The following is a 57671-nucleotide window of genomic DNA, read 5'->3' as shown; positions in this document are numbered from 1 at the left end:
AAAAGCTGGTCGGTGATCGTGCTGCCCGAAGGCGTATCCGCCAAATAGACGGCGGTGACGGGCTTTTCCGCTTGCTCCAGCCGGTGTTGGACGACTAGGCGACGGCTCCGGAAGCGAAGGGCAGGGCAATGAAGGGCGGACGGGGTTGAGCGTGCGGGTCATCCTGTCGGTAGAGGCGCTGGAACCGCGGCTTTCCGGCATAGGTCGATATAGCTGGGAACTGGCCCAGCGCTTGCCGTTGATCGAGGATGTCGAGAGCGTCCGCTTTTATCGCAACGGCCAGTGGATCACTGATCCCGGCCTGTTGCTGACGGATGGCCGGCAACCCTTGTGGGGGAACAAGCCGTTGCGATGGCTGCGCAAGCGCAACCAATGGGCCGTGCGCCTGAAACAGGCCGCGACCATGCGCAGTCATCTGTTCCACGGGCCCAATTATTTCCTGCCACCGGCCGGTGAGGGCGGGGTCATCACCGTGCATGACCTGTCGGTGTTCCGCTACGCCGAAACGCACCCGGCCGAGCGTCTGGCCCAGTTCGAACGTTACTTTCGCCTGTCGGTGGATCGTGCGGCGCATATCATCACCGATAGTGAGACGACGCGTCAAGAAGTGGCTGATTTCCTGGGGTTCGATCTGGCGCGGATCACGGCCGTCCCGCTGGCGGCGAGCCCGGTGTTTCAGCCGCGCGGTGCCGATGCGACCGCTGCTGCGCTGGCGCGCTACGATCTGACGCCGCAGGGTTATGCGCTGTGTGTTTCGACCGTCGAGCCGCGTAAGCGCATCACGCAATTGCTGCATGCCTGGCGAAACCTGCCAGCTGCCGTCCGTAGCCGCTGGCCACTGATGGTGACGGGCGGATCGGGCTGGCTGAGCGATGCCGTTCGCGACTTGATGGAAAAAGGGGCGCGCGAGGGGTGGGTGCGTTATCTGGGCTTCGTGCCGGAGGAAGATTTGCCGCTGCTCTATGCCGGCGCGTCGCTGTTCGTTTATCCATCCGTCTATGAAGGGTTCGGCCTTCCGCCAGTCGAGGCCATGGCCAGTGGCGTGCCAGTCGTCGTATCGAACGCGTCATGCCTGCCTGAAGTCACTGGCGGCGCGGCGATGCTGGTCGAGCCTGAGGATATTGCGGGATTTTCGCGGGCCTTGGAGCTGACGTTTGAGGATGAAAGCTGGCGACGGCACGCTATTGCCAAGGGGCTGGAGGTCGCCGGTCGCTATAGCTGGGACAGGTGCGCGCGGGAAACCGTAGAGGTTTACCGTCGTTTGCGCTGAGCGGCGTTAGTGTATCGCCTTCAACCCCGCGACGATCGTCTCCGCCGCCCGACGCGCCGTACTGGCCGCTGGCAGCTTGGGACGCGACAGGGTGCGATGGCCAAGGCCAAACATGCATGCCAGCAACAATTCTTCAGCTGCATCGAGCGCTTCTCCTGACAGGTCAGGATTTGCCACGCAGGCAAAGTCGCGCAGAACAACGCGAAATCCGATGCACAACTGTCCGATCATCTTGCCCACAGCCTCGTTACGAAACGCCTCGGCCATGATTTCAAACAAGAGCGCTTCTTCCTTTTCATCGGTACTATGGAGCAGCATGGCCTCGAACGCTTGTTCGGCAGAGAGTTCATGCGCATCCAGCCGGGATCGCAATATGGTCATCTGCGCAGTCCATGCATCGGAGTCGATCCGCACCAGCGCTTCGATCACTTCTTCCTTGCCCTTGAACAGGCGATAGATTTGCCCGACTGACACCTGAGCGGCGCTGGCCAATTGCGCCATGGACGTCTGATGAAACCCGTTGGCGGAAAAAAGCGTGCGCGCCGCAGCCAGAATACGTGCCCTGCCGTCCGCTTCATGCTGCACTGCAACCACTTCTACCCCCAAATGGCTTTTTGAGCCTTGAACTTTCTGTGGCAGGATCATACCTGCGCAGCAAGCGGAATGAACGTTCATTCCGTACTCAGGTATCAAGCAAAAACGGATTCGGGCTATGCAAAAGGGGATTTTCACCGGGTTGCTGGCGTGCGCGTCGGCTTTGGCGTTAAGCGGTTGTGGTGAAAGCCAACCGCCCGCGCCCCCGCCGCCCGCAGTCGGTGTGACGACGGTCAGCACGCAATCTGTCCCCTTGGTCAATGAACTGCCGGGCCGTGTGGCGGCGCTGGAAACGGCCGAAGTTCGCCCGCAGATCAATGGCGTCATCCGCCGCAGCCTGTTCTCGCAAGGCGGCTATGTGCGCGCCGGCCAGGTTTTGTTCGAGATCGAAGATTCGCCCTATCGCGCGGCGTTGGCACAGGCGCAGGGTGCTTTGGCGCGCGCGCAGGCGACTATCGGATCGACCAGTTTGCAAGCGCAACGCTATAAGGACCTAGTCGGCATCAATGCTGTCAGCCAGCAGGAATATGACAATGCGGTGGCCACCGCACAGCAGGCGCGGGCCGATGTTGCGGCGCAGCGCGGCGCGGTACAGGCGGCACAGGTCAACCTGGATTTTACGCGCATCCGCGCACCCATCTCTGGCCGCATCGGGCGCTCGCTCTTTACCGCGGGGGCGCTGGTGCAAACCGGTCAGTCCGACCCGCTCGCCACGATCCAGCGGCTGAACACGGTCTATGTGGATGTGACCCAGTCGGCGGCCGAGATCATCGACCTGAAGCAAGCCATGAAGAAAGGTGGCGTGAGCGAGGCTGATGGTGCGCGCATCCAACTGATCTTGCCCAACGGCAGCACATACCCGATAGAGGGCCGTCTCCAGTTTTCGGAAGTGACCGTGGACCCGGACACCGGGGCGGTCACGTTGCGTTCGACCTTTCCCAATCCCGATGGACTGCTGCTTCCTGGCATGTATGTCCGTGCCCGCCTCGTCGAAGGACGGCGCAATTCAGCGATCCTGGCGCCGCAGCAGGGCATCAGCCGCGATGCCCGCGGGCGCGCCACGGCGATGGTCGTGGGCAAGGGAAACAAGGTCGAAATGCGTCAGGTGGAGGTTGATCGTGCGGTCGGAGACAAATGGATCGTCACCAATGGGCTTAAGCCCGGCGACAAGCTGATCGTGGAAGGCCTGGTCAATCTCAAGCCTGGAACGGTGGTTCGCCCTGGTGCGCCGCAGCAAATAACGGCGCAGCAGCAGGGCGCGAAGCGCGGTCCCGGCCAGGCGGTCGACCAGCCGGTTCAGGGCGAGGCTAACTAAATCATGGCGCGCTATTTCATCGACAGGCCCATCTTTGCGTGGGTCATCGCCATCGTCGTCATGCTCGCGGGCCTGCTGGCGATCCGTTCCCTGCCGGTTGCGCAGTTCCCGGAAATCGCGCCACCTGCGGTCACGATCCAGACCAGCTACCCCGGCGCGAATGCCCAGACGCTGGAAAGCACGACCACGCAGATTATCGAGCAGCAGCTTAAGGGCATCGACAATCTGCGTTACTTTTCGTCCACCAGCGACGGGTCGGGCAATCTCAGCATTACGCTGACGTTCGAACAGGGAACCGACCCTGACATTGCGCAGGTGCAGGTCCAGAATAAATTGTCGCAGGCGACCCCGTTGCTGCCGCAAGAGGTCCAGCAGCAAGGGCTACGCGTCGGCAAGTCGACATCGAGCTTCCTTTTGATCGCCGCGGTCTACACGGACGATGGTATTCACGATCAGGAAGACGCGGCCGACTTCATCGCGGCCACCTTGCAGGATCCGCTCAGCCGCGTCACCGGCGTGGGCGATACGCAGCTGTTCGGGTCGCAATATGCGATGCGCATCTGGCTCGATCCCTACAAGATGGCCAATTTGCGCATCACCACGGGAGACGTGAAGTCCGCGATCCAGGCGCAAAATGCCCAGGTTTCGGCCGGCCAGATCGGCGGAGCGCCAGCGCCCGAGGGACAAGCGCTCAATGCGACTGTCACCGCCCAGTCGCGTTTGCGTACGGCGGAGGAGTTCGAGAAAATTCGGCTTCGCAGCAACAGCGATGGATCGGTCGTCCTGTTGTCCGATGTCGCTCGCGTCGAGCTTGGGGCTGAGAATTACGGCTTTGGCGTCAAGTTCAACGGCCATCCCGCTTCCGGTTTTGGCATCAAGCTGGCGCCTGGCGCGAATGCGCTCGATACAGTGGAAGCGGTGAAAGACCGCGTCAACGAATTGTCCAAGAATTTTCCGACCTGGGTCAAATATGATTTTCCGGTCGATAATTCCAAATTCGTGACATTGTCGGTTGAGCAGGTGATCCACACGCTGTTCGAAGCAATTCTGCTCGTCTTCGTCGTCATGTTCATCTTTTTGCAGAACTGGCGCGCGACGCTTATCCCAACGATTGCCGTGCCGGTTGTCCTGCTTGGCGCATTAGCGGTGCTCTACGCGGCGGGCTTCACCATCAATACGCTGACTCTGTTCGGTATGGTGCTGGCCATCGGCCTGCTGGTCGATGACGCGATCGTCGTGGTCGAAAATGTCGAGCGCCTGATCCAGGATGAAGGGCTGACGCCGAAGGAAGCCGCGCGGCGATCCATGGACGAAATCAGTGGCGCGCTGATCGGTATTGGTCTCGTCCTGTCCGCAGTGTTCCTGCCGATGGCCTTCTTCGGCGGCTCGACTGGCGTCATTTTCCGCCAGTTCTCCATTACCATCGTGTCGTCGATGATCCTGTCGGTCCTGGTGGCGCTGATTCTGACGCCAGCTTTGTGCGCCGCAATTTTGAAGCCCGCATCGCATGGCCATGATCAATGGTCGGGGCGTTTCGGGTCGATTTTCGGACGCTTTTTCGGTTGGTTCAATCGTACCTTTGACAAGGGCGTCGCGCGTTATGGCCAGGGCGTCGAGAAGGTCGAGCGCCGCTGGGTGCGCACGATGCTGCTTTACCTGCTGATCGTCATCGGCATGGCGTTCATCTTTCTGCGGTTGCCATCAGGCTTCCTGCCGGAGGAGGATCAGGGCATTATCATCGCGCAATTGTCCCTGCCGGCGGGATCCACGCTGGAAGAAACCGAACGGTCGCTGACGCGAATGCGGCGCCATTATCTGGTCGATGAGAAGAGTAATGTGGAGGCTGTCTTTACCATCGCGGGCTTCGGCTTTGTGGGGCAGGGGCAGAATGTGGGCATCGCCTTTGCCCGGATGAAGGATTGGGCGGATCGCAAGGGCGCGGAAAATGCCGTCCCTGCGATCGCGCGGCGCGCGAATATGGCGTTTAAGAAGATTTCCGCTGGCATGGCCATCGCCTTCGTGCCGCCGGCCGTCCAGGAACTGGGCAATGCGTCCGGTTTCGATTTCCAGCTGCTCGATCAGGGCAATCTGGGCCATGATAAGCTGCTGGCGGCTCGCAACCAGCTGCTTGGCATGGCAATGGGCGACGAGCGGCTGGCGCAGGTGCGTCCCAACGGCCTGGAGGATACGCCCCAGCTCAAGCTGAACGTCGATCAGGCGGCTGCCGGCGCCCTCGGGATCGCCCAGGCGGATGTCAATGACACGATCAGCACCAATCTTGGCGGCGCCTATGTCAACGATTTCATCGATCGTGATCGGGTGAAGCGCGTCTACGTCCAGGCTGACGCGCCCTATCGCACATCGGCCGATGCCATAGGCGCTTATCATGTCCGGGGTAGTTCCGGCCAAATGGCGCCCCTTTCCGCTTTCTCGACGACGGAATGGGTGCAGGGGCCGGCGCGACTGGAACGCTTCAACGGTGTGCCTTCGATGAACATCCAGGGTGGCGCCGCGCCCGGCGTGTCCAGCGGCACTGCCATGCAGGCGATGGAGGAACATGCCGCCAAGCTGCCCGCAGGGATCGGCTTCAGCTGGAACGGCATTTCTTATGAAGAACAGACATCGGGGGGGCAGGCGCCTTATGTCTATGCGCTGTCCATGCTGATCGTCTTCCTGTGCCTTGCTGCCCTGTATGAAAGCTGGTCGGTGCCGATCGCGGTCATGCTGGTGGTTCCGCTCGGCGTGCTGGGTGCGGTGATCGCGGCCACGCTCGCAGGCCTCAATAACGACATTTACCTACAGGTCGGCCTCATCACGACCATTGGCGTTTCGGCCAAGAACGCGATTTTGATCGTGGAGTTCGCGGAAGAAAAGATGCGTGAGGGCCTGTCGCCCGCGCGGGCAGCGCTGGAAGCGGGCAAGTTGCGCTTGCGGCCGATCCTGATGACCAGCTTCGCGTTCATCTTCGGCGTCTTGCCGCTGGCCTTGTCGACCGGCGCGGGCGCGGGTGGCCAAAATGCCATTGGCTGGGCTGTGGTAGGCGGCATGTTGTCGGCGACCGTGCTGGCCATCTTCTTCGTGCCGGTCTTCTTCACCGTGGTGAAACGTCTGTTCCGGGAACATCATGATAATCAAGCGGCGGACAATGCCGATGCGCCCACTTCGTCGCAGGAGGCCTGAGATCATGCGCAGCATCAAGGCGCTGAGCGCCGTCACCCTGTCGCTTGCCCTGGCGGCGTGCGACATGGCGCCGAAATATGTGCGGCCCGATCTGCCGGTGCCGGTCGAAAGCCCGCAGGGGCCTGCCTATGCTGAAACAGGCGAGGGCGTAGCGGCGATTCCGGCAGAGACGGCCTGGCGGGATTTCTTCACGGACCCCCGGATGGTCCGGGTGATCGAGACGGCTTTGACCAATAATCGCGACCTGCGCATTGCTGTCGCCAATGTAGCGCAGGCGCGCGCGCAATATCGCGTGCAAAGGGCCGACCTCTTTCCAAGCGTGAATGCGAGTGGCACGGCCACTTATTCCGAACAGCCGCTCGTCCAATTCGGCCAAACTCAGCGGCTGAACAATGATGTCTATCAGGCGCAGGTCGGCATTTCGGCGTGGGAAATCGACCTCTTCGGCCGCGTGCGCAACCTCAGCAAGGCGGCGCTCGAGCAATTTTTCGCAACAGACGAAAATCGCAAGGCGGCGCAGACCAGTCTCGTGGCGGAAACCGCCAATGCGTGGTTGGTGATGGCGGCCGATCAGGAACGATTGCGCATCGCCCGGGAACTGGAGGGGGCGTTCGGCAAGACGCTGGCCCTGACCAAGGCCCGGTTTGAGCGGGGGATCGCATCGGAGCTGGAAGTGCGCCAGGCGCAAACCAGCTATGATCAGGCGCGATCGGATATTGCCGAAGCGACGACGCTGGTCGCGCAGGATCAAAATGCGCTCAACCTGCTGGCCGGTACGACCGTGCCCGCCAGCGACCTTCCAGACAGCCTGACGCCGGAAGGGGCCACCCTTGAGAATTTGCCGGCGAACATCACATCCGATGTCTTGCTGCAACGGCCCGATATCGCGTCGGCCGAGCACCAGTTGCGCGCCGCGAACGCCAATATCGGCGCGGCGCGGGCGGCCTTCTTTCCTAATATCTCACTGACGGCGGCTTTCGGATCCATCAGCCAGGGCCTCTCCAACCTGTTCGGATCGGGATCGGATTTCTGGTCGGTGGCGCCTTCGGCCAACCTGCCGATTTTCGATTTCGGCCGTAATCAGGGCAATTTGCGTTATGCCCGGGCCACCTATGACGCGATGGTCGCAACATACGAAAAAAGCGTCCAGACCGGTTTTCGCGAAGTTGCCGATGCGTTGGCTCGCCGCGGGACGATGGAGCGCCAGCTGGAGGCCCAGACGTCGCTGCGGGATTCCGCGCGGGTCGCCTATACGCTTTCCGAAGCGCGCTTTCGGGCGGGCGTCGACAGCTTCCTGACGACGCTGGATTCGCAGCGTTCGCTCTATACCGCCGAACAGTCGCTGGTGGCGACGCGGTTGACGCGTGAGGCCAATATGGTCGAACTCTACCGGGCCATGGGTGGCGGTCTCAAATAGGCTTTGGCCGCAAAATGCGGGAAGCGGAACGATGGCGGCGTTGTCATGACGTCGCCACTTTTTCTGAAGGACCGTCGCGTGACTTTCAGCTGCATCCGTTTGGCCTCGCCCGTCGGCCTTCTGACCATCGTGGCGAGCGCCGGTCAATTGGTCGCCGTGCTCTGGCCGCAGGATCGACCCTCGCGCGTGCCCTTGCCTGCCCTTGGCGAGGCCAAGGATGATCCGTTGCTCAAGGAGGCATCGGCGCAACTGGCTGCCTATTTCGACGGCGAGCTGGGGTGCTTCGACCTGCCGTGCGCGCCGGCTGGAACGCCGTTCCAGCGGGATGTCTGGCGCGCTCTGGACGCCATTCCTTATGGTCAGACGCGCAGCTATGGCGCTATCGCGACCGATATCGGTCGGCCGACAGCGGTGCGGGCGGTCGGGGCCGCCAATGGGCGCAATCCGCTGTCGATTATCACGCCATGCCATCGTGTGGTGGGCAGGAAAGGCGATTTGACCGGCTTTGCAGGCGGCCTGCACGCCAAACAGTGGCTGCTGGCCCATGAGGCGCGTGTCCTCGCTCGCTGAGCATCTTCTTTCCCGCGCGGCTTGTCGTTAGGGTACCGCTCTGCGCATATCAGGGGCGACATGACGGAAGATCTGACGGATATAGTGGCGGACATCGTCGCCAGCATGCGGAGCGCGCCGGATCGGGGTCGCGTTGCCCATTATATTCCCGAGCTCGCCAAGGTTGAGGCCCGCCATTTCGGCATCGCTATCGCGACGGCCGACGGGCAGATGGTGACAGGCGGCGACGCCGACATGGGCTTTTCCATCCAGTCCATATCCAAGGTGTTCGCGCTGACCCTGGCGGTTGGCAAGGTTGGTGACCAGCTTTGGGACCGTGTGGGGCGTGAGCCATCTGGCACCGCCTTCAACTCGATCGTGCAGCTGGAGCATGAGCAGGGCATTCCGCGCAATCCCTTCATCAACGCCGGGGCGATCGTGGTAGCCGACGTCAATCTGGGCGGGCACCAGCCGCGCGTCGCCATTGGCGAGATGCTCCGCTTCCTGCGCTATCTTGCCGGGGATGACGATATCGCCATCAATGAAGCGGTTGCCGCATCCGAAACCGCCTCGGGCTTTCGCAACATGGCGCTCGCCAATTACATGCGAGCCTTCGACAATGTGCGCCATCCGGTCGAATTGGTGCTCGGCGCCTATTTCCACCAGTGCGCGATCGAGATGAGCTGCCGGCAATTGGCACTTGCGGGCCGCTATCTGATGCTTGACGGACGGCATCCCGATGGTGGCCGGGTCGTGTCGCCGCGCAGGGCGCGACGCATCAATGCCTTGATGCTGACCTGCGGCCATTATGATGCATCGGGCGACTTCGCCTTTCGCGTGGGGATGCCCGGCAAGTCTGGGGTAGGGGGCGGCATATTGGCCATCGTACCCGGCCGCGCGTCGATCGCGGTATGGTCGCCGGGATTGAACGCCAGCGGCAACAGCCAGCTGGGCACGCTGGCGCTGGAGGAACTATCCAGCCGCACCGGATGGTCGATTTTCAGCCCGCCCGTCGCCGGGTGACGTCAGTTTGTCTCGTCCGCGCGCAGCCGCCGCAATTTGGGCGTCTTTTGCATCTGAGCCGCATCCTTGATGCCCATGCGCAAATCCTCGCGCGTTTGATGGATGGAGGCGATGACCGGCCCCATGGCAACGCCAAGATCCACGAGCGCGGTTTCCGCCAGTTGCAGCGAGCTTTCCAGCGTTTCGGGCACCGCATCGCTGGCCCCGGCGCGATACAGTTGGGCGGCATGGTCCGCGTCCCGCGCGCGGGCGATGATGGGCAGGTCCGGCACCCAGCCGCGCACACGTTGCGTTACGCGAACCGACAACACCGGATCATCCATCGTGAGGATCAGCGCGCGCGCATGACCCAGGCGCAACCTGTCGAGCATTTCCACGCGGGCGACGTCGCCAAATAATATGGGATAGCCCGCCCGGCGGGCTTCCGCCACGACGTCGGGGTCGGATTCCACCACGATGAAGCGCTGACTATGCGTGCGCAACAGGTCGCAGACCATGCGGCCGACCCGGCCAAAGCCGATGACCACCGCGGCGGCCTGCGTCTGGACGTCGTCGGTTTCCACGCGTTCTTCGCCAAGCGCCATTTCCAGGCGACGGGCGATATCATGGCCGAAGCGGGCCAGCAGCGGCGTGATGGTGAGGCCGATCGCGGTGACGATCTGCCAGAAAGCAGCGGTCGAAGGCAGGATCAGTTGCGCCGCGGCCGCAGCGGACAGCACGATCAATGTCGTTTCCGACGGGCTGGACATCAGCACGCCGACCTCCAGCGCCGTCCCTTTGCGCGTGCCCGAAAAATAGAGCAGCGCCGCCGTGACCAGCGTCTTGCACAGCACCACACCGAATACGGCCAGCATCAGGCTGGGCCAGTTGGCCAGGATGACGCGCAGGTCCAGGCTCATGCCCACGGTAATCAGGAAGACGCCGAGCGCCAGACCCTTGAACGGGGCCGTGATGACCTCGACCTCGCCATGATAGTCGGTTTCCGCGATCAGCAGGCCCGCGACCAGCGCGCCGACGATCGGTGACAGGCCGGCGATCGACGTCGCCATGCTGGAGATGATGACGACGAGCAGGCTGGCGGCCAGAAAGACTTCGGGGCTTTTGGTGCGCGCCGCCTGACTGAAAATATGGGGCAGGGTGATGCGGCCAAGGATCAGCATGACACCGACAGTCACGCCACCCCTGACCAATGTGCTGGCCAACGCGCTCCAGGCGCCGTCGGGGCTGCTGGCGACAGAGGGGGCGAGCGCACCCAGCATGAAGATGATCGGCACCAGCGCGAGATCTTCGAACAGCAGCATCGAAAAGGCGGCGCGGCCGACCGCACTTTGGGTGCCGACCATGGGCAGCACGACGGCGGTCGAGGACAGGGCGAGCGCAAGACCGAGGCCGATCGCCCCGGCGGTCGGTTGCCCCAGAAGATACAGCCCCGCCGCGATCAGCAGGCCGCTTCCGAATAATTCGGCCGCACCGACGCCGAAAACCTGCGCGCGCATCGACCAGAGCCGTTTGAAGCTCAATTCCAGCCCGATGGAAAAAAGCAGCAGAATGATGCCGAGTTCGGCAAATGGCTCGATGGCCTCCCCATCCGAAATGGTGATATGGTAAAGCCAGGGATAGCGCTCGACCAAGGCCCCCAGGCCAGCCGGCCCCACCGCCAGCCCGACCAGGATGAAGCCGATGACCGGGCTGATCCGGAAGCGGGCAAAGCCGGGTATCACCAGCCCCGCTGCGCCAAGGATTACGAGAGAGTCACTGAAACTGTTGGGATCAATTGCGCCGGCCATGATCCATCATTGCCGCTGGGCATGCGAAAGACCAGCATGGAAGTAGAAAAAAGCTTCGAATGGCTTCGTTCAGGTTTGAAATCTCGGCGGCGAAGGCTGCGATAAGCCCGTTGCCGGAAGGGGCATGGCAGGGGCAGGCGCTCCGGGGATGCATCGGGATCGCTAGTGCTGGGGGGCCATGGCCGATCGACGCGTCTGTTGCCGCCTGATGGCGAATGCCAAGGGCAGCATTGCACGCTGGTGCGGACGGCGGGACTTGAACCCGCATTCCCAGGGGGAGGCGGATTTTAAGTCCGCTGCGTCTACCGATTTCGCCACGTCCGCGTAAGCCATGGCCATAGCCGGCGCGGCGATCAGGTCAAGTCGCAGAAATCAGGCTTCGCTGCCGCTGTTCAAGCGTTCGCGCATTTCCTTGCCCGGCTTGAAATAGGGAACGCGCTTGGCGCAGACCGGCACTTGTTCGCCGGTGCGGGGATTGCGCCCTGTTCGGGCATCGCGAGCGCGGGTCGTGAATGCGCCGAAACCGCGCAGTTCAACCCGGCCGCCCGAGGCAAGCCGATCCACAATCTCACGAAAAAAGAGATCGACGATCCGTTCGACCTCCGGCACCGTCAGTCCCGGATTTTCTTCGGCCAGTTTCTGAATCAATTCCGAACGGATCATTGGTGTCCAGCTCCCCTCTGCTGTTCCCCCTGTCGTTTCATACTGCTTTTGTAAGGCGTTGACAATCGTCCGCCGCATTATCGTTGCGCTTGTGTCATAACGGGAAAGGCCCGCCGAACACGGGGTTCGACGGGCCTTTCGCCTTGCCATGTCGGAAGGGATCAGCCTTCGTTCTTGGCCTTGAGCGCTTCGCCCAGAATGTCGCCCAGCGAGGCGCCGCTGTCGGACGAGCCATACTGCGCAACCGCCTGCTTCTCTTCGGCGATCTGCATGGCCTTGACCGAGAAGGTCGGCTTCTTGGCGCGGTCGAAACCGGTCACCATCGCGTCGAACTTCTGGCCGACCTGGAAGCGTTCCGGACGCTGTTCGTCACGGTCGCGGCCAAGGTCGCTGCGCTTGATGAAGCCGGCGGCGCCGTCTTCACCGGCCTGGACTTCCAGGCCACCATCACGCACTTCCAGAACCGTCACGGTGACGATCGCGTTCTTGTTGAGGCCTGCAGCCGCAGCCGCGGTGCCGCCAGCGGCCGGGCCGCCACGCTCAAGCTGCTTCATGCCGAGGCTGATGCGCTCCTTCTCGACGTCGATGTCGAGAACGACGGCCTGAACCGTCTCGCCCTTGCGGTGCAGGGCCAGCGCATCTTCGCCCGAAATGCCCCAGGCGATGTCGGACATGTGGACCATGCCGTCGACGTCGCCGTCCAGGCCGATGAACAGGCCGAACTCGGTCGCATTCTTGACTTCGCCCTCGACCGTCGAACCAACGGGATGACGCTCGGCAAAGCTGTCCCAGGGGTTGGACTGCGCCTGCTTGAGGCCCAGGCTGATGCGGCGCTTTTCGGGATCGACTTCCAGAACCAGGACTTCGACTTCCTGGCTGGTGGACACGATCTTGCCGGGATGGACGTTCTTCTTCGTCCAAGACATTTCCGAAACGTGGACCAGGCCTTCGATGCCCGGCTCGAGCTCGACGAAGGCGCCATATTCGGTGATGTTCGTGACGCGGCCCGTCAGCTTCGCGCCGACCGGATATTTGGCGCTCGCGCCTTCCCACGGATCGCTTTCCAGCTGCTTCATGCCCAGCGAGATGCGCTGGGTGTCGCGGTTGATGCGAATGATCTGCACCTTAACCGTGTCGCCGATGTTGATCATCTCATTGGGATGATTGATGCGCTTGTAGCTCAGGTCGGTAACGTGCAGCAGGCCGTCGATGCCGCCCAGGTCGACGAACGCACCATAATCGGTGATGTTCTTGACGACGCCTTCGATGATCTGACCTTCGGCCAGTGTCTGGATGAGGCCGCTGCGCTGTTCGGCGCGGGTTTCTTCCAGAATGGCGCGGCGCGACACGACGATGTTGCCGCGGCGGCGATCCATCTTGAGGATCTGGAAGGGCTGCGGAATGTCCATCAGCGGCGTGACGTCGCGCACGGGGCGGATATCGACCTGGCTGCCGGGAAGGAACGCGACGGCGCCGTCGAGGTCGACGGTAAAGCCACCCTTGACGCGGCCGAAGATGACGCCTTCGACGCGGGCGCTTTCGGTGAATTCGGCTTCCAGCTTGTCCCAGGCGGCTTCGCGGCGGGCGCGGTCGCGCGACAGCATCGCTTCGCCATGGGCGTTTTCGACGCGGTCGACATAGACTTCGACTTCGTCGCCGACCTTGAGGTCAGCCTTCTGGCCGGGCATCGCGAATTCGCGCAGCGGCACGCGGCCTTCGGACTTCAGGCCAACGTCGATGACGGCCAGGTCGTTTTCGATGCCGGTAACGGTGCCCTTGACGACGCGGCCTTCGAAACCGCCATCTTCGCCACCGAGAGAATCATTGAGCAGCGCGGCGAAATCGTCGCGCGAGGGAAATGCCGTAGAGGCCATTAAGTCGTTCCTTCACTCGTCATTGCTGGCCAACCGGTTGTATCCGGTGGTCTTTGGCCAAACTACGCGCCAGGCCGAATACCCGTCGCGTATCCAATGGGTTGAGAGCCAAGGGACGCGCCGTCGAGAAAAGCGAAAAGGGCGCCCGGAAAATCCGCGCGCCTTATCGGGTCACTCGTGCGGAGCGACCTTCCAGCTGGGCGTCCACAAGCGCGATCGCCCGCTGGACGGCCGCGTCTATAGTCAATTCCGACGTGTCGAGCAAGTCCGCGCCATCGGCGACCCGCAGCGGAGCGTGGTCCCGGCTCATGTCGCGGGTGTCGCGCGCCTGAATGTCCGCGACCAGCGAATCCATGTCCGGGTGCCCGCCATGCGCCAGCGCATCCTTGTATCGGCGTTCCGCGCGCACATGCACGCTGGCGGTAACGAAAATCTTGGCGTCGGCATCGGGCGCGATCACCGTCCCGATGTCGCGTCCGTCCAGGATCGCGCCGCCGGGCTGGGTCGCGAAATCGCGTTGCCGCTGAACCAGCGCATCCCGCACGACCTGATGCACGGATACGCGACTGGCGAGGCTGCCGACCGCTTCGCTGCGCAGCGCCGGGTCAGCGAGCAATGCGTCACCGAAATTGCAGGCGGCGAGGGCGTCCTCCTGATGATCGGGATCGCCGCCGGCCTTGAGCACCGACAGGCCCACCGCACGGTAAAGCAGGCCCGTGTCCAGCACCGGCAACCGATAATGGCGGCCCAATGCCTTGGCGATCGTACCCTTGCCGGATGCTGCGGGGCCATCGACGGCTATAATCATTGTCTTTTCCTGCGGAGCGCGTTGCCAAGCCCGAGCAGCGCGATTGCGGCCCAGACGATTTCCAGCGCCATCGACGCCATGTTGAAATGGACCGTCAGCGACCAGATGAGAAGCAGCGACCCGACGAGGTTGAGAAGGTTGAAAATGAGGAAGTTCAGCTGTCGGGCCATGTTGCTGTAGGCATAGGCGACGACCATGAGTGCGCTGCCCGCAAGGCCAACCAGATTGGCAAGGTCAAGGTTCATGCGACCGCCCCTAATACGCGCAACAGCGGGATAAAGGTCGGGAAGCTGGTGGCGACCGGGCGCATGTCGTCGATCGTGACCCCTTCACGCGACGCCAGGCCCGCGATGGCAAAGCTCATCGCGATGCGATGATCCAGCTTCGTCGCGATCGGGCCGCCGCCGGGCAGCAACTGGCCGCCCGTGCCTTCGATGATGAGGCCGTCCTCCATTTCCTCCACTCGCGCGCCGATCGCACGCAACCCCTCTACCATGGTCGCGATCCGGTCGGACTCCTTGACCCTCAGTTCCTCCAGTCCGCGAAAGACGCTGCGCCCCTGCGCAAGGGCCGCTGCGACGAAGGCAACCGGATATTCGTCGATCATGCTGGGGGCACGGGCAGGATCGGGCTCAACGCCGGTCAGCACCGATGCTGTGACGACCAGGTCGCCAACCGGCTCCCCGCCGACATCGCGCGCGTTCACCACCTCGATGGACCCGCCCATTTCACGCAGCAGGTCGATCAGCCCGGCCCGCGTCGCGTTCAGGCCGACATTGGCGATCGTCACCTTTGATCCCGGCACGACCAGCGCTGCGACCATCGGGAAGGCGGCCGAGGACGGATCGCCCGGCACCATGATTTGCTGCGGCTTGAGTTCGGCCTCGCCGATCAGCGTGATGACACGGGCGCCATCGGCCTGCTGCTCCACGCGCAGATCCGCGCCGAATCCCTGGAGCATGCGTTCGCTATGGTCGCGCGTCGGGATCGGCTCGACGACACGCGTGATCCCGGGCGTGTTGAGACCGGCCAGGAGAATGGCGGACTTCACCTGCGCCGATGCGACGGGCAGCACATAGTCCAGCGGCACCGCCGGGCACGCGCCCCTCATCGTCAGCGGCAGGCGGTCGCCAGGACTGGTCGTGAAGCTGGCGCCCATCTGGGCAAGCGGCTCCGTCACGCGTGCCATCGGCCGCTTGCTCAAGGATGCGTCGCCAATGAAGGTCGCGGTAAGATCATGGCTGGCCAGCAAGCCCATGAGCAGCCGCGTGGACGTGCCGCTATTGCCCATGTCGAGCGCGGTGCCAGGCTGCAACAGACCGCCGACGCCCACCCCGTGGATATGCCATACGCCATCGTCATCGCGCTCTATCCGGGCGCCCATGGCGCGCATCGCCGCAGCGGTGGCAAGCACATCCTCGCCTTCCAGCAGACCTTCAACGCGGCTTTCCCCGACCGCCAGCGCCGACAGCATCAGCGACCGATGCGATATGCTCTTGTCGCCCGGCACAGTGACGCTGCCCGAAAGGGGCGGCGCTGTGCGGAAGGTCATAGGCATAGGCTGGTCTTCGGTCTGGGTCACAAATGCCCCTTGTCATGGAACGGAAAAAATCTCCGCGGCTTTTGACAGCGGGGTTTGCCTATGGCAAGGCGCGCCTCGTTTCGCGGGCGACCAGACTGTCGCGCCGCGTGATTTCTGTTTGAGCATCGAAGAAGGAACAGGCCGGACATGGTGAAGGCTGAATGGGGCACGAAGCGGACCTGCCCGAAATGCGCGACTCGCTTCTACGATCTGGGCAAGGACGATCCGGTGGTGTGCATCAACTGCAACACCGCTTGGGAACCCGAGCCCGTGCTGAAATCGAAGCAGCCCTTGCCCTATGAGGAAGCGCCCAAGAAGGTGGTGGAAACCGCCGATGGCGAGCGGGAAACGGCTGACGACGATCTGGACCTGGATATCGACGTCGATGATGACGACGATTCCCCGGACAATGACGTCGATCTGGGCGGTGACGACGACCTGGGCGTCGAAGCTGGCAATGACGACGACAATGACGACAATTAACTGAAAATTCCGCTTGCCAATGGGGTCTGACGATCCTAGAGGCAGCGACCTCCGAAGCGCCGGCCCAAGCGGCGCTTCGGGTTGGTGACGGGGCCTTAGCTCAGCTGGGAGAGCGCCTGCATGGCATGCAGGAGGTCAGCGGTTCGATCCCGCTAGGCTCCACCAGTTTTGCCGATCAGGGAAATGTCCAGGGGCATTTGCCGGCAAAACTCCCGAAGCGTCAGCGCCGGGCGGACCTCAGTCCGGGGCTGCACCATTATTTGGCCGACGGTTTTCCGGACATGGCCCGACCTGATTGCTGCGGCGCTCCCGCGCAGGATGGGGCCTTAGCTCAGCTGGGAGAGCGCCTGCATGGCATGCAGGAGGTCAGCGGTTCGATCCCGCTAGGCTCCACCAAAAATCAAATGGAGTCTGGATATCGTAATGCGCGTTGGATCTGTCGCGTCCTGACGTCGCGGCGCATGGTCGTTGCGGGCGCGCATTTGTCGCCATGGTGATCATGCTTGCGGAGCCGAACCACATGTTCGAGGGTTAAGCAGCCGCAACAAAAGAATGGCTTTCGCAATGAAATTCTCTCTTTCCCTGGCGGCCGCCGGCGCGTTGGTGGCAACCGGCTGTGCTTCGGACGCGCGTCCCAATGATCTGTGCGAGGTGCCGCCGCCTCGCCAGGCTGGTGGAGCGCTGCCGATCGGCCAGGCTTGGAGCGGCACGATCGTGCCCTTCGGATCAGCGGTGAACAGCGACGGCCGATTGGTGGCAGCCTATTACGATGCGGAGCGATATCTGACGCTCGCCACCTATGACCCGGAGGCGGAGCGTCTTTGCCATAAGCGACTGGCGTCCCGTTTCGCAGGATGGGACGCGCATAACGCGTTGACAGTGGCGATCGACGACGCCGGCATAGTGCATATTGCCGGCAACATGCATGCCAGTCCGCTTGTGTATGCGCGAGGGCCGCTGGATGACCTGGACGCAGTCCGGTTGCAGCCGATGCTCGGACGCAATGAAGCCTCGGCCACCTATCCGCAGTTCATGCATGACGACCATGGCAACCTGCTGTTTCTTTATCGCGATGGCATGTCGGGAAACGGTAGCTGGCTGCTCAACGCATGGAATGGCGGTAAGTGGCAACGCATCGGCGAGCTATTCGCCGATCGCGACACCAAAGGCCCCGTCAACGCATATCCTACCGCTTCGTAAAGGACGGACCGGAACGGTTCCATGTTGCTGTGGTGTGGCGCCGGACGCCCGACGTCGCAACCAATTTCTCGCTGACCTATGCATCGACGCGCGACTTTCGCCAATGGGATGTCGGGGGCCGTCGTGTCAACGGTCCGCTGTCGCCGGAAACCATGGAAATGGTCGATGCGCCCGGCGTGCAGCATGGGCTGGTCAACAATGCCTTGTTGCAGATCAGCCGGTCGGGGGAGCCGGTTTTGCTCTACACCAAGTTCGTCGATGGCCAAAAAAGCGGCGTTGTCGCGGCGACAAGAATGAACGGTGCCTGGCGCGAACAGACGATTGTCGTCGGCAAGACGGCGGTGCAGGTCTCCGGGGGCGGAAGCATGCCGGGCTTGCCGGTATTCCGTTTTGGTGAAACCCGTTCCAATGGCGATATGCATGTCAGCGCGGTCATCGCTCGCGACCAGACCGAATTACTGCTCGATCCTGATACACTGACGGCAAAGCCATGGCGGCCCGATGTCGGCCCGAATGCCAGTAGGGCGCGCGCAAAACTGATGCCCGACGTCACGTTGAAAATCCCCAAGGGCATGGACAAGGCAACCGTCCGCAAGGTTCAGGTCCGCCAGAACGGCCTGGATGGTCCGATCGAAGGCGAATTGCGGTGGTTCGCGCAGGGCGTCAATCAGGACAGGCCGCACGCCTGTACGGAGCAAGCGCCTGTCGCCTGCAAGCCGCCGGCGTCACCACTGCTGTGGGTGCCTGCCCCCGATTGAGTGGCGCGCAATGATCACGCGATGGAAATGAAGCTGTCCATCACGCGCTTGCGGCCGGCGGTTTCGAAGTCGATCTCCAGCTTGTTGCCCTCAATCTCCGCGACGGTGCCATAGCCGAATTTCTGGTGAAAGACGCGCAGGCCGATGCTCATGTCGCTGCGGCCCTTATTGCCCAGCGAGACAGCGGAGGACCGCGCTTCCACGATGCGCACCGGCTCTGCGCTAAACTGGCCCGATGATTGGGCGCGCTGCCAGCCCGGTCCCCGGCCAGTGCCGCGCGCGACATTGGCGAAGGGGTCTTCCCGTTCCGACCAATTGGCGCGCCATAGCGACGCGCCGCCGCTCATGCTGCTTTCCTCCTCGACATGTTCAGGCGGAAGCTCCCCGACAAAGCGCGACGGGATCGAACTGGTCCACTGGCCATAGATGCGGCGGTTGGCGGCATGCAGGATGGTGCAGCGCCGCCGCGCGCGCGTGATCGCAACATAGGCGAGCCGGCGCTCTTCCTCCAGGCTGTTAAGGCCCCCCTCATCGAGCGCGCGCTGCGAGGGAAACAGGCCTTCCTCCCACCCCGCAAGGAACACATGCTCGAACTCCAGGCCCTTGGCGGCGTGGATGGTCATGATCGTGACCTTGCGCTCTTCCGCCTGCGCCTCATTGTCCATCACCAGGCTGACATGCTCCAGGAAGGCGCCCAGCGTGTCATATTCCTCCATCGCGCGGGTCAATTCGGTGAGATTTTCAAGCCGCCCGGCGCTTTCGGTCGTGCGATCGGCCTGTAGCATCGCGGTATAGCCGCTCTCGTCCAATATCTGGCGCGCCAGTTCGGCATGAGGCAATTGCCCCGCGCGATCACGCCACCGCGCCAGATCGCCGATGAAGGCGCCCAGCGACCGGCGTGCCTGTGGCGTCAATTCGTCCGTGTCCAGGATCCGCGCGGCGGCGAGGGTAAGCGGAATCCCCTGCGCGCGGGCAAGGCGATGCAGTTTTTCGACAGCCTTGTCCCCTAGGCCACGTTTGGGCACATTGACGATCCGTTCGAAGGCCAGATCGTCGGCCGGCTGGTTGACGAGGCGCAGATAGGCGAGCGCATCGCGGATTTCGGCGCGCTCATAGAAGCGAAAGCCGCCGATGATGCGATAGGGCAGGCCGATCTGGATGAAGCGATCCTCAAACTCGCGCGTCTGATGCTGCGCGCGCACTAGGATCGCCACATCGTCCAGCGACCCGCCGCTCCGCTCGATCGCTTCGATATCCTCGCTGATGCGCCGCGCTTCTTCGGGGCCGTCCCAGACGCCGATGACCTTGACCTTTTCGCCCACATCAATGTCGGTCCACAGCGTCTTGCCCAGACGATTGCCATTTTCGGCGATCACGCCGGACGCCGCGCCCAATATATGCGGGGTCGACCGGTAATTCTGTTCCAGCCGGATGATCGTTGCGCCGGGAAAATCCTTTTCGAACCGCAGGATATTGGCAACCTCTGCGCCGCGCCAGGAATAGATGGACTGATCGTCATCGCCCACGCAGCAGATGTTCTTCCGCTCCTGCGCCAACAGCCGCAGCCACAGATACTGGCTCGAATTGGTGTCCTGATATTCGTCCACCATGATATAGCGGAATTTTTGCTGATACTGCTCCAGCACGTCGCGATGCATCTTCAGGATCGTCAGAACATGCAGCAACAAGTCCCCGAAATCACAGGCATTCACGTCACGCAGCCGCGCCTGATAGGCGGCATAGAGTTTCTGCCCCTTGCCATGGGCATAGCCCTCCGCCTCACCCGCGCTGACTTCGTCCGGCGTCAGCCCCTTATTCTTCCACTGGTCGATCAAGCCGCCCAGTTGGCGGGCGGGCCACCGCTTTTCGTCAATGCCCTCCGCCTGGATCAATTGCTTCATCAGCCGCAGCTGGTCATCGGTGTCCAGGATGGTGAAATTGGATTGCAAGCCGACCAGTTCGGCATGACGCCGGAGCATCCGCGCGGCGATGGCGTGGAAAGTGCCGAGCCAGGGCATTCCTTCGACCGCGTCGCCGATCATCGCACCGACGCGCGCGCGCATTTCCCGCGCGGCCTTGTTGGTGAAGGTGACCGCCAGAATTTCCGACGGCCAGGCGCGACGCGTCGCGACCAGATGGGCCAGCCGCGCCGTCAGCGCCGCCGTCTTGCCGGTTCCCGCGCCGGCCAGCACCAGCACCGGCCCCTCGGTCGTCAGCACGGCCTCTCGCTGTGGCGTGTTGAGGCCCTTCAAATAAGAGGGATCGTTGGGTGAAGGTGCGGGAAGCGTCATGCAAAATCAACTAGGGTCGGGCAGGGATGGGGGCAAGGGCAGGGCCTTGCCAGTTCGCCCTTTCTATGAGAACAAAAAGCGAATCATGCAAGGGGATGACTGTCATGCTCACCGGCCAATGCCAATGCGGTGCCATTCGCTATACGGTGCAGGGCGATCCGGCGTATAGCGCGCTATGCCATTGCGGCGATTGCCGGGCGAGCGCCGGAGCGCCGATGGTCGGATGGGCGCTGTTTCCCGAGGACAAGCTTATCATCAGTGGCGAGCCGGTCAGCTATCGCTCGTCCGAAAACGCGATCCGTCAATTTTGCGGGACCTGCGGCACCGGGCTTTTCTACCGCAATCCCGTTGTCTTTCCGGGCGGGATCGACCTTCAGACCGCGACGCTGGACGATCAGGACGCGATCCCTCCCCAAGCGCATATCCAATGGGCCGAAGCGGCGCCATGGGTAAAGGCGATACAGGATTTGCCCAGGTTCGATCGCTATCCCGAAGCCCCTTGAGCTTTAAGAAGGGCATGGCACCCGGATATTTTCGTCGCTATTCGGGAACGGCTTTTCCTTGCGCGGTGTTCTGTCTTTCGCACGAGCGGGCACCGGGGCACGATAAAAGGAAAGGATGTTCCCGATGAAAACGTTCCTGTTGGCAGGCGCCGCCCTGCTTGGCGTTTCGGCCATTTCCGGCACGGTCCTCGCGCAAGACGCCATGACACCGGGCAGCATGACACCGGGCAGTCAGCCGCCCGCCGACACCATGACCCCGCAGACCGACCCGGCCATGCCCACGCCGCCCGCAAATCCCTCGACGAATATGCCGACGCAACCCGACGGCTCGTCCATGCCCATGCCCGCTGACCCGAATGCAGGCCAGCCTACCGGCGCCGTGCCGGCTGATCCCGGTATGATGCCCGCCCCTGCCAATGCGCCCCGCGATCCCGCAGCGCCGATGGGCTCGGCGGAAAATCCCGTGACCATGGGCGGCAATATGACGCCGCCCCCGACCGAGGCGAAGGACTATCCCGTCTGTTCGCGCACGGTTCAGGACAGCTGCATCAATCGCGGCCAAGCCCGTGCTATGCGCAAGCCCGGCTGAGTCGGCCGGCTTAGCCAATGGCTCGGCCATATGAGGGCCGGTCCGGCATTTCGGACCGGCCTTGTCTGCGCGACGTGCCTTATTCCGGCCGCAAAAGCGTCAACCGCGCCTTGCCGACGTCGCGGCTGGCGTCGATAGCATAGCCTTTCACGGCGACGTCTTCCCGATGGCCGGTTTCGATCGAAATCCAGCTGGCCGGTCCGGTCCATCCCAATCGTCCGAGCTTATCCAGTGCGACTTGGCCCGCGCCCGTGTCATAGGGCGGGTCCATGAAGATGATGTCCAGCGGCGCAGGGGCTGGACCAAGCGTCAATACGCTCGACGGACGAATGTCGGGACGAACGCCAAAGCGATCACCATTGGCGCGGATCGCGTCCAGCGCCGCCTTGTCCTGCTCGACGAACAGGCATGTGGCCGCGCCGCGTGAGAGCGCTTCGAACCCCAAGGCGCCCGACCCTGCGAAAAAGTCCCCTACCGCCAGACCTTCGAAAGACCCGATCCGGCTTGTCAGCATGGAAAACAGCGTTTCGCGCGTGCGATCCGCCGTGGGGCGCGTCGCGTCGGCCTTGGGCGCGGTCAGCGGGCGACCGCGCCATTCGCCGGCGATGATCCTCATGCCGCGCCGCCCTTCAGGGTCTTGCGAAAAAGAATGAGGTCGTGCTGGCGCACTTCCTCCACCGTTCCGACCGCCAGTTCCCCCAGGGAAAAGGGGCCATAGGCCGTACGGATCAATCGGTTCACCTTCAGCCCCAGATGTTCCAGCACGCGCCGGACCTCGCGATTCTTGCCTTCGGTCAGCGTCATTTCAATCCATTGGTTGCGCCCGGTCCGGCGCTCCAGATTAGCCTCAATCTGGCCGTAGCGAATGCCGTCGATTTCCAGCCCGTCGAACAGGTCCTCCAATTGTTGCTGGCTGACCTCTCCGAACGCCCGCGCACGGTAGGTGCGTGGCACGCCGGTCGCAGGCAATTCCATCTGCCGCTTGAAACCGCCATCGGTCGTCAGCAGCAGCAGCCCTTCGGTGTTCATGTCCAGGCGCCCTATCGGCATGACACGGGGCAGTCCGTCGGGCAGGCGATCATAAATGGTCGGGCGACCGGCCGGATCCCGTTCTGTCGTCAAGCACCCGGTGGGCTTGTGGAACAGGAACAGCCGCGTGGGCGCAGGGGCGGCAATGGCGACGCCGTCGACCGTAACGCCATGCAGCGACGTCAGCAGCGTCGCGGGCGTATCAACCGGCGCGCCATCCAGGGCGATGCGCCCGTCTGCGATCATCCTTTCGATTTCCCTGCGTGACGCGACTCCGGCCCGCGCCAGCAGCTTGGCGATACGCTGAGGTTCGTTCTTGCCGGAGGCTGCTGCGGCCGCGCGGGCGGGATGCGGATTGGCTTCCTGCGCGGCCCGGGGCGATCGGCGGACGGTGGACTTCCCCGTCGCGGGGCGCTGACGCGGGCCGTCAGGACGCTTAGGGCCACCGCCGCCTGCCCCCCTACGAGGCGATCCGGATTTTTTCGGCGGTTCCACGGTCAATTCCTTTTCCTTGTCACTGGCCGTTCCCATATCCGAACAAAGCCAGCATTGAGCTGAAATGTGCCGCTCCGGAGACTATGCGAAGGAGTTTGCGTCCCGTGGGGCAACCCGGTGCGGGCGCGCGGCGTTTCTCTTATCGCATGGCGGAATCAGGGCGGGCTTGGCAAATGTTTTTCGGTTTGTTGAAAGAGGAAGAAAAGCGGCCCTCACGGCGCAAGGCAATCAAATCCATCCTGGTGGTGGAAGATGAGCCGCTGGTAGCCTTTGACAATGAACATGCGCTGGAACAGGCGGGCTACCGGATCGCTGCCACCGTCGACGACCATGATCATGCCGTGCGCGTCATTGATGAAGGCGGCGTGGATCTGGTGGTGGCCGACGTCGCCCTCCAAGGCGAAAAAAGCGGAATCGACGTCGCGCGTCATGCCGCGGAACGCGAGCTGCCGGTGCTGTTCGTCACTGGGCGCTGTCCGGGGGACGCCCGCGCGCTGGCCATCGGCTGTCTGTCCAAACCCTATGCCCAGCGAGACCTGATCGCGGCGATCCAGGTGGTCGACGCGGTCCTGCGCGGCGCGCGCCGGCCCAAGTTGCCGCCGGGCCTCACCCTGTTCGAGCCGCGCGGCTGATCGCTGCAATCGCTGCTTGCCTGATGCGCCTCACGCCATATGGTGGCGCAAACGGACGCCAAGGGGATCGCGCGCATTTATGACCGAAGTTATGCAGGGCAGGCGCTCATGGGTGGATGCTGTGAAACCCTATGCGGAAAAAGCCCCGCTCGCCGCCTTTTTCCTGGGCGTTTCCTCCGGCTTTCCCTTCGCCATGATCGGCGCAACGCTCACGACGCGCCTGGCGCAGGACGGGATAGACAAGAAGGCGGTGACGGCCTTCACCCTGGCGTTTCTCGTCTATAATCTGAAATGGATCTGGGCGTGGATTGTCGATGGCGTCCGCGTGCCGATCATCGGCCGTTTGGGTCAGCGCGTGTCCTGGCTGCTTATTGCTGGTGCGTTGTCGATCCTCGCGGTCGTCAACCTAGCCCTGGTGGATCCGACCACCAGCCTGCTCCAGACCGCTTATGCCGCAATCCTGGTCGGTGTCGCCGGTGCGACCTATGACATCGTCATCGATGCCTATCGCATCGAAATATTGGAGCCGCGCCAACTGGGCATCGGGTCGGGCATGTCGCAATATGGCTGGCGCATCGGATCGGTCGCGGCCGGATCACTGGCGCTCGTGCTGGCGGCGCGGATCGGCTGGCATGGCGCCTATCTTGCCTGCGCGGTCTTCGCTCTTCCGGCCATGCTGACAGGCTTGATCGTCGGCGAGCCCACGCGGCATCGCGAGGCCGTCAGTCGTCGCGGACTGGGGGAGGTCTGGCAATCCATCGCCGGCCCCCTTGCCGAATTTTTCCGCCGGCGCGGCGCGTTCCTGGTGCTGCTCTTCATCCTGTTGCACAAGATCGGCGATACGCTGGCCAACCTGACCTTCCGCCTGCTGTTTGACGACATGGGCTACAGCAATGACGAAATTGCCATTTATGACGTCGGCATGGGCTTCTGGGCCTATCTTGTCGGGATTTTCATTGGCGGCATTCTGTATGCGCGGCTCGGCATGAAGCGGTCGGTGCTGATCAGTCTCGTGCTGATGTGCGTGTCCAATTTCAGCTTTGCCGCGCTCGCGGCGCTCGGCAAAAGCAATTGGGGCATGGCCGGCGCGATCGGCTTTGAAAATTTCGCGAGTGGCATCGGTGGCGTGACGGTCGTCGCCTATTTCTCTGCCCTGTGCGACTTGCGCTTCACCGCCTCGCAATATGCGCTGATTTCCGCCGCGGCCAGCATCGTTGGCCGTTTCCTGACCGGCACGACGGCCGGCGCGTTGATCGAACGCTTTGGCTATGTCGATTTCTACCTTCTGACCACGGGTCTAGCCGTACCGGGGATCCTGCTATTCTGGCTGATGATGCGCGCCGGCCTGATCGACGCGAGCGTGGGAACGGCAGCGACGGCGGGGAAGGATCAGCCCGCCGCGTAAAGATCGAGCGGTCGGCCCAGGTCGCTGTGGGCCTGTGCCACCGCCTGCAGGCAGGTCAGCGCGCCCAGGGCATGGTCATTGCCCAAAAGCGCGCTCACCTGGTCATAGGCCTGATTCGGATCGCGCAGGGCCAGCCCCGTCGCTTCCATCATCCTTGCCTCATCAGGGGTCATCCGCGCGCAGCAGCAGGGTGCGACCATGATCCTGCGGCTCGATGCGCGGGCCAGTTCCAGCATCATCGCGCGCATCAGCACCAGCGGCCGACGGTAGCTGCGTCCGAAAGCCCCCAGCATGGCGTTGGCCGCATGCGCGTCATTCACCCCGGCGCTGGCCATCCGGCGCATCACGAACAGGAATAGCCGGTTGCCATAGCCGCCCGGAATAGGACGGGGCAAATCGACGGGGGAAGTCTCTCCATAAGCCATAGAATCGCGCCTTCTTGATTGGTCGAAGCCGCAGGATAGGCTATTGCGAAGCAGTCGCAAGTATATTCAGTCGGGTAATTGCCCGTTCAGTCGCAAAATCTGCCCGGCCAAATAGAGCGATCCGCCCATCAGCAGCTTGGCCGGCGGCTCGGCAAGGGACGCCACGGCCAGAATCGCGGCGTCCGGCCCTTCATGGGCGGTGCAGCCAATGCCCCAATGATTGGCAATGGCGGCGAAGCGATCGGCCGGGTGATGATCATGGCCGGGTACGGGCAATGCGTGGATATGTCCGACGATGCCGGCAAAGGGCGCGAGGAAGGCGTCAATATCCTTGTTGGACAGCATGCCGACCACGAGATGAAGCTTTCGCCCCTCCAGCCGTTCCGGCGTAAAATAGGCGGCGATGGCTTCGCCCGCTGCGGCATTATGGCCGCCGTCCAGCCATGTGTCGGTACTGGGCGGCAAGGGCGCCAGCAACGGTCCGCGCTCCAATCGCTGCAAGCGGGCGGGCCATTGCGCCCAGAGCGGCGCAGCCTTGAGCGCGGCGTCGGACAATGGCACGACGTGCTGATGACGCAGCATGGCGATGGCAAGCGCCGCATTGTGAACCTGATGCGCGCCCGCCAGCCGGGGCAAGGGCGTATCGATCCGTCCATGCGCGTCGCGATAGTGGAGCCGGTCGCGATAGACGGCGGCATCCCACCCGTCGCCCTGACCGATCCACTGCGTCCCTGCTTGCGTCACCGCCGCCGTCATGATCGGCTCGAGCAGGTCTGGATAGCGCTGCGTTACCAGTGGCGCGCCCGCCTTTGCGATGCCGGCCTTTTCCGCGGCGATCAGCGCCAGCGTGCCGCCCAGAAAGGCCTGATGATCGATGCCAAGCTGCGCGATGCCGCAGACGACGGGATCAACGATGACATTGGTCGCATCGAGCCGTCCGCCAAGCCCCACTTCGATGATGCAGGCGTCGGCGCGATGTTCGGCAAAGGCCAGGAAGGCGGCGGCCGTCGTCACCTCGAAAAAACTGGCGTTCACGCCCTCCGCAATGTCCAGCACGCGTTCCAGATAGCGCGCCAGCTTCGCGTCGTCGATCAATTGGCCGGCGATGCGGATGCGTTCATTGAAGCGCACCAGATGCGGCGAGGTAAAGACATGGACGCTCTTTCCATCCGCCTCCATCGCCGCACGCAGGAAGGCGCAGGTCGACCCCTTGCCATTGGTTCCGGCGACGTGAAACACAGGGGGCAGCGCGCGGTGTGGATCACCCAGCCGTTCCAGCAGGCGCGTGATCCGCTCCAGCCCCAATATGTCCGCGCCAGGCGATAGCGACCAGAGCCGATCCAGTTGCGCCTGTACGTCCGGATCATCCGAAACGGCATGGTCGGCCACGGCGCTATTCCCCCTTGGCGCGTAGCGGTCAGGCGGCGGCGCGGGGTCGCAGATAGCCGATCACCCGCGCCAGCGTATCGCGCAATTCGCTGCGATGGACGACCATGTCCAGCATGCCATGGTCGAGCAGATATTCGGCGCGCTGGAACCCTTCGGGCAGTTTTTCGCGGATCGTGCTCTCGATGACGCGCTGTCCGGCAAAGCCGATCAGCGCATTGGGTTCGGCGATCTGAATGTCGCCCAGCATGGCATAGCTCGCGGTGACGCCGCCGGTCGTAGGATCGGTCAGCACGACGATATAGGGCAATCCCTTGGCATGCAGCTTCTGGATGGCGACGGTCGCGCGGGGCATCTGCATCAGCGACAATATGCCTTCCTGCATCCGCGCGCCGCCTGCGGCGGTGAATATGACATAGGGGCAATCATGCGCGATCGCGTCATTGACCCCCTGGATGAAGGCTGCGCCGACACCCATGCCCATGGACCCGCCCATGAAGGCGAATACTGCACCCCCATCACCAGCGGGACTTCGTCGATCGCGCCGCGCGCGTAGATCAGCGCGTCCTGATCGCCAGTGGCTAGGCGCGCGGCCTTGATCGGTCTGGATAGCGCTTGCTGTCGCGAAATTTGAGCGGGTCTTCGCTGACATGGGGCGTGGGCAGCAGGATGAAGCCGGCGTCCAGTATCTGCGCGAACCGTTCATTCGGCCCGATCCGTCCATGATGGTCGCAACGCGGGCAGACCGACAGATTTTCTTCCCACTCCTTGATGAACACCATCTCGCCGCAGGACGGGCATTTGTGCCACAGCGTTTCGGCGGTGGTCTCCTTCTTGGTGAAGGGCAGGGCGTTGCGGACGCGGTTGATCCAGCTCATGCGGCAGTCTCTTCGGCTTGATGGGTGAGCGCGCCGCGCAGCGCGGCGACGAAGTCCTGAACGAAGGGGGCGGCGGCGTCGCCATGGCTACCGACAATATCGACGATCGCCGATCCGACGACGACGCCATCGGCGACGCGACCGATCGCGGCGGCCTGTTCGGGCGTGCGGACGCCAAAGCCGACAGCCACCGGCAGGTCGGTGGCGGCCTTGAGCCGGGCGACCGCCATCTCGATCGACGATTGCGCCGCCTGTTGCTTACCGGTGATGCCCGCGACCGCGACATGATAGAGGAAACCGCTCGCGCCATCGAGGACGACGGGCAGGCGTTGCGCGTCAGTAGTCGGCGTCGCCAGACGTACCGGATGCACATTCGCCGCGCGCAGGGCTGGGCCGATTTCGGCATCCTCCTCGGGCGGCACGTCGACGCAGATGACGCCATCGACACCGGCCTCTTGGCACTGATCCGCGAACCAGTCCGCGCCGCGCACCAGCATGGGATTGGCATAGCCCATCAACACCAGTGGGGTGTCCGGATGCCGCGCGCGGAAATCCGCCGCCAGCGCGAACACGTCCCTGGTCTTCGTGCCAGAGCCGAGACTACGCAGATTGGCCAGTTCGATCGCGGGACCGTCGGCCATGGGATCGGTAAACGGCATCCCAAGCTCGATAATGTCCGCGCCGCCCGCGACTAGCGCGTCAAGGATGGCGGGCGTCGCCGCGACGTCCGGATCGCCAGCGGTCACGAAGGTGATGAGCGCAGCGCGCCCCTGCGCCTTGCAGGCGGCGAAGCGGGTGGAGAGGCGGTCAGTCACGGGCATGTCCCAACTTCCGTTCGCCCTGAGCTTGTCGAAGGGCTGATCTTCTTTTCGACCTTCTAATGAGAGAAGTGCCGGACTTCGACAGGCTCAGCCCGAACGGGTTGTGATATTGCCGACTGGCCCTCACATCTCAACTCCCAGTGCATCCGCCACCGTGAAGATGTCCTTGTCGCCACGGCCCGACAGGTTGACGACGATGATCTTGTCCGCGTCCAGCGTGGGTGCGACCTGCTCGGCCGCCGCGATGGCATGCGCGGATTCCAGCGCGGGAATGATGCCTTCGAGGCGCGAGAGCGACTGGAAGCTTTCCAGCGCCTCGTCATCCGTGATCGGCATATATTTCACCCGGCCGATTTCGTGCAGCCAGCTATGTTCAGGGCCAATGCCGGGATAATCGAGGCCCGCCGAAATGCTGTGCGCCTCCGTTATCTGGCCATCCTCGTCCTGGAGCAGATAGGTGCGGTTGCCGTGCAAAATGCCCGATGCGCCACCCGCCAGGCTCGCGGCATGCTTGCCGGTCAGCCCTTCGCCCGCCGCCTCCACACCGATCATCGCGACTTCGGGATCGTCGAGGAAGGGGTGGAACATGCCAATGGCGTTGGACCCGCCGCCTACCGGCGCGATCAGCATGTCGGGCAGGCGGCCTTCGGCGTCCAGCATCTGCGCGCGGGTTTCCTTGCCGATCACCGACTGAAAATCGCGCACCAGTTCGGGATAGGGATGCGGCCCCGCCGCCGTGCCGATGATGTAGAATGTGTCGTGCACATTCGACACCCAATGGCGCAGCGCGTCATTCATCGAATCCTTCAGCGTCGAGGAACCGGAATGGACCGGGATCACCTCCGCGCCGAGCAGTTTCATGCGGAAAACGTTGGGCTTTTGCCGCTCAACATCCTTGGCGCCCATGAAAATCTTGCATTCCAGGCCGAAGAGCGCCGCGACGGTCGCAGTGGCGACGCCATGCTGGCCCGCGCCGGTTTCCGCGATGACCTTCTTCTTGCCCATACGCCGGGCGAGCAGCGCCTGGCCGATGCAATTGTTGATCTTGTGCGCGCCGGTGTGGTTGAGTTCCTCGCGCTTCAGGTAGATTTTCGCGCCCTTGCCCGGTTCCGCTTTGGCGCGCAGCGTCTCGGTCAACCGACCGGCATAATAGAGCGGATTGGGGCGCCCGACATAGGTGCGGAGCAGCTCGGCCATTTCCGCGTCGAAGGCCGGATCTGCCTTCGCCGCCTTATAGACTTTTTCCAGTTCCAGGATCAGCGGCATCAAGGTTTCGGCAACGTAACGACCACCAAAGGCGCCGAAATGGCCGTTGGCGTCGGGCTGGCTGCGCAGGCTGTTGGGCAGGGCAATGGTGTCAGTCATGAATCGGTCTTTCCAGAAGGACGACAATAAGGGCGTTCGCAGGTGCCAGTCCGGCACGCGATCAGCGCCATCGTCCTTCAATGCGCGGGGCAGGGGCAGTGAACGTCAACATGCGGATACCGCTTTGCAGAAGGCCATGATCTTGTCCACACTCTTGATGCCGGGCGCGTCCTCAACCCCCGATGAAATGTCGATCAGCGGCGCGCCGGTCTCGCTGATGGCTTCGCAGACATTGGCGGTGGACAGGCCGCCTGACAGGCCCCAGGGGGCGGGCACCGCTACCCCCCGCAACAGCCTCCAGTCAAAGCGCAGGCCCATGCCGCCGGGCAAGGCCGCGCCATCGGGCGTCTTGGCGTCGAACAGCAAGCGATCGACCGCGCCGGCATAAGCAGACGCGCCATCAATATCCGCACGAGACTTGACCGAAATCGCCTTCCACACCGGCAGGCCGAAACGCGCGCGGATGGCGGCGCTGCGTTCGGGACTTTCCTTGCCGTGAAGCTGGAGGGCGCTGATTGCCTCTGTGCCCACGATGCGGGCCAATTCCGCGTCGTCTGCATCGATCACCACCGCCACGCGCCCGACATGCGCTGGCACCGACGCGGCCAGTGCGCGCATGTGATCGGCTTCGACATGGCGTGGGCTTTTGGGAAAATGCACAAAGCCCAGATGGCTCGCCCCTGCGCGCACGGCGGCGCCAACCGTTTCCGGCGTCGACAGGCCGCAAATCTTGATCGCGAGTCGGGACATGGCCGCGCTTTAGCGGTGATCGGCCGCGAAGTCACATGGCGGGCGATGGCCGTCGACGGTCAGGTCCATGTCATGCAGCGCCAGCCACTGATCGGCGTGCGTGATGCAGGCCGTGCCCAGATAGGCGTCCAGCGCGGCAATGATGGTCGCGTCGTCCATCTCCCTGGGATCGAGCGGTGCATGCCAGTGCAGGTCGAACCGGGGACCGTCGGTCCGCAGCAGGTAGAAGGGCAGGATGCGCGCGCCCACCTTGCGCGCCAGGCGCAGCGCGATCGACAGATTGCCGGACGGCAGCAGCGGCCGACCGAAGGTCGGGAACCACACCTGCCGCTCGCGCCGCTCGTCGGCGAGGATATAGAGCGTCGCGCGCTCCTTCTGCGTCAGATGCTTGAGCACGCCGCGCGCCGCCCCGTCGCCGCCAATCGCCTCCCCCATATAGCTGGAGCGCGCCTTCTTAAGCTGGGCGGCGATCCTGGGGTTTTCGGGATCTTCGTAGACGCCAAGACCCGGGCGGTCGGTCGACCATTTGATATGGGCGGCGAGCAGGTCCCAATTGCCCAGATGACAGGTGAGGGCAATCATCGGGCCGGGACCATCCAGAACCTGTTTATAGCCCGCCGCATCGATGACCCGCACATGCTTGTCGTTCACCAGTCGATCGATATTGGCCAGTTCCGCCATGGTGCGTCCGACATTGACCCAGCGTCGCGTCAAAAGCACCTCGCGTTCCGCTTCGGGCAGATCAGGCCGCAGGATCGCCAGATTGGCGCGCGCCCGCGCATCTCGCAGCTTCATGGTGCGCCGCGCGACATGGGCGGACAGCCACCCGCCAATCCACGACGCCAAGCGCACGGGCAAATGACGCATCAGTGCAAAGAGAAAGGGGTTGGAGAGCATGGGCCGAGCGTCATACAGCAGCCGTCGAAACGGTAAAGGGTGCGGCGGCAAGGATGATATGGCTCTGGGCAGTTCTTCAGGCGCTCACCCTCATCGGGGTCGCCAGCTATTGGCGCAACCTGCCGATCGAACGAAAGGAAGAAACGCGTGATGGCGTGGTCGTCATCCTCAGCCTGCGCGACGATTGGGACGGCGCTCCTGACCTGATCGCCCGACTAAAGGCCCAGCATGCCCGGTTCCGCCTGATCCTAGCGACATCGGGCCATTGTCCCGCCGCGCGCGACCTTGCAAGCCGCGAAGGCGCATGGGTGCAGCTGGTTTCCGCCGGCGTTGCGCAGGATGAAGGGCAGAAGGTGCACAAGCTCCGCGCGGCTCTGGGGGCATTGGGACCGGATGATCGCTATCTCGTCTTCCTCGACGCGGATATTGCGCCACCGGCGCGGCTCATCGGGCGACTGCTGTTTCCGCTCGCGCGCGAAAAGGCGGATATCGCGACCGGCTACCGCATGCTGCTTCCTGGCCGGGGCTGGATGCCCACGCTGGTCAGCGCGGTGGAAATGCAGCTTGCGACATTGCCGCGCTCCGCCACCGCCACCATGCCCTGGGGCGGCGCGATGGCGATGACGCGCGGCGTGGCTGATCGGCTGGAGCTGGACGCCGTGCTTGCCGGGCGGCTGTCCGATGACATGGCGATCGGCCTGGCCGGTTGGCGCGCAAAGCTGCGGATGCGGCCGGTGCGCGATCTGCTTGTTGCCAGCCCGATTGACGGCCGCGCCGCCGACCTGCTGGCGTTTGGGGTGCGCCAATATCGGCACGTCCGCACCAACAGCCTGCGCATGTGGGGCGTTGCCACCGGCATGGTCGCGGCGCAGTCGGCAGCCTGGCTATGGGCTTTGGGATGGGGAGGCTGGGCCGCGATCGCGATCGGCTATAGCGCGGCCTGGGTTAGGGCGCTGGTCCGGCGGAAGATACTGATCAGCGTGCTTGAACCCGCCCAGATCCGGCAGGCGCAGCGCTCGCTCTATTGGGATATCGCCCTGCCATTTGCCGTCGCCTGGTCGCATCTGGCGGTGCAGCTGGCTGCCGCTTGCTCAGACAATATACGCTGGGGCGGATGGCTTTATCGTGTGAAGCAAGGCCGGGTCACGAGCATGTCCCGCACACCCGGCTGATATGCCGTCTTAACATCAACGGATAAGAGCCTAAAAACCGGCCGGAAATTGGTGCAGGCCATCATCGCCGATCCGCAGCACGACCTTGCCCGCGACTGCGCTCATCGGCAACTCGCCATATAGGTGTGGGAACAATGCGCCGCCGCGTGACACTTCCCATTTGACCGCGTCGCCGAAGGGCGCAAGGTCGATCATCAGCATGACGAGTCGATCCTGACCGGCAAAATGCTTCGCCACCGTGTCTGCCGCCTGCTCGCGCGTCGACATATGGATATAGCCATCAGCCAGATCGACCGGCGCGCCCTTGAACACGCCGTCGGCCTTGAACTGGTCAAACTGTTCGGCGGTCAGTACCTTGTAGGCGAACAGCTCGTTCATGCCTCGCTGCTGTCGGTTTCACCGTCCAGATCGGCCTCCGCCTCGCTTTCCTCAATCTTCGCGGCACTGACGACATGTTCATTGTCCGCCACGTTAAACAGACGCACGCCCGCCGAATTGCGGCCGATGACGCGCAGCGAATCAAGGCCCATGCGGATCAGCTTCGCCTGATCCGTCACCAGCATCAGCTGGTCCGCACGGGTTGCGGGGAAGCTCGCGACCACCGGTCCGTTGCGGCCGATATTGTCGATATTGGTGATGCCCTGGCCGCCGCGCCCGGTCCGGCGATATTCATAGGCCGACGACAATTTGCCGTAGCCGTTCGCACAGACGGTGAGAATGAATTGCTCATTCTCCTGCATTCGGGCGAACATCGCCTGATCCTGCATCTCGCCGTCCTTCTCCGGCTTCCAGGGGGCGAAGCGCAAATATTCCTCGCGCTGTTCGCCGTCCGCGCCCGAACGATGGAGCACCGACAGCGAAATGACCGCGTCGCCGTCCGCCAGCTTCATGCCGCGCACGCCGGTGGAGTTGCGGCTCTGAAACTCGCGAACATCCTCTGCCTGGAATCGGATCGCCTTGCCCTGGCGGGTGGCGAGCAGCACGTCGTCGCTTTCATCCAGCAAGGCGACGCCGATCAGGCGGTCGTCCTCATCCTCGCCCTCGAACTTCATCGCGATCTTGCCGTTGGACGGCACATTGGCGAAGGCGTCCATGCTGTTGCGACGGACCGATCCCATGGCGGTCGCGAACATGACGTGCAGCTTGCCCCATTCCTCCTCGTCCTCCGGCAGCGGCAGGACGGTGGAAATGGTTTCGCCCGGCCCCAGCGGCAGCAGGTTGACCATCGGCCGTCCGCGCGTCGCCGGCCCGCCTTCGGGAAGGCGCCAGACCTTGAGGCGATAGACCTTGCCGGCGGTCGAGAAGAACAGCACCGGCGTATGGGTCGATGTGACGAACAATTCGGTAATGGCGTCCTCATCCTTGGTCGCCATGCCGCTGCGGCCCTTGCCGCCCCGCGCCTGCGCCCGAAAGGTGTCGAGCGGGGTGCGCTTGATATAGCCCTGCATGGTCACGGTGACGACCATGTCCTCCCGCTCGATCAGGTCTTCGTCCTCGATCCCGTCGGCCGCGGCGGTGATTTCCGACAGGCGCGGTGTCGCGAACTCGCGCTCGATCGCTTCCAGCTCCTCGCGCATCACCGCATAGAGCTTCACGCGGTCGGCGAGGATAGCGAGATATTCGGTGATGGCTTCGGCCAGTTCGGCCAGTTCCTTGCCGATCTCATCGCGGCCCAGCGCGGTCAGCCGATGCAGGCGCAGGTCCAGGATCGCGCGCACCTGAATGTCGCTCAGCCTGTAGCTGTCGCCATCGATGTCGTTTTCAATCGCTTCGACCAGGCGGAGATAGGGCGCGATCTCGCCGATCGGCCATTCCTTCGCCAGCAACGTCTCGCGCGCCTCGGCCGGGCTGGCCGATCCGCGTATAATCTTCACCACCTCGTCCAGATTGGTGACCGCGACGACCAGGCCAAGCAGGATATGCGCGCGATCGCGCGCTTTGTTCAGCTCATATTTGGTGCGGCGGGTGATGACCTCTTCGCGGAACTTGATGAAGGCTTCTATGATATCGCGAAGGCCCAGGATTTCCGGGCGACCGCCACGGATGGCGAGCATGTTCGCGGGGAAGCTCGATTGCGCCGGCGTGTTGCGCCACAGCTGGTTCAGCACGACCTCCGGCGTCGCGTCGCGCTTCAGATCCATGACGATGCGAACGCCCTCGCGGTTCGATTCGTCACGAATGTCGCTGATGCCTTCGACCCGCTTGTCCTTGGCGGCCTCGGCGATCTTCTCGACCAGGCCGGACTTGCCGACCTGATAGGGGATCGACGTCAGCACGATGGATCGGCGGTCGCCGCGCCCTTCCTCAACATCATGGCGCGCGCGCATGATGATGGAACCGCGACCGGTGTTGTAGGCACTGCGCGCGCCGGACTGACCCAGGATCAGCGGCGCGGTCGGAAAATCGGGACCGGGGACGATCTGGATCAGTTCGTCCGTGCTGATGCCGGGATTGTCGATATAGGCAAGACAGGCGCGCAGCACTTCGCCCAGATTGTGCGGCGGGATGTTGGTCGCCATGCCGACCGCGATGCCGCCCGCGCCGTTGACCAGCAGATTGGGGAAGCGCGCCGGCAGCACCTGCGGCTCGTTTTCCGACGCGTCATAATTGGGCTGGAAATCGACCGTGTCCTTGTCCAGATCGTCCAGCAGCGCCGTCGCGACCTTGGCAAGCCGCGCTTCGGTGTAGCGCATCGCGGCTGGCGGATCAGGGTCCATCGACCCGAAATTGCCCTGACCGTCGATCAGCGGGACGCGCATCGACCAGTCCTGCGTCATGCGCGCCAACGCGTCGTAGATCGAACTGTCGCCATGCGGGTGATATTTACCCATCACCTCGCCGACCAGGCGCGCGGACTTCCGATAGGGACGATTGTAGACGAAGCCCGATTCCTGGGCCGAAAAGAGAATGCGGCGGTGCACCGGCTTCAGCCCGTCGCGCACGTCCGGCAAGGCGCGGGCGACGATGACGGACATGGCGTAGTCAAGATAACTGGCCTTCATCTCATCCACGATGGAGATGGGGCTGATGTCCGAAGGGTCGGCGAGGACGGTCTCGTCGGTCAATGCGATTCTCTTTTTGGATGGTGCGTTGCGATGGGCAAGCACTAGCCCAGCGAAACAAATCTGTCACCCCTCGCGCGCGTGCGCTTGTCGCGCGTCCCTGGCGTGCGGCCCGGAACGAAAGGTCCGCATAGAGGTTGCAAATCACTGCGATTTAGGGTTGTTCAAAGCCCGTTCACGCGCCGGCCCCTAACCGGCTACCAAACCCTGGAAGGTCGCCTGAATGCAGGCGTAGAGGAGATGAGGATCATGCGTTTTGTAACCCCGGTGGCGCTCGCGCTGACCTTGGCGATGGCTGGCGGCGCGGTTTCCGCCCCCGCTTTCGCCGCGAAAAAGGAAGAGAAGAAAGCCGGACCAAAGCTGAACGTCACGCCCGATGTGCTCAAGGCGTTGCAGGTTGCGCAGAAGGCGTCCGAAGCCAAGGATCTGGCCGCCACCAAGGCCGCGCTCGCCGAAGCGGACAGCAAGGCGACGTCGAATGACGACAAATATCAGATCGGCGCGATCAAGCTGAACGCAGGCATCGGCAATAATGACGAAGCGCTCAAGATGGAGGGCCTCAACCAGATGCTCGACAGCGGTCTGACGCCGCCGGAGCAGGCTGGCCAGTTCAATGCTGTTGCCGCCGATGCCGCGCTGGGGCAGAAAAATTACGACGTCGCGATCCAGCGCGGCGAGGCGGCTCTTGCGGCCGGTTACAAGCCCGAAGCCGTGCAGCCGACCATTGCTCAGGCCTATTTCGGCAAGGCCGGCACGACCAACACGTCGGCCGAGCCTGCGCGCGGTTTCACACAGAAGGGCTTGGCTGCGCTCAAGGCGGCGGCCGAGGCGTCCAAGGCATCGGGTCAGCAGGTTCCCGCGCAATGGTATCAGATCGGCGTCAGCCGCTCTGAAGCGGCCAAGCTGCCCGAGGTGACGGAGTGGGCCACGATGGCCTATCGGGCGGATCCGAGCGGACAGAATCTGCGCACGCTGGTTCGCCTGTTCCAGCGCGCCAATCCCAACATCACCAATCGCGAAAATCTGGACGTTCTGCGCCTGCTGGGGGCGTCGGACGGACTGGTCGTCGCGCAGGACTTCACCGAATATGCCGAAATGGCGTCGAAGACCGGCATTTATGGCGAGGTCAAGTCGGTGATCGACAAGGGGCGGTCGAAGGGTGTGCTGAACGCAAGCCAGGGCGGAGACCTCTATCAGACCGCGGTTCCGAAGATTTCGAGCGATAAAAGCACATTGGGCGCTGCCGAAGCGGATGCCCAGAAAGCGGCCAATGGCAAGATCGCGGCCGCGACCGGTGACGCCTATCTGGGCTATGGCGACTATGCCAAGGCCGCTGCGATGTTCGAGCTGGCCAAACAAAAGGGCAGCGTCGACGCGGATGAGGTGAACACGCGTCTGGGCATCGCCAAGACGCTGGGTGGCGACATGGCAGGCGCAAAGGCCGCGTTCGAAGCGGTGCAAAGCGGCGCGCGCAAGCAGATCGCCGCTCTGTGGCTGGCCTATCTTGGCACGAAGGGCGCCTGACGGCGCAGGGCCGCCGGGGCCGATCATGGCCCCGGCGGCGTTCTAGTGTTCGGGCGGAGCAGATAAAGCGTTGGCATCGCACCGACGGCAATGACGGGATTGGCGGGGGCTTTTGTGGGTAGTTTGAACGGATTGCGTGGCGGCCTGTTGATGGCAGTCGCCCTTGGCGCGCTGGTGGCGACGCCTGTATCGGCAAAGAAGAAGAAGATCGTCGTGGCCGGGCCGCCGATTACCATGTCCGATGGCTTTCGCGCCAGCGCGGCGTCCGCGGAAACCGCGTTGAAGGCGCGCGATACGGCGACGGCCGCCGCCCGCATTGGCGCCTTGTCGCCGACATCCGAGTTCGAAACCTATGTCGCTGCCGCCATGCGCTACCAACTTGCGGTGCAGCGCCGCGACGTGCAGGCACAGCGGATCGCGCTCACCGATCTTTTCAAGAGCCCGGAACTGCCCAAGGCGGAAGCGCCGCGGCTGCGCTATGTTGCGGGCTATCTGTCGTTCCTGGTCGGCAATTATGACGATGCGACCGCGCAACTCGATTACGCCAAGACGCTGGGCTATGACGGCATCGACGCGACCATGCTGCGCGCGGATATCGCGCTGCGCCGGAACAAGCCGAAGGAAGCGCGACCCCTGTTGCGCGAAGCGCTTGCCCGTCAGCGCGCTTCTGGCGAAGAGGTGCCGCTGGCATGGATCGACCGCGCGATCTCGCTCGCCTATCAGGCGCAGGACTTCAACGAGGTGGGCGCGCTGTATCGTGAACGCCTGGCCCGCACGGCAACGCCGCAGGACTGGCGCTCGGCCCTGACCAATTATCTGTCCGCCGCCGGACTGGAGGCGCAGGCGCAACTGGATCTTTACCGGCTACAGGCCGCCAATGGCGCGATGGCCAGCGAGCGGGATTATCAGGCCTATGCGCAGCTAGCGGAAAAGAATGGCTTTTATGCCGAGGCGAAGGCCATTATCGAAGCGGGACGCAAGGCTGGCAAACTGACCGCGAATCAGGCGGCCACGAGCCAGCTGCTCAAATCGGTCACGCCCAAGGCGACCAAGGAGATTGCCGCCCTGCCAGCGATGGCGAAGAAGGCGGCCAGCGCTTCGACCGGCAAGGATGCGCTTGCCCTGGGCGACAATTATATGTCGCTCGCGCAATTCCCGCAGGCGGTTGAGCAGTATCGGCTGGCGCTGTCCAAGGGCAGTGTGGACGCGGGCCGCGTCAACGCGCGGCTGGGCATCGCATTGGCGCGTTCGGGCGATTATGCCGGCGCGCAGGCCGCGCTTGCCCAGGCGAGCGACAGTGACTGGGCCAATGTGGCCGGCTTCTGGTCGACCTGGATCGACCAGCAAAACCAGAAGGCCAGCGCCGCCTGACGGCATTGGCGCGCCGCTGTCGGTTCAGACCGGCAGTGGCACGCCCGGCTGGTTTTTCGACGTCCGGATCGTCAGTGATGTCTTGACGCTGACGACATTGGGCGCCGGCGTTAATTTCGACGTCAGGAACTGCTGGAAGCTTTGGAGGTCCCTGGCGACAACCTTCAGGATGAAGTCGATCTCGCCATTCAGCATGTGGCATTCGCGCACTTCTGGCAGGTCGTCGACATGCTCCTGAAACGCTTTCAGGTCCGCTTCCGCCTGGCTCTTGAGGCTTACCATGGCGAATACGGTGATGGTGTAGCCCAGCATGGCAGGGTCCACGACGGCATGATAGGAAGTGATGGCGCCCGACTCCTCCAGCGCGCGCACACGACGCAGGCAGGGTGGCGCGGTCAGTCCAACCTTGCGCGCCAGTTCCACGTTTGTCATCCGCCCGTCATTCTGCAATTCGCCGAGGATTTGCAAGTCGATGTCGTCGATATTGGGGCCGGCCATTATCCTGATTATTTCCTATCCTGTGTGATGGCCTCATCATAATAATATTTCAGGGCATTGCAATTGTCCCACTATGCGACGGGTCGTTTCTGTCGCATGCCGTGCCCCTTCCCCTGGAGCGAACATCGGCCTATCGATGGGGTGGCAACGCGCGATCGCGTGGTTTGATGGGGAATATGGTGCGGTTCAACGATCTCTTGCAAACGGTACTGGCAGCGGAAAGCCGCTCTGGACTGAGCGCGGTGACGTTGTGGCGGCAGTGCGTCGATCTTCTGGCGCAGCATGATCGTCCGGACAGGAACGGCATGGCGGACGAGGAGCGGGACCTGCTGCTCGACCGGCTTTCGACCTTGCGGCCCCAGTTGAGCGAAGCGCAACGAATCGCAACGGTCGTGGAATTGGGGCGGCGTCTGCGGTCACCGGCGCTCATCTGTTTCTTCGCCAATGACCGACCATCGGTCGCAGCCGCAGCCATCGCGCGTGCCCAGCTGCCCGACCTGGCATGGGCGGAAATCCTGCAGCATCTGACGCCGACGGCCCGTGGCGTGCTTCGTGGTCGACGCGATATCGGTCCCTATACGCGCAAGGCGTTGGAAGCGTTCGGCTCGGCCGATCTGGTGCTGACCGCGGCGCCTCGAGCTGCGGATCAGGATCAGGATCAGGATCAGGAACAGGATGACGATGCGCTGCTTCTGACGGAAGAGGCAGAGCCCGATCCGCCCATGGCAAGCGCGGATGACCTGAGCGTCGCGTCCCCCAAAATTGGCGCATCCGGCCGAGATGAGGACCAAATTCGGAACCTCGTTGACCGGATCGCGGAATTTACGAGCAATCGCCGCCCGGTCGGCGAGGCACGGGCCGATAATGTGGCGCGCAATGACGCGCCTCGGTCCTTCGCATTCGAGACGGATGCCTCCGGGGCCATCCTCTGGATCGACCACGGGCCACGGGCGGCTTTGATCGGTCTCACGCTGGGCGAAGCCGCCCTGGAGGGCGGGAGTGGTCCGGACGGGCATGTGGCCGGCGCCTTCGCCCGACGGAGCGGCTTTCAAAATGGTCGCTTCACGATCGTGGATGGAGTCATGACCGGCGAATGGCGCATGTCCGCCGTTCCGTTCTTCGACGCAAAATCCGGCCGGTTTCAAGGGTTTCGCGGGGAAGCGCGGCGTCCCTATCTGCACGAAGTCGCGGCCCGGACGACGCCTGCTCCCATGGAGATCACAGGCTTGTCGGCCGATTCGCTGCGGCAATTGGTGCATGAACTGCGCACGCCCTTGAATGCGATCCTGGGCTTTGCCGAGATCATCGAGCAGGAATTATTCGGCGCGGTCGGCATGCAATATCGCGAGATGGCGGGCAATATCGCGGTAGACGCGCGGCATTTGCTGGTTGCATTCGAGGATCTGGATCTGGCCGCGCGCGTTTCGCGCGGCGATGGCAATGGCGCGCCGAAACTGATCGATCCCGACCGGCTGGTGACTCAGGTGATCGACCGTTTCAGGGAGCAAGGCGGCCTGGAGCTGCCGACGATCGACATCGCAATCGCGTCCGATCTGCCGCAGATTCTGGTCGATCCGGTTCAGGGTGAGCGCATGGTGCAACATCTTTTGCGAACGATGGTGTCCGTCGCGCCGCGGGACGAGGCGGTGACGGGGGCCTGCTGGCTGCGTCCGGATGCCGGTCATGGCTGTGTCGTGCTGGCGGTCGACCGCCCATCGACGCTGATCGGGCTTGAAGAAGGGCAATTGCTGGATCCTGGCTACAGCGCGGACGGCAATTGGGTCGATGGTCCACTGCTAGGCCTTGGATTTTCACTGCGATTGATCCGCAGCCTTGCGAGCGCCTGTGGCGGATCGCTGGAAATAGAGGCGCGCCGGATGATATTGAGCATTCCGGTTGCGGGCGTGGCGAGCGGAGCAGTCGATATCCGCTGACCGTGGGTGTCATCGCAACCCTATGGCAACCATTGGACGCTAGGGGATGTGCATGATCGCTTCTTCGCATGACGGCAACCTGCTGCTGCCTCCACTGGACCGGGATCGGATACGGCTTGAACCGGGCTTTGGCACGCGATTCATGCTTTTCGTGGACACAGAGGAGGAATTTGATTGGGACGGCCCATTCCGCCGCACCGGTCATAGCGTCACCGCGCTCGAAGGATTGGCGCGGGGGCAGGCCTATTTTCAATCCGCCGGGGTAAAGCCGATTTACGTCACCGACTATCCCATCGTGGAATCGGAAAAGGCCGTGGCGTTGCTTGGGCAATGGCGGGCGGATGGATCGGCCGACCTTGGCGCGCATTTGCATCCCTGGGTCAATCCGCCGCATTTGGAAGAGGTGAACGCCGCAAATTCCTATGTCGGCTTTCTTCCAGAGGCGATTGAACGCGCCAAGCTGGACGCTTTGTGCAACCAGATGGAGGCACGCTTTGGCGCTCGTCCGATCTGCTATAGGGCAGGCCGGTACGGCGTGGGGCCGCACAGCGCGCGGCTCCTGGAGGAAGCGGGGTTCAGGCTCGACACATCGGTGCGAAGCCGGTTTGACTACAGCGAACAGCATGGACCTGATTTTCAGGGGCTGCCCCAATGCCCCTATTGGGCGGCACCCGGCCGCTCGTTGATCGAGCTTCCCTTGTCGACGGCTTTTGTCGGGCTGGCGCGTGGCGGGGGTGAGGCGCTGTATCGCGCGGCACATAGGGTCAGGCCGCTGGCCGGCGTCCTGTCGCGCGCCCGCCTGATCAGCCGCGTGCCATTGACGCCGGAAGGCGTTCCGGTGCGAGACGCGATCGCGGCCATCGACGCGCTGATCGAAGAGGGGGTGCAACTGCTCAATTTCAGCTTCCACTCGCCCACCTTGGCGCCCGGCCATACGCCTTACGTGCGCAGCGACGCGGATCTCACGGATTTCTACAAATGGTGGGATGCGGTGCTGGCCCACATGGCGCGCCGCGGCGTCGCTCCCGCTAGCCTCGATGAATTGCTCGCAGCCGTTCCACCCCGTGCCGAGGCTTGCAAAGCGGCGTGATGCTGCCTATCCGACGCCTAAGGTGGGGCCTGTAGCTCAATGGTTAGAGCTGGCCGCTCATAACGGCTAGGTTGCGGGTTCGAGTCCTGCCGGGCCCACCAAATATTGCTTTCAAGACAGTTCTGATGCTATGATAAGCCTCTGGAATATTGGGGTTTTTCAGCGTTTTTGCTGTTCAGGACAGGTCAGGACAGACCAGGACAGTTCAGCGAATCTGTGGGCATAATTGCGGGCATGGCGGGCCGATTTGAGGGTATAATCTCATGTCGCTTACCATCGTCGAAATTAAGAATGCCAAGCCTCAGGCAAGCGATTACCGCCTTGCCGATTCTCAAGGGCTTTTTCTCCACGTCACCTCAGCCGGTGGAAAATTCTGGCGGTACCGATATCGGATCGGACCAAAGGAAAAGACGCTCACCCTTGGCCGCTATCCCGAGATGGGACTCGTCGCGGCACGGGAGGCCCATCACGAGGCACGCAAGCTCGTCTCTGAAGGCAAGGATCCGGCGCTGGAGAAGCAGAAGGCCAAGATCGCCAGGATTGAGGCTGCGAAGATAACCTTCAGGAAGCTTGCCGAAGAATGGCTGGCCGACCAGGAGCCGATCTGGTCGGTCTCGAACGCCAAGCGGGTTCGCCACCGATTTGAACGCGACCTCTATCCCCTGTTCGGTAATCTTCCGATCTGCCAGATCGAAAGCGCGCCGATTCTGCGCGCGCTCCGGAAGATCGAGGCGAGGGGCTCCATCGAAACCGCCAAGCGCGTCCGTGGCTACATAAAAAGTGTCTTCCGGCGCGCGAAGGGGGAAGGGCTCGTCGACCATGCGATCCTGCTGGAGATCGACGAGATAAAGGATGCGCTCAAGCCGGCGCGCCGGGGATCAAAGCAGCCGGCGCTTACAGAAGTTCCTGAGACCCTGGAATTTCAGAAGGCCGTGGATCGATCTACTTCGAGCCTGACCGTCAAGCTTGCTTCCCGTCTTCTGGCGCTGACCCTGGTCCGGGTGGGGGTGTTGCGAACCGCTCTCTGGAGCGAATTTGAAGGCATTGATTGGGATAATCCGGACGCAATACCCAATGCACCTATCTGGCGTATCCCTGCGAGCCGTATGAAGCTCGACGTCGAGGACAAAGGCAATCCAGCTTTCGGACATGACGTGCCACTGCCACATCAGGCCGTTGAAGTGCTCCGCGCGCTGCGGCCGTTGACGGGCGGCTTCGCACTCCTCTTTCCTAATTCGAAATCATGGCGAGAGCCGATGTCCGATGCGGCTCTAAGCACCATGTACAAACGCATGGGAGGAGGGCGATACAAGAATGTGATGGTGCCCCACGGTTGGAGATCGTCATTTTCGACCATCATGAATGAGCGGGCGGCCGAGCTCGAGCGGGATGGAGACCGGATGGTGATCGATCTGGTCCTCGCCCATGTTCCGCCAGGGGTGTCCGCATCGGAATGGTCGTACAACCGATCTCGCTATCGCAAACCGCGGGGAACGCTCATCCAGATTTGGGCCGACCTCATAACATGTGGTCTCGACCCAGCGCAGGACGTGGTCAGCCGGTACCTGAACGGTAGCCTAGAGGATCAGCAATAAACTCCTCGATGTCGCTTTCATACCAGGCGACAGAGCGCAATCCGATGCGACGGCGGCGAGGGAAGCGGCCGGCTGTTTCCAACCGATAGACAGCCGACACGGACAGCCCGGTTTTTGCGGTAACCTCAGGTTTCCGCAGGAGCCGGTCTGTTCGGCGGTCCTTACCATAAGATGACCCTGCGTCCGCAGAAGTCGCCGGGCCTAGAGGGGACTGAGATGCGTCAGACTTCATGGCGAACCTCCATTAGAAGGTCTGCCCGCCACGCGAGACTATGCCGCAATCGTCGTCGAACAGCAATGACCTCAAGTTGCTTATATGAAGGGTGTGGGGGGACGGAATTGCACCGCCCCCGCGGCGCTCTCAGCTAAACCAATGGCATTATCGTTTGTTGTGCGGTTGGCGTGGTTGCTCATCCCACTAGGGCCCACAGTACCGCGAGCACATCCATTCCAGTTTTAAACGTAGCTGCCATGATCGCCTCCATGTGCATGTCAAGGTTTGTAAACCAGTCGATGCAGACTCAGAGGAGGAACAACCACGCCCCGACACCTTCAAACGGGATACCAAGGGTCACCAGCGCTGAACCTTCAATGCCTGTTTCCCGGATATTTAAGATGGCGGCGGCGAGAATGCAAACATCGCAGCGGGGCAAATGGGATATGAACCGTCGGACATCGATAAGACAAACCGGGTCGCTAAAAGTCTCGGTTGTCGAGGTCTCCACCGATGATCTGCTGAGGCGTCGCCAGCGCTTGAAAGGGACCAATCTTTCATCTCCGCGTCCCACGCCTCGAGGCGAACAACATTTCCGCCAACAATGAATTGCTTCACTCAGGCCACCTGGATTTCAGTGGCGGCCAACGCTGGCACTATCAACCCGTTGATTACGGTGGCTCAGTCGCTAGCTCTCACGAGCAGATTTGAGCGCACTTGATATAAAAATTGGTTACGGAGACAGAGTTCGTACTTAAGCCGCATCTGATTGCAAAAAATAGAATTAAGTATCAACCGAATTTATGGAAACAACAATTCCACAACAAATGACCAGAAATTTTTCGGAGTTCGATTTAAGACGTCTTGGTACGTTATTGGATATTAGTCAAGTATGTTCTGGAAATCGCTCTTATGAAGATTGTCCCTTGCCAATCTCGATCGCGGCGGCGAATTCAAACTGTTTCATTTTTCGCCAGGTCGTAGCTGAGAGGCTGTTGGCTAAGCGCGCAATCGTACCGGGAGGCGGATTTGCACCGCCTCAACGGTTCTTTCACGCAAGATCAGAACTCATCGACCGCTCATATTTTCGGCTATGCAGATGTTAGATATTATGGTGTGTGCCAACCGGGCGCAGCGAGTATCAATGCGCAGCCAAACGTCAAGTTTCCCGACACCGCCCTTGTTCCTGACGAGGAGATCGACTGATACTATGCGGCAAGGACTTCAATGTTCACGATGCGGCTAACCAGTCCCGGGGCGAGAGCGAACCAACTCGCTGAACCGATATGGCCCGGATCGTTCGAACTGCATAACGGCCCGTGGCGCCAGCAAGCCACACCAGAGGCCTGACACACGACCGATGAAGCGCTCTGCCGAGCAAAATCAGAAAATCGCCTTGCAATCTGGGACGCATCCACACACGATCCTGCTCGATCAGTCGCACAGACTTGGAAGCTGCGCTGCGCCAGGTCGATCGACAGTATGTGTGCATTTTCCATATGCTCCTCCTTCATGCGCCGCCAGAGCGCTACTGAGCATCATACGATGCCCGATGAAGGGAGGGATCCACCGCATCAGTTCAGTCTAGGCTCCACAGGCGATCCATAGGGTGTTGATTTCCACTGAGAAGTGACCCGGGTAGGGCGTAAATTTCCACTGAGAATTGACCCATGTTGAACTCGTCCCTGGCTTTGACAAGCGAGGGTATATGGAGTGTTGGACATGGCGTTATTGAGCGTTATCCGGCGCTGGCATTTTCGCGATCATCTACCGATCCGGGAGATAGCGCGGCGCACCGGACTATCACGCAACACGATCCGCAAATATTTGCGGTCCGAGACGATCGATCCGCGGTTCAAGGTGCCTGATCGACCAAGCAAACTGGACCCATTTGCTGAGCATCTGGCGGCCTGGCTGCGGCGCGATATGGGCCGATCGCGCAAGCAGAAGCGCACGATCAAGCAGTTTCACGCCGATTTGGTGAGCCTGGGTTATGAAGGATCCTACAACCGGGTTGCCGCTTTTGGGCCGTGTCCCGTTAAGTGGTGTAACAGCGTCACCGTTGGGGCGTGAAGCGGAGGGAGCGTAGCGACCGGAGCTTCATGCCCCAACGGTGGCATGGCTTCTGTCTAGGCGGCCATCGCCAATCTTCGGTAGAGTTCGGGTTGCGAAACCAATGAACCTATCGGAGACGACGATGACCACAGACAGAATGGCCCTTATTGAGCTGGTTGAAAAGGGCGCTGATGCGGATCTCGTTCGCGAGATGTTGGCATTTGCCGCTGAGCGAATGATGGAAGCTGAAGTGCAGGTGCTGACTGGCGCCGCGCATGGCGCTCGCGACCCTGCCGGGCGACAGGTCCAGCGCAACGGCTATCGAGAGCGTTCCTGGGAGACCAGGGCCGGCCACATCGAACTGGAGATCCCGCGGCTACGCAAGGGATCGTATTTCCCATCCTTCCTTGAACCCCGTCGGACTGCCGAGAAGGCGCTGACGGCGGTGATCCAGGAAGCCTATGTCCAGGGCATTTCGACGCGATCGGTCGATAATCTCGTGAAGGCCATGGGCGCTACGGGCATCTCCAAGAGCGCCGTCAGCCGACTGATCCAAGAGATTGACGAACGGGTTAACGCTTTCCTCAACAGGCCAATCGAGGGCGAATTCCCTTATCTGTGGCTCGATGCGACCTACATCAAATCGCGCCAGGGTGGCCGGATTGTGTCGACCGCGACGATAATAGCTGTCGGTGTCAGCAACGATGGCCGCCGCGAGATACTGGGCGTCGACACCGGGCCAACCGAGGCCGAAACCTTCTGGAAGGGCTTCTTGCGCTCTCTTGCCGATCGCGGGCTCCGGGGCGTCAAGCTTGTCATTGCAGACGATCACAAGGGCCTACGCGCCGCTGCCAGCAAGGTTTTCCACGCAACCCAGCAACGCTGTCGGATTCATTGGATGCGCAATGCGCTCGCCCATGTTTCCACTAAGCAGCGTGCTGCCGTCACCGCCATGATCAAGACAATTTTCGCGCAGGAAACTGCTCAGGAGGCTCATAAGCAATGGCAAACAGTCGCCGATGCCCTGCGTGATCGCGCTCCCAAACTTGCTGAGATGATGGATGGCTCCCGCGAAGACGTCCTCGCTTACACAGCCTTCCCGAAAGAACATTGGCCGCAGATTTCCAGCACAAATCCCCTGGAACGTCTCAACGGAGAGATTAAACGAAGGTCCGACGTTGTCGGCATCTTTCCCAATGACGCGGCCATTGTACGCCTCGTCGGAGCCCTCATGCTCGAACAGCAGGACGAATGGGCCGTGGCTCGCCGATATATGACACTTGAAAGTCTCGCCACCGTCAGCGACAATCCCCTCATCAGTTTGCCCGGCGTGGCAGCCTGATCCAGTCCGATCCTCTACCGAGGATACCCGCTGTTACACCATCCCCCGGGACACGATCCGCTTTTGCTCGGGACTGGCGCGAAGATTATCGGCGCCAGCAACAGATTGGCGGGCGTGGGACATTCGTGCCCCTGTCGTTCGCGCCGGGGGAAGCTTTCCAGTTTGATTGGAGTGAGGACTGGGCAATCATCGCCGGGGTTCGGACCAAGCTGCAGGTCGCGCATTTCAAGCTCAGTTACAGCCGGGCATTCATCGTGCGCGCCTACCTGCTGCAAACCCATGAGATGCTGTTCGACGCCCATAATCACGCCTTCCGCGTGCTGGGCGGCGTGCCGCGCCGGGGTATCTATGACAATATGCGCACGGCCGTCGACAAGGTCGGGCGTGGCAAGGAACGCACCGTCAACGCACGCTTCCTGACGATGGTCAGCCACTATCTGTTCGAAGCTGAGTTCTGTAACCCGGCTGCGGGATGGGAAAAGGGGCAGGTCGAGAAGAATGTCCAGGATGCGCGGCACCGTCTGTGGCAACCCACGCCGCAGGTCGAAAGCCTTGATGCGCTGAACCTGTGGCTGGAGGAGCGCTGCAAGGCGTTATGGGAGGACATCCCTCACGGGATCGAACCCGGATCGGTTGCCAATGCCTGGGCCGATGAATCTGAGTGTCTGATGGTTGCGGGCAGGCCCTTCGATGGTTTTGTGGAATATCGCAAACGGGTATCGCCGACGTGCCTCATCCACTTTGAGCGCAATCGCTACAGCGTACCGGCCTCTTTCGCCAATCGCACTGTCAGCCTGCGCGTCTATCCTGATCGCTTCCAGGTCGTCGCCGAGGGGCAGCCAATCTGCGCACATCAGCGCATCATCAACCGCTCTCACGACGGTCCAGGTCATACGGTTTATGACTGGCGCCATTATCTGGCGGTCGTGCAGCGCAAGCCCGGCGCCCTGCGCAACGGTGCGCCCTTCCTTGAGCTACCCGATGCGTTCCAGCGTCTGCAGCGACATCTGTTGCGCAATCCCGGCGGCGACAGGGAAATGGTCGAAATACTGGCGCTGGTTCTTCATCATGATGAGCAACTGGTGCTGACGGCGGTCACCATGGCGCTGGAGGCTGGCGTTCCGACCAAGACCCATATCCTCAATCTGCTCTATAGGCTGGTCGACGGAAAACCGATCTCCACGCCGCCGGTGACGGCGCCCCAGGCGCTCAAGCTGGTCAGCGAACCGATGGCCAATGTCGAACGCTATGATGATCTGCGCAAGGAGAAGCGTCATGCGTCATGACCCTGCCAGCGGCGCCATCGTCGTCATGCTCCGCAGCCTCAAGATGCATGGCATGGCGCAGGCCGTCACCGATCTCATGGAACAGGGATCTCCAGCGTTCGAAGCCGCCATCCCGATCCTCTCCCAGTTACTCAAAGCCGAGACAGCAGAACGGGAGGTTCGGTCTGTGGCCTATCAGCTCAAGATCGCGCGCTTCCCTGTCTATCGCGATCTGGCCGGCTTCGACTTTACCAGTAGCGAGGTCAATGAAGCTCTGGTGCGTCAGTTGCATCGCTGCGACTTCATCGACATCGCCGACAATATCGTGCTGGTCGGCGGTCCTGGCACCGGCAAGAGCCATGTGGCAACGGCGCTGGGCATCCAGGCCATCGAACATCATCGAAAGCGCGTCCGCTTCTTCTCGACGGTCGAACTGGTCAATGCGCTCGAGCAGGAAAAAGCACAGGGCAAGGCCGGTCAGATCGCCAATCGCCTCCTGCACTCCGATCTCGTTATCCTGGATGAGCTTGGATATCTGCCGTTCAGTGCTTCAGGTGGCGCGCTGCTCTTCCACCTGCTGAGCAAACTCTACGAGCGCACCAGCGTCATCATCACCACAAACCTGAGCTTCAGCGAATGGGCCACCGTGTTCGGCGACGCCAAAATGACCACGGCGCTCCTCGATCGGCTTACCCATCACTGCCACATCCTGGAGACCGGCAACGATAGCTTCCGCTTCAAAAACAGCTCTGCCAAGCAGGCCAGAACCCAAAAGAGAAAACCACGGGTTGACCCACCCGTGACACCCGAAACATAATCCGCAGACGGGTCACTTCTCGATGGAAAACCCGGGTCACTTCTCAGTGGAAATCAACATAGATGAAGCTCAGCATTAAGTTGAACGGCCCTCCGAACCTCCGGTGTGACCCTGCAGCGTATCGACTGGATTGCGGACCTAGCTAGGCCTGTGGATTGCTGACCGGATCGAATGCTACTCAATTTCGGTTGCGCGAAAAAAAGGGAGGCTACTGCAGCGCGGAGGGTTGCTGCTAAATCACAGGGGACGCGCAGCATCGAAGGATGCTCACGAGTATCCTGTAATCACCTTCGCCAGCTTTGCATGCTGCACCGGCACGGTAAGTGTCGATATCAATCCATTTCTTCGAGCTTGGGATCCTTCCATGTCGTCGCCTGATATCGGAAACCATGTGTGGTCAGCTTTTCATGCGTGAATCCGGCCCACTCCAGATCGGGATGCCTCCTTGCTGTATCTGAACGTGCTGGTAGGTCTCTCGGGTGAACCATCGCTGGACGCGACAGGGAAAGAGCATTATCTAATTAAGGATGCGATCAGGCAAAGCATCGCAGTGCTGACGGCTGAGTGGATCGATTGAGGGGCATTGAGCGGCTGAAGGGCCGGCTCCCATAAATGGAACCAGCCCTGCCAACACAAGCACATCATTCGAGCGACCCCAAGCAGTTGATGGCATGCCCTTGATCGGGCCGCCTAAGCTAGCGAACCGAAACCAGCCCGCCATCGACCGCAAGCATCTGGCCGGTAATGAAACGCGAAGCGTCGCTCGCGAGAAACACCAGTACCGGCGCCAGTTCCTTGTCAGCGTCTCCGAACTTTCCTCCAAGCGGAATGGCAGTTTGGACCTCATGGTCATGTCGTGCGAGCGCTTCCGGCGACAAAGCGTCCCGGAATTTCTGATACATGGGCGTGACAACATAGGGGAGTACCGCGTTGACCCGGATCCCGTCTGGCCCCCACTGTCGGGCAACCGATCGTGTCCACGTATGGACCGCGCCCTTGGTCGCGCCATAGACAGCATTGTCCGGCTCGCCCGTCAGACCTGATTCCGAACCGAAGTTTATGATCGCCCCATTACCGCTAGGCTTCATCGCGAGATAGGCGGCGCCATTCGTATTCATGGTGCCCAGAACATTTATGTCGAACAGGCGGCGGTACGCGGCTTCGTCGACCTGGATGACGTCAACGAAGGATTGCACGCCCGCGACATTTACCATCACGTCCAGGCCGCCCAATCGCGCAGTGGCTTCTCCAAAAGCCTTGTCTACCGCGCTGCGATCCGTAACATTGAGTAGTTGAAAGGTCGCTTGACCCGGTCCGTGCTCATTCGCCTCAGCGGCCGTTCGATGTCCGAGTTCTTCTTGCAGGTCCATTGCGACGGTCATTGCGCCGGCGGCTACGTAGGCCCGCACGATTGCTGCACCGATCCCCTGTGCGCCGCCAGTGACGATTATCTTCTTGCCAGCGAGGTCCATTCCAAAACTCCTGATTAAGTCCGCGATGGGCGGGAGAGGGTAGTCAAAGCTCTGTCCCGCGCCGACGAGAGACGGTAGGCGCGAGATAGGTTTTTCATCTGCCTCGAACCCGTCTGTCCGACCCGCTGCTCCCGCGTCGCGCGTTGGGTTTACCAGCGGAACGGTTCTGCAAATCTGGACGACGAGGTTCGAAAGCTGCATCAAGAGCGGTGAACGCCGTCTTCTTGATGGAGATGTCATGCGTCAGGCAGGAACAGTTGCTCCCACTTTTGGCATAACCTCTTGCGCAAAGCGCTGGAGCGACTCATTTGCGGGCGCCATGTCGTCAATATTGTCATGCGAATTGATGCACAGCATGCCCCATGGCCCGACCTTGTCGACAAGAGCCTCAATCTTTTGTGTCACGGTTTCGCTCGAACCGCAGAGCCACACGTGCTCGGCAAGGAAATCCATGTCGACTTCATCGGCGCTGATATCGACCCCAGAATCCTTGATGATCCCGTCGAGCAGCTTGAACTTCTTGTAGATCGGCAGGAGATAATGCTCCCAGCTGTAGCCAAGGCCGCCAGAGATCGCACGGCGCTTCGCTTCCGCATCAGTATCCGCGACGAACACCTCGCGACAGACGCGAAGCCGCTCCCGTTCCGGCGTAAAGCCCGCTTCTCGCATGGCGGTCGACCAGGTTTCCCAGTGCGAAATCATCTGATCGACACCACCAAAAAACGATATCGGGCTGTAATTGCGCGCGCCGGCGAACTTCATCGAATTCGAATTGGCCGAGAGCGCGGTGACGGCGATTTCGAACGGCGACTCTTTCCATAACCCGTTCTTGGCGATGGTCACGTCATAGCCGGGCATATCGTCAGGACCTGGAAATCCTGCTCTGTAGAAATCGCCTGCGAAGCGGAACGGCTCTTCCTGCCAGACCTTCTCCATGATCGTGAGCGCCTCGATCTGCCGGGCGGGCAATTGCGACAGATTCTCGAAGCCGTGCAGGATCGCGTCGGTATGGTGACCGCCTGGGCCGACGCCGAGATAATAGCGTCCTTCGAGCACCTGACTGAGCCAACCGATGCGGATCGCGAGCGTTGCAGGGTCATGATAGGGGAGAAGGTGCGCCATCGGCGCGAACCGGAGCTTTTCCGTCACCATCGCGGCAGATGCGATGATCGCCTCGGGCATGGGAATATTTTCCAGGGCAAGCGTATAGTGCTCACCAACAAGAAAATCAGAAAAACCCGCCTTGTCGCATATCTGCGCCAGTTCGATGGACCAGTCGAAGATCTGCTTCGGGGTCCGCTGAGGCTGGTTGTAGGGGGTGTGGAACAATCCGCACTTCATCACGCATCTCTCCTGTGCCGGGGGCCTGACGCTCTTGGAAAGCAGACGTCAGGGCAGGGTTACTGGCAGCCTTTCACAGCAGCTCTCGTCGTTACCGGACACAAATGACCGCTTATTAAGCGATTCGTCAACATCAATGTTGATGATCTATTTTTTCCGCGCGGCCGTGGGTGGCTGCAGCCCTTCCATGACGAGGCGCAGGGCGCGATCGAATTCGCGATCGCGGTCGTCCTGATCCCATTCCGTCGCGCCGGCCGCCAGCATCATGGTGAGGCGGTGAACTTCGGTGATAGCGAAGTCGGATCGAATGAGGCCGGCACGCTGGGCGCGTGCGATCGGAACGGAGCAGACCCCCTCCATGCGAGCGCGCAGCACGGCGATTGCCTGGCGACCTTCGGCGCCATGCTGGATGGCTACTGCGTTGGCCAGCGCTGCGTAATCGGTGCGGCTCTCGCACATCTTCCTGACCATCAGGAGAAAGGTGTCGGGCCGGTCGTGATGTTCGTCCGCTATTGCTGCGACATCCTCGATGCGACGTTCCATAACCGCAAGAGCGAGCGCGTATCGATCGGCAAAATTCCGGTAGAGCGTAGTACGGCCGACGGAAGCCTCCGCAGCGATCGCATCAAGCGCCACGGCATATCCGTGCCTTGCGAATATCGTCGCCGCCGCTGCGATAATCCGCTCACGCCGATCTTTGGCATCTCTGCGCACACCCAATTCCATTCGTCTTATCCGGACAATATTGTCCGTAACCGTTCCAGTTGTTTCTAACCAGCCTAATCGAAAAGGGTTTGGCGGTCGAAAATCCCTTCTGGCGTTTGCTGGCACGATGTCTGGATCGGAAGAGAGCCGCGACGGCCTAGCGGTCGCCCGTCTCGAGGGACCGATGTACATTGGTCATAAAAGCCTTGATCCGGAGAAGGCCGAAGAAATCGAGCATCAGTGGCAGAGCTATCTGGAGCATCCTGGCGGCATCTTCTTCACTAATCGCGCCATCCGACCCGCTGAAGAATATCGATGCCTCATGCCGGGCGACCAGTTCGGCGGCTTCGCGATAGAAGCTGATATTTTCCGGAGGAAAGCCCTGTTCCTCGACAAATCCCGCTTCCCGTATCTTTCCCCATATTTCCACAAGTCGCGCATCGGTCAGGCTAAGGCTCCAACCGCTCTCGGTCGGCAAAAGCGTCAGCATCCCCATGGCCTCGAACGCACGGGCATCGCGTTCGGCGCGGGGATAGCGCTCGGAAAGGCTTTGCAACGAGACCGATGTCGGTTGCTCCAGTCCGAAAGAGCGTGACAGCAAAGCCTCGAGGTGACTGTAAGCCGATGCGGGGCCTGGGCGTTCGAGCGCCTCCCCCGACAGAGCGGATCTGATCTCCTTGAGCGTCATGCGCGAAGTCTGTTGCAAATGCCTGATCGTGGCGATGCCGCTGACGTGACCCTCGTCATATTCCGCAGCATTGCGCGCTGGGCGCTGTGGCTCTGGTAGCAGGCCTTCACGGATCATGATCCGTATGACCTCGCGATCTACACCGGTCCGCTCTTCTAGTTCGCGCATCTTCATGTCGACTACCTAAGCGCCTGACCGCGTTCGGCGCAAATGTTTCGGATCAACGCCAGCGTTGAAATTTCTTGCGCGGCATTTTCCGTGCGTGTAAAGAACACGCATGGCCCGGGAACGGCTGGGCATGTTGAGATAAGGAGAGCGATCTTGGCTACGATGCCTGAACATGTCCCTGAAACGATGTCGCGCGCCCGCGCTCCCCGCCCGGAGCATATTCCCGAGCAATATGTGCATGAAATCGACATGTATGCGCTCGAAGGCATCGAGCAGGGCTATCATGAGGCGTGGAAGAATATCCCCAAGCCCGACATGCCCGATCTCATCTGGACCCCCTTTACCGGTGGTCACTGGATCGCGACCAATGGGGATACCGTACGCGAGGTCTACAGTGATCCTACCCGCTTCTCGAGCGAGGTCATTTTCCTGCCGAAGGAAGCTGGCGAAAAATATGAGATGGTCCCGACCCGCATGGATCCGCCCGAGCATACGCCTTACCGGAAGGCGCTCGACAAGGGGTTGAGCCTTGCCCAGATTCGCAAGGTGGAATCGAAAGTGCGCAAGGTCGCGGTCGATCTCATCGACAGTTTCGTCAGCCGGGGCGAATGCGACTTTTCGGCCGAATATGCCAATGTCTTCCCTGTCAGGGTCTTCATGGCGCTTGCAGATCTCCCCGAAAGCGACGTGCCCACGCTCAGCCGCTTCGCCAAGATGATGACGCGCCCGGAGGGCAACACGCCCGAGGAAATGGCCAAGCATCTTGAGGAAGGCAATAAGGGCTTCTTCGCCTATGTCGAACCGATCATCCAGGCCCGTCGAGGCAAGGAGGGCGAAGATCTGATCACCGTCATGGTGAATGCCGAGATCAACGGCGAGCGGATCACGCATGACAAGGCGCTCGGTCTCATTTCCCTGCTTTTGCTGGGTGGTCTCGATACGGTCGTGAACTTCCTCAGCTTCATGATGATCCACCTTGCGAAAAACCCGCAGGTCGTCGAGGAATTGCGCGCTGATCCCCTGAAGCTGATGCGCAGCGCGGAAGAGATGTTTCGGCGTTTTCCGGTTGTTTCCGAGGCGCGCATGGTCGCGAAGGACCAGGATTTCCGAGGCATCGAACTCAAGCGGGGCGACATGATCTTGCTGCCGACCGCATTGCATGGCCTGGACGACCAGTTGAACGACGATCCCTGGCGCATCAATCTCGAACGTCGCGGCATCTCGCACAGCACCTTCGGCGGTGGTCCTCATCGCTGCGCCGGCCTCCACCTTGCGCGCATGGAAGTGATCGTCACCATCGAGGAATGGCTCAAGCGCATTCCCACCTTCGCCATGAAGCCAGGAGCGCAGCCTATCTATCATTCCGGCATTGTTGCAGCTGTCGACAATGTCCCTCTTATCTGGTCGGAGCGCTGAACTTATGCCGAGTATCAATGTCATGACGCGAACGGGCGAGTCGCGCATAATCGAAGTGGTTGAAGGCATCAGCGTAATGGAAGCGGTGAGGGACGCCGGGATCGACGAGCTGCTGGCGCTATGTGGCGGATGCTGTTCCTGCGCGACCTGCCATGTCTATGTGGCTGAGGAGTTTGAAGACCGGCTGCCCGCGCTCTCCGATGATGAAAACGACCTGTTGGACAGTTCCGATCACCGGAACGAGCGCTCGCGTCTGGCCTGTCAGCTCGTGGTCAATGCGGGCATGAACGGGATGGCGTTGACGATCGCGCCTGAAGACTGACCTTACCCGATAGGACGACTAAACTGCGGAGCGCGCCCTACCGGTCGCGCTCCGTACGTCGTTCGAGCAGTGTATGTTGGCTTATCGCGTCAGGTCACCGGGCGCTGCATGCGCTTCAGGGGAATGCCGGCGAGCCGGCATTCCCGATGGCGATACAAGTCAAGCCTGCGACTGCACCAGGCGCATGGCCGGCTCAACAAGCGGTCGCTTGGCCACCACCTTCAGACCAAAGCCTTCCAGCGCAGTCATTTTCGTCGGGCTTGAGGTGAGAAGGATCATTTCTCCTACCCCCAGATCAAGCAACATCTGCGCTCCGATACCGTAGTCGCGATAGCCGTGCGTGTCGGAATAGGCTTTGCGGTTGCCCTTGATCCGCTCCGAAATCGATGACGGATTGGGATCGGATACGAACACCGCCACGGCTGGCCCGTCATACTCCGAAAGTGCAGCCAGTGCTGTCGGGACATAGTTGCGATGTGCTTCCCGCCAGCCCAGAATATCCGCCGTCAGATCCAGCTGATGCACGCGCACCAGCGTCGGTTTATCCTTCGTAGGCGAGCCCCGGACGAGCGCGACATGCTCGGCGCCGTCTATCTTGTTGCGATAGACGATCACCTGGAAGTCACCATGCCAACTCTCGAACGGCGCCTCAGCCACGCGCTCTACCAACGTCTCAAGACGTCGACGGTAGGCGATAAGGTCGGATATCGTCCCGACCTTCATCTTGTGTTCGCGAGCGAAGCGCAGAAGATCAGGCAAGCGACTCATCGTGCCGTCGTCATTCATGACCTCGCAAATGACGCCAGCAGGCGTGAGGCCAGCCAGACGCGAGATATCGACGGCTGCCTCGGTATGGCCAGCGCGAACCAGCACGCCGCCGTCGCGGGCGGTAAGCGGGAACACATGTCCGGGCGAGACGATATCATGCGCCTGCTTGGAGGGGTCCACCGCTACGGCAATGGTATGAGCCCGGTCATGCGCCGAGATCCCGGTTGAAACCCCTTCGCGGGCTTCGATCGAGACGGTGAACGCCGTGCCATGACCGCTTTCGTTTCGGGTTGCCATCGGTCGCAGATCGAGTTGCTTGGCGCGTTCGTTTGTGATCGCTAGGCAGATCAGGCCACGGGCATGGGTCGCCATGAAGGTGATGATCCGCGGTGTCGCGAACTGCGCGGGAATGATGATGTCGCCTTCGTTTTCGCGATCCGGCGCATCCACGAGAATATAGGGAAGCCCGTTGCGCGCATCCTCGATGATCTCTTCGATCGGCGCAATTTCACCATAGTCAGTCATTGGAAAAAGCCTTTGAAATATGCGGTAACATGCGGTGGAAGTGAGGCGACGGCGACGCCGTCGGTAAAGTCCCGGACGTAGCCGACGATGCTGGTCGCGGTGTCGAAATGGTCTTGGGAATAGCTGTGGCAGGCGTCGCGCATCGCTGGCGCGGCGTTGAGTGGCACGGCCGGCGAAAGATCAACCAGATGCCGCCGGCCTCGGGCGACGAAAACGCCGCGCTGAAGCATGATTGCCAGGTCGAGGTCGTCCCCGCTGAAGTGCTCACGCGCCCACGACGCAAAGCCTTTCATCATCGGTTTGCCAGCAAGATGCGGTGGCTCGACTACATGATGATCCTGAACGTACCAGTTGTGGA

General features: G+C 61.9%; 50 protein-coding genes, 4 tRNA genes and 3 pseudogenes (1 of these 57 cut by a window edge). 29 read left to right on the top strand and 28 right to left on the bottom strand.

What is annotated here, in order from left to right:
* Together SKA58_RS07885 and SKA58_RS07880 are read left to right on the top strand one after the other, a co-directional pair.
* Positions 1-48, top strand: partial view of a M16 family metallopeptidase gene (locus tag SKA58_RS07885; RefSeq protein ID WP_009821866.1) — the 3' end only. 2841 nt of this gene lie to the left of the window's left edge; 48 of the gene's 2889 nt are visible here — the last part of the coding sequence; its start codon lies off the left edge, out of view; its stop codon occupies positions 46-48.
* A 103-nt stretch (positions 49-151) separates the two neighbouring features.
* Complete coding sequence (locus SKA58_RS07880; RefSeq protein ID WP_037542289.1) at positions 152-1270, top strand: glycosyltransferase family 4 protein; 1119 nt, start codon at positions 152-154, stop codon at positions 1268-1270.
* A gap of 6 nt (positions 1271-1276) precedes the next feature.
* Here SKA58_RS07880 and SKA58_RS07875 read toward each other — a convergent pair whose 3' ends face one another.
* The gene (locus SKA58_RS07875) at positions 1277-1864 is read right to left on the bottom strand and encodes a TetR/AcrR family transcriptional regulator (protein WP_037542287.1); all 588 of its coding nucleotides are present in this window, start codon (positions 1862-1864) and stop codon (positions 1277-1279) included.
* Between the two features lie 118 nt (positions 1865-1982).
* On the opposite strand from SKA58_RS07875, the gene SKA58_RS07870 reads away from it, so the two are divergent.
* From SKA58_RS07870 to SKA58_RS07850, 5 genes are all read left to right on the top strand, one after another.
* Positions 1983-3179 (top strand): efflux RND transporter periplasmic adaptor subunit, encoded by a 1197-nt coding sequence (locus tag SKA58_RS07870; RefSeq protein WP_009821863.1) that lies wholly within the window; start codon positions 1983-1985, stop codon positions 3177-3179.
* Between the two features lie 3 nt (positions 3180-3182).
* Positions 3183-6359: an efflux RND transporter permease subunit gene (locus tag SKA58_RS07865; RefSeq protein WP_009821862.1), complete on the top strand. Its 3177-nt coding sequence runs from the start codon at positions 3183-3185 to the stop codon at positions 6357-6359.
* A gap of 4 nt (positions 6360-6363) precedes the next feature.
* Positions 6364-7776, top strand: coding sequence for an efflux transporter outer membrane subunit (locus SKA58_RS07860; RefSeq protein WP_009821861.1), 1413 nt, complete (start codon positions 6364-6366; stop codon positions 7774-7776).
* Between the two features lie 78 nt (positions 7777-7854).
* The gene (locus tag SKA58_RS07855) at positions 7855-8346 is read left to right on the top strand and encodes a methylated-DNA--[protein]-cysteine S-methyltransferase (RefSeq protein ID WP_037542744.1); all 492 of its coding nucleotides are present in this window, start codon (positions 7855-7857) and stop codon (positions 8344-8346) included.
* Between the two features lie 60 nt (positions 8347-8406).
* Positions 8407-9348: a glutaminase gene (locus SKA58_RS07850; protein WP_009821859.1), complete on the top strand. Its 942-nt coding sequence runs from the start codon at positions 8407-8409 to the stop codon at positions 9346-9348.
* A 2-nt stretch (positions 9349-9350) separates the two neighbouring features.
* On the opposite strand, the gene SKA58_RS07845 is transcribed toward SKA58_RS07850, so the two are convergent.
* The 7 genes from SKA58_RS07845 to aroA form a co-directional block, all read right to left on the bottom strand.
* Entirely contained in the window at positions 9351-11135 is a 1785-nt protein-coding gene (locus tag SKA58_RS07845) for a cation:proton antiporter domain-containing protein (RefSeq protein ID WP_009821858.1), read from the bottom strand.
* A gap of 238 nt (positions 11136-11373) precedes the next feature.
* A tRNA-Leu gene (locus SKA58_RS07840) sits at positions 11374-11459 on the bottom strand.
* A gap of 48 nt (positions 11460-11507) precedes the next feature.
* Complete coding sequence (locus SKA58_RS07835; protein ID WP_009821856.1) at positions 11508-11798, bottom strand: integration host factor subunit beta; 291 nt, start codon at positions 11796-11798, stop codon at positions 11508-11510.
* Between the two features lie 161 nt (positions 11799-11959).
* Positions 11960-13672: a 30S ribosomal protein S1 gene (rpsA, locus tag SKA58_RS07830; protein ID WP_009821855.1), complete on the bottom strand. Its 1713-nt coding sequence runs from the start codon at positions 13670-13672 to the stop codon at positions 11960-11962.
* 163 nt (positions 13673-13835) lie between these two features.
* Positions 13836-14480 (bottom strand): (d)CMP kinase, encoded by a 645-nt coding sequence (gene cmk, locus SKA58_RS07825; RefSeq protein ID WP_009821854.1) that lies wholly within the window; start codon positions 14478-14480, stop codon positions 13836-13838.
* On the bottom strand, positions 14477-14725 hold the full coding sequence (locus SKA58_RS07820; RefSeq protein ID WP_009821853.1) for a CBU_0592 family membrane protein: 249 nt from the start codon (positions 14723-14725) through the stop codon (positions 14477-14479). The genes cmk and SKA58_RS07820 overlap by 4 nt, the downstream gene beginning before the upstream one ends.
* The gene (gene aroA / locus SKA58_RS07815; protein WP_037542284.1) at positions 14722-16062 is read right to left on the bottom strand and encodes a 3-phosphoshikimate 1-carboxyvinyltransferase; all 1341 of its coding nucleotides are present in this window, start codon (positions 16060-16062) and stop codon (positions 14722-14724) included. Before aroA ends, SKA58_RS07820 begins: the two co-directional genes overlap by 4 nt.
* 147 nt (positions 16063-16209) lie before the next feature.
* Here aroA and SKA58_RS07810 point away from each other — a divergent pair, with 147 nt between their 5' ends.
* The 5 genes from SKA58_RS07810 (at position 16210) to SKA58_RS20485 (ending at position 18503) form a co-directional block, all read left to right on the top strand.
* The gene (locus SKA58_RS07810) at positions 16210-16545 is read left to right on the top strand and encodes a TIGR02300 family protein (RefSeq protein ID WP_009821851.1); all 336 of its coding nucleotides are present in this window, start codon (positions 16210-16212) and stop codon (positions 16543-16545) included.
* Positions 16546-16634: 89 nt separating this feature from the next.
* Positions 16635-16710, top strand: a tRNA-Ala gene (locus SKA58_RS07805).
* Positions 16711-16865: 155 nt separating this feature from the next.
* A tRNA-Ala gene (locus SKA58_RS07800) sits at positions 16866-16941 on the top strand.
* A 168-nt stretch (positions 16942-17109) separates the two neighbouring features.
* Positions 17110-17745, top strand: coding sequence for a BNR-4 repeat-containing protein (locus tag SKA58_RS20490; RefSeq protein WP_009821849.1), 636 nt, complete (start codon positions 17110-17112; stop codon positions 17743-17745).
* Complete coding sequence (locus SKA58_RS20485) at positions 17670-18503, top strand: BNR-4 repeat-containing protein (protein ID WP_083784859.1); 834 nt, start codon at positions 17670-17672, stop codon at positions 18501-18503. The genes SKA58_RS20490 and SKA58_RS20485 overlap by 76 nt, the downstream gene beginning before the upstream one ends.
* Before the next feature lie 14 nt (positions 18504-18517).
* Here the strand turns inward: SKA58_RS20485 and SKA58_RS07785 are convergent, their stop codons facing one another.
* Positions 18518-20794 (bottom strand): ATP-dependent helicase, encoded by a 2277-nt coding sequence (locus SKA58_RS07785; protein WP_009821847.1) that lies wholly within the window; start codon positions 20792-20794, stop codon positions 18518-18520.
* A 104-nt stretch (positions 20795-20898) separates the two neighbouring features.
* Between SKA58_RS07785 and SKA58_RS07780 the strand changes: the two genes are divergently transcribed.
* Positions 20899-21297: a GFA family protein gene (locus tag SKA58_RS07780; protein ID WP_037542742.1), complete on the top strand. Its 399-nt coding sequence runs from the start codon at positions 20899-20901 to the stop codon at positions 21295-21297.
* A gap of 124 nt (positions 21298-21421) precedes the next feature.
* Entirely contained in the window at positions 21422-21886 is a 465-nt protein-coding gene (locus SKA58_RS19835) for a hypothetical protein (protein WP_037542280.1), read from the top strand.
* Between the two features lie 79 nt (positions 21887-21965).
* Here SKA58_RS19835 and rsmD read toward each other — a convergent pair whose 3' ends face one another.
* Positions 21966-22502 carry a 16S rRNA (guanine(966)-N(2))-methyltransferase RsmD gene (gene rsmD / locus SKA58_RS07770; protein ID WP_009821844.1) on the bottom strand — a complete coding sequence of 179 codons (537 nt, stop codon included), beginning with the start codon at positions 22500-22502 and terminating at the stop codon, positions 21966-21968.
* On the bottom strand, positions 22499-23410 hold the full coding sequence (locus SKA58_RS07765; protein WP_037542740.1) for a pseudouridine synthase: 912 nt from the start codon (positions 23408-23410) through the stop codon (positions 22499-22501). The genes rsmD and SKA58_RS07765 overlap by 4 nt, the downstream gene beginning before the upstream one ends.
* Positions 23411-23583: 173 nt before the next feature.
* Here SKA58_RS07765 and SKA58_RS07760 point away from each other — a divergent pair, with 173 nt between their 5' ends.
* The gene (locus SKA58_RS07760; protein ID WP_009821842.1) at positions 23584-24042 is read left to right on the top strand and encodes a response regulator; all 459 of its coding nucleotides are present in this window, start codon (positions 23584-23586) and stop codon (positions 24040-24042) included.
* Between the two features lie 79 nt (positions 24043-24121).
* Entirely contained in the window at positions 24122-25447 is a 1326-nt protein-coding gene (locus SKA58_RS07755; RefSeq protein ID WP_009821841.1) for an AmpG family muropeptide MFS transporter, read from the top strand.
* Here SKA58_RS07755 and SKA58_RS07750 read toward each other — a convergent pair.
* The 7 genes and pseudogenes from SKA58_RS07750 to SKA58_RS07720 all read right to left on the bottom strand — a co-directional run bounded on the left by SKA58_RS07750 (position 25432) and on the right by SKA58_RS07720 (position 31969).
* Positions 25432-25872, bottom strand: coding sequence for a DUF6628 family protein (locus tag SKA58_RS07750; RefSeq protein WP_009821840.1), 441 nt, complete (start codon positions 25870-25872; stop codon positions 25432-25434). The two genes, SKA58_RS07755 and SKA58_RS07750, sit on opposite strands and share 16 nt — an antisense overlap.
* A gap of 66 nt (positions 25873-25938) precedes the next feature.
* On the bottom strand, positions 25939-27261 hold the full coding sequence (locus SKA58_RS07745; RefSeq protein ID WP_009821839.1) for a bifunctional folylpolyglutamate synthase/dihydrofolate synthase: 1323 nt from the start codon (positions 27259-27261) through the stop codon (positions 25939-25941).
* Positions 27262-27289: 28 nt separating this feature from the next.
* Positions 27290-28136 (bottom strand): annotated as a pseudogene (accD, locus tag SKA58_RS07740) (acetyl-CoA carboxylase, carboxyltransferase subunit beta).
* On the bottom strand, positions 28133-28957 hold the full coding sequence (gene trpA, locus SKA58_RS07735) for a tryptophan synthase subunit alpha (RefSeq protein ID WP_009821836.1): 825 nt from the start codon (positions 28955-28957) through the stop codon (positions 28133-28135). Before trpA ends, accD begins: the two are co-directional and overlap by 4 nt.
* Before the next feature lie 123 nt (positions 28958-29080).
* Positions 29081-30322, bottom strand: coding sequence for a tryptophan synthase subunit beta (gene trpB, locus SKA58_RS07730; RefSeq protein WP_037542737.1), 1242 nt, complete (start codon positions 30320-30322; stop codon positions 29081-29083).
* 105 nt (positions 30323-30427) lie between these two features.
* Positions 30428-31072, bottom strand: coding sequence for a phosphoribosylanthranilate isomerase (locus tag SKA58_RS07725; RefSeq protein WP_009821834.1), 645 nt, complete (start codon positions 31070-31072; stop codon positions 30428-30430).
* A 9-nt stretch (positions 31073-31081) separates the two neighbouring features.
* A complete protein-coding gene (locus SKA58_RS07720; protein ID WP_009821833.1) occupies positions 31082-31969 on the bottom strand; it encodes a lysophospholipid acyltransferase family protein in 888 nt (295 codons plus the stop codon).
* A 53-nt stretch (positions 31970-32022) separates the two neighbouring features.
* Here SKA58_RS07720 and SKA58_RS07715 point away from each other — a divergent pair, with 53 nt between their 5' ends.
* Complete coding sequence (locus SKA58_RS07715) at positions 32023-33141, top strand: glycosyltransferase (RefSeq protein ID WP_009821832.1); 1119 nt, start codon at positions 32023-32025, stop codon at positions 33139-33141.
* Between the two features lie 30 nt (positions 33142-33171).
* Here the strand turns inward: SKA58_RS07715 and SKA58_RS07710 are convergent, their stop codons facing one another.
* The gene (locus SKA58_RS07710; RefSeq protein WP_009821831.1) at positions 33172-33519 is read right to left on the bottom strand and encodes a DUF952 domain-containing protein; all 348 of its coding nucleotides are present in this window, start codon (positions 33517-33519) and stop codon (positions 33172-33174) included.
* Positions 33516-36206: a DNA gyrase subunit A gene (gyrA, locus tag SKA58_RS07705; RefSeq protein ID WP_009821830.1), complete on the bottom strand. Its 2691-nt coding sequence runs from the start codon at positions 36204-36206 to the stop codon at positions 33516-33518. The genes SKA58_RS07710 and gyrA overlap by 4 nt, the downstream gene beginning before the upstream one ends.
* 246 nt (positions 36207-36452) lie before the next feature.
* Here gyrA and SKA58_RS07700 point away from each other — a divergent pair, with 246 nt between their 5' ends.
* Complete coding sequence (locus tag SKA58_RS07700; protein WP_037542278.1) at positions 36453-37727, top strand: hypothetical protein; 1275 nt, start codon at positions 36453-36455, stop codon at positions 37725-37727.
* A gap of 150 nt (positions 37728-37877) precedes the next feature.
* On the top strand, positions 37878-39098 hold the full coding sequence (locus tag SKA58_RS07695) for a hypothetical protein (protein WP_009821828.1): 1221 nt from the start codon (positions 37878-37880) through the stop codon (positions 39096-39098).
* Positions 39099-39122: 24 nt separating this feature from the next.
* Here the strand turns inward: SKA58_RS07695 and SKA58_RS07690 are convergent, their stop codons facing one another.
* On the bottom strand, positions 39123-39596 hold the full coding sequence (locus SKA58_RS07690) for an Lrp/AsnC family transcriptional regulator (protein ID WP_009821827.1): 474 nt from the start codon (positions 39594-39596) through the stop codon (positions 39123-39125).
* Between the two features lie 176 nt (positions 39597-39772).
* On the opposite strand from SKA58_RS07690, the gene SKA58_RS07685 reads away from it, so the two are divergent.
* The 4 genes from SKA58_RS07685 (at position 39773) to SKA58_RS07670 (ending at position 44215) form a co-directional block, all read left to right on the top strand.
* Complete coding sequence (locus tag SKA58_RS07685) at positions 39773-41530, top strand: sensor histidine kinase (RefSeq protein WP_037542735.1); 1758 nt, start codon at positions 39773-39775, stop codon at positions 41528-41530.
* Between the two features lie 52 nt (positions 41531-41582).
* On the top strand, positions 41583-42620 hold the full coding sequence (locus SKA58_RS07680) for a polysaccharide deacetylase family protein (protein WP_009821825.1): 1038 nt from the start codon (positions 41583-41585) through the stop codon (positions 42618-42620).
* Between the two features lie 25 nt (positions 42621-42645).
* Positions 42646-42721 (top strand) — tRNA-Ile (locus SKA58_RS07675).
* 162 nt (positions 42722-42883) lie between these two features.
* Positions 42884-44215, top strand: a complete 1332-nt coding sequence (locus SKA58_RS07670; RefSeq protein WP_009821824.1) for a tyrosine-type recombinase/integrase — start codon at positions 42884-42886, stop codon at positions 44213-44215.
* On the opposite strand, the gene SKA58_RS19400 is transcribed toward SKA58_RS07670, so the two are convergent.
* On the bottom strand, positions 44175-44447 hold the full coding sequence (locus SKA58_RS19400) for a helix-turn-helix transcriptional regulator (RefSeq protein ID WP_081600903.1): 273 nt from the start codon (positions 44445-44447) through the stop codon (positions 44175-44177). The genes SKA58_RS07670 and SKA58_RS19400 overlap by 41 nt on opposite strands.
* Before the next feature lie 1704 nt (positions 44448-46151).
* Between SKA58_RS19400 and SKA58_RS07665 the strand changes: the two are divergent.
* The 4 genes and pseudogenes from SKA58_RS07665 to istB all read left to right on the top strand — a co-directional run.
* Positions 46152-46454: pseudogene (locus SKA58_RS07665) on the top strand (IS21 family transposase); the annotation flags it as partial.
* A 172-nt stretch (positions 46455-46626) separates the two neighbouring features.
* Positions 46627-47826, top strand: coding sequence for an IS256 family transposase (locus SKA58_RS07660; RefSeq protein ID WP_037542386.1), 1200 nt, complete (start codon positions 46627-46629; stop codon positions 47824-47826).
* A gap of 56 nt (positions 47827-47882) precedes the next feature.
* Positions 47883-49112: pseudogene (gene istA, locus SKA58_RS07655) on the top strand (IS21 family transposase); the annotation flags it as partial.
* On the top strand, positions 49102-49908 hold the full coding sequence (istB, locus tag SKA58_RS07650) for an IS21-like element helper ATPase IstB (protein WP_009821099.1): 807 nt from the start codon (positions 49102-49104) through the stop codon (positions 49906-49908). The pseudogene istA and the gene istB, both read left to right, overlap by 11 nt.
* A gap of 695 nt (positions 49909-50603) precedes the next feature.
* On the opposite strand, the gene SKA58_RS07645 is transcribed toward istB, so the two are convergent.
* The 4 genes from SKA58_RS07645 to SKA58_RS07630 form a co-directional block, all read right to left on the bottom strand.
* Positions 50604-51380 carry an SDR family NAD(P)-dependent oxidoreductase gene (locus SKA58_RS07645; protein ID WP_009821820.1) on the bottom strand — a complete coding sequence of 259 codons (777 nt, stop codon included), beginning with the start codon at positions 51378-51380 and terminating at the stop codon, positions 50604-50606.
* Positions 51381-51623: 243 nt separating this feature from the next.
* The gene (locus SKA58_RS07640; RefSeq protein ID WP_009821819.1) at positions 51624-52721 is read right to left on the bottom strand and encodes an LLM class flavin-dependent oxidoreductase; all 1098 of its coding nucleotides are present in this window, start codon (positions 52719-52721) and stop codon (positions 51624-51626) included.
* A 147-nt stretch (positions 52722-52868) separates the two neighbouring features.
* Positions 52869-53552 carry a TetR/AcrR family transcriptional regulator gene (locus tag SKA58_RS19125; protein WP_232209380.1) on the bottom strand — a complete coding sequence of 228 codons (684 nt, stop codon included), beginning with the start codon at positions 53550-53552 and terminating at the stop codon, positions 52869-52871.
* Positions 53553-53583: 31 nt separating this feature from the next.
* Positions 53584-54288, bottom strand: coding sequence for a MerR family transcriptional regulator (locus SKA58_RS07630; RefSeq protein ID WP_009821817.1), 705 nt, complete (start codon positions 54286-54288; stop codon positions 53584-53586).
* A gap of 156 nt (positions 54289-54444) precedes the next feature.
* Here SKA58_RS07630 and SKA58_RS07625 point away from each other — a divergent pair, with 156 nt between their 5' ends.
* A complete protein-coding gene (locus SKA58_RS07625; protein WP_009821816.1) occupies positions 54445-55698 on the top strand; it encodes a cytochrome P450 in 1254 nt (417 codons plus the stop codon).
* A 4-nt stretch (positions 55699-55702) separates the two neighbouring features.
* Entirely contained in the window at positions 55703-56020 is a 318-nt protein-coding gene (locus tag SKA58_RS07620) for a 2Fe-2S iron-sulfur cluster-binding protein (RefSeq protein ID WP_009821815.1), read from the top strand.
* A 159-nt stretch (positions 56021-56179) separates the two neighbouring features.
* On the opposite strand, the gene ribB is transcribed toward SKA58_RS07620, so the two are convergent.
* Both ribB and SKA58_RS19830 read right to left on the bottom strand, forming a co-directional pair.
* A complete protein-coding gene (gene ribB / locus SKA58_RS07615; RefSeq protein WP_009821814.1) occupies positions 56180-57313 on the bottom strand; it encodes a 3,4-dihydroxy-2-butanone-4-phosphate synthase in 1134 nt (377 codons plus the stop codon).
* Positions 57310-57671: hypothetical protein (locus tag SKA58_RS19830; RefSeq protein WP_009821813.1), on the bottom strand; the 362-nt coding region annotated here is incomplete at its 5' end. The genes ribB and SKA58_RS19830, both read right to left, overlap by 4 nt.

The sequence above is a fragment of the Sphingomonas sp. SKA58 genome, from assembly GCF_000153545.1.
GTDB lineage: Bacteria > Pseudomonadota > Alphaproteobacteria > Sphingomonadales > Sphingomonadaceae > Sphingobium > Sphingobium soli.
This window is presented reverse-complemented; position numbering and strand designations above follow the sequence as displayed.

Excerpts from the sequence above, each read along its gene's own strand:
- SKA58_RS07870 (WP_009821863.1), top strand. The coding sequence starts at position 1,983 with ATGCAAAAGGGGATTTTCACCGGGTTGCTGGCGTGCGCGTCGGCTTTG.
- SKA58_RS07865 (WP_009821862.1), top strand. The coding sequence starts at position 3,183 with ATGGCGCGCTATTTCATCGACAGGCCCATCTTTGCGTGGGTCATCGCC.
- SKA58_RS07860 (WP_009821861.1), top strand. The coding sequence starts at position 6,364 with ATGCGCAGCATCAAGGCGCTGAGCGCCGTCACCCTGTCGCTTGCCCTG.
- SKA58_RS07850 (WP_009821859.1), top strand. The coding sequence starts at position 8,407 with ATGACGGAAGATCTGACGGATATAGTGGCGGACATCGTCGCCAGCATG.
- SKA58_RS07845 (WP_009821858.1), bottom strand. The coding sequence starts at position 11,135 with ATGGCCGGCGCAATTGATCCCAACAGTTTCAGTGACTCTCTCGTAATC.
- SKA58_RS07835 (WP_009821856.1), bottom strand. The coding sequence starts at position 11,798 with ATGATCCGTTCGGAATTGATTCAGAAACTGGCCGAAGAAAATCCGGGA.
- rpsA (WP_009821855.1), bottom strand. The coding sequence starts at position 13,672 with ATGGCCTCTACGGCATTTCCCTCGCGCGACGATTTCGCCGCGCTGCTC.
- cmk (WP_009821854.1), bottom strand. The coding sequence starts at position 14,480 with ATGATTATAGCCGTCGATGGCCCCGCAGCATCCGGCAAGGGTACGATC.
- SKA58_RS07820 (WP_009821853.1), bottom strand. The coding sequence starts at position 14,725 with ATGAACCTTGACCTTGCCAATCTGGTTGGCCTTGCGGGCAGCGCACTC.
- SKA58_RS07810 (WP_009821851.1), top strand. The coding sequence starts at position 16,210 with ATGGTGAAGGCTGAATGGGGCACGAAGCGGACCTGCCCGAAATGCGCG.
- SKA58_RS20490 (WP_009821849.1), top strand. The coding sequence starts at position 17,110 with ATGAAATTCTCTCTTTCCCTGGCGGCCGCCGGCGCGTTGGTGGCAACC.
- SKA58_RS07785 (WP_009821847.1), bottom strand. The coding sequence starts at position 20,794 with ATGACGCTTCCCGCACCTTCACCCAACGATCCCTCTTATTTGAAGGGC.
- SKA58_RS07780 (WP_037542742.1), top strand. The coding sequence starts at position 20,899 with ATGCTCACCGGCCAATGCCAATGCGGTGCCATTCGCTATACGGTGCAG.
- SKA58_RS19835 (WP_037542280.1), top strand. The coding sequence starts at position 21,422 with ATGAAAACGTTCCTGTTGGCAGGCGCCGCCCTGCTTGGCGTTTCGGCC.
- rsmD (WP_009821844.1), bottom strand. The coding sequence starts at position 22,502 with ATGAGGATCATCGCCGGCGAATGGCGCGGTCGCCCGCTGACCGCGCCC.
- SKA58_RS07760 (WP_009821842.1), top strand. The coding sequence starts at position 23,584 with ATGTTTTTCGGTTTGTTGAAAGAGGAAGAAAAGCGGCCCTCACGGCGC.
- SKA58_RS07755 (WP_009821841.1), top strand. The coding sequence starts at position 24,122 with ATGACCGAAGTTATGCAGGGCAGGCGCTCATGGGTGGATGCTGTGAAA.
- SKA58_RS07750 (WP_009821840.1), bottom strand. The coding sequence starts at position 25,872 with ATGGCTTATGGAGAGACTTCCCCCGTCGATTTGCCCCGTCCTATTCCG.
- trpA (WP_009821836.1), bottom strand. The coding sequence starts at position 28,957 with ATGCCCGTGACTGACCGCCTCTCCACCCGCTTCGCCGCCTGCAAGGCG.
- trpB (WP_037542737.1), bottom strand. The coding sequence starts at position 30,322 with ATGACTGACACCATTGCCCTGCCCAACAGCCTGCGCAGCCAGCCCGAC.
- SKA58_RS07725 (WP_009821834.1), bottom strand. The coding sequence starts at position 31,072 with ATGTCCCGACTCGCGATCAAGATTTGCGGCCTGTCGACGCCGGAAACG.
- SKA58_RS07720 (WP_009821833.1), bottom strand. The coding sequence starts at position 31,969 with ATGCTCTCCAACCCCTTTCTCTTTGCACTGATGCGTCATTTGCCCGTG.
- SKA58_RS07715 (WP_009821832.1), top strand. The coding sequence starts at position 32,023 with ATGATATGGCTCTGGGCAGTTCTTCAGGCGCTCACCCTCATCGGGGTC.
- SKA58_RS07710 (WP_009821831.1), bottom strand. The coding sequence starts at position 33,519 with ATGAACGAGCTGTTCGCCTACAAGGTACTGACCGCCGAACAGTTTGAC.
- SKA58_RS07700 (WP_037542278.1), top strand. The coding sequence starts at position 36,453 with ATGCGTTTTGTAACCCCGGTGGCGCTCGCGCTGACCTTGGCGATGGCT.
- SKA58_RS07695 (WP_009821828.1), top strand. The coding sequence starts at position 37,878 with ATGGCAGTCGCCCTTGGCGCGCTGGTGGCGACGCCTGTATCGGCAAAG.
- SKA58_RS07690 (WP_009821827.1), bottom strand. The coding sequence starts at position 39,596 with ATGGCCGGCCCCAATATCGACGACATCGACTTGCAAATCCTCGGCGAA.
- SKA58_RS07685 (WP_037542735.1), top strand. The coding sequence starts at position 39,773 with ATGGTGCGGTTCAACGATCTCTTGCAAACGGTACTGGCAGCGGAAAGC.
- SKA58_RS07680 (WP_009821825.1), top strand. The coding sequence starts at position 41,583 with ATGATCGCTTCTTCGCATGACGGCAACCTGCTGCTGCCTCCACTGGAC.
- SKA58_RS07670 (WP_009821824.1), top strand. The coding sequence starts at position 42,884 with ATGTCGCTTACCATCGTCGAAATTAAGAATGCCAAGCCTCAGGCAAGC.
- SKA58_RS19400 (WP_081600903.1), bottom strand. The coding sequence starts at position 44,447 with ATGAAGTCTGACGCATCTCAGTCCCCTCTAGGCCCGGCGACTTCTGCG.
- SKA58_RS07660 (WP_037542386.1), top strand. The coding sequence starts at position 46,627 with ATGACCACAGACAGAATGGCCCTTATTGAGCTGGTTGAAAAGGGCGCT.
- istB (WP_009821099.1), top strand. The coding sequence starts at position 49,102 with ATGCGTCATGACCCTGCCAGCGGCGCCATCGTCGTCATGCTCCGCAGC.
- SKA58_RS07645 (WP_009821820.1), bottom strand. The coding sequence starts at position 51,380 with ATGGACCTCGCTGGCAAGAAGATAATCGTCACTGGCGGCGCACAGGGG.
- SKA58_RS07640 (WP_009821819.1), bottom strand. The coding sequence starts at position 52,721 with ATGAAGTGCGGATTGTTCCACACCCCCTACAACCAGCCTCAGCGGACC.
- SKA58_RS07630 (WP_009821817.1), bottom strand. The coding sequence starts at position 54,288 with ATGAAGATGCGCGAACTAGAAGAGCGGACCGGTGTAGATCGCGAGGTC.
- SKA58_RS07625 (WP_009821816.1), top strand. The coding sequence starts at position 54,445 with ATGCCTGAACATGTCCCTGAAACGATGTCGCGCGCCCGCGCTCCCCGC.
- SKA58_RS07620 (WP_009821815.1), top strand. The coding sequence starts at position 55,703 with ATGCCGAGTATCAATGTCATGACGCGAACGGGCGAGTCGCGCATAATC.
- ribB (WP_009821814.1), bottom strand. The coding sequence starts at position 57,313 with ATGACTGACTATGGTGAAATTGCGCCGATCGAAGAGATCATCGAGGAT.